53 protein-coding genes and 1 other annotated feature (2 of these 54 only partly in view) are annotated in these 57,671 nt (G+C 35.8%); of the genes, 12 read left to right on the top strand and 41 right to left on the bottom strand.

From position 1 onward, the window contains the following. Nucleotides 1–1,008, bottom strand: the 5' portion of a protein-coding gene (locus AC4BB7_RS05060) for a pyridoxal-phosphate-dependent aminotransferase family protein (RefSeq protein WP_490484613.1). Its footprint begins 201 nt before the window's first position; 1,008 of the gene's 1,209 nt are visible here — the first part of the coding sequence; the start codon lies at nucleotides 1,006–1,008; its stop codon lies off the left edge, out of view. A gap of 468 nt (nucleotides 1,009–1,476) precedes the next feature. Between AC4BB7_RS05060 and AC4BB7_RS05055 the strand changes: the two genes are divergently transcribed. After that, a complete protein-coding gene (locus tag AC4BB7_RS05055; protein ID WP_086312114.1) occupies nucleotides 1,477–3,117 on the top strand; it encodes a PucR family transcriptional regulator in 1,641 nt (546 codons plus the stop codon). Nucleotides 3,118–3,176: 59 nt separating this feature from the next. Here the strand turns inward: AC4BB7_RS05055 and arcC are convergent, their stop codons facing one another. From arcC to allC, 8 genes are all read right to left on the bottom strand, one after another. Further along, nucleotides 3,177–4,115, bottom strand: a complete 939-nt coding sequence (gene arcC, locus AC4BB7_RS05050) for a carbamate kinase (protein WP_086312113.1) — start codon at nucleotides 4,113–4,115, stop codon at nucleotides 3,177–3,179. Between the two features lie 12 nt (nucleotides 4,116–4,127). Then, nucleotides 4,128–4,976: an oxamate carbamoyltransferase subunit AllH family protein gene (locus tag AC4BB7_RS05045; protein ID WP_249921805.1), complete on the bottom strand. Its 849-nt coding sequence runs from the start codon at nucleotides 4,974–4,976 to the stop codon at nucleotides 4,128–4,130. Between the two features lie 3 nt (nucleotides 4,977–4,979). Continuing rightward, nucleotides 4,980–6,248, bottom strand: coding sequence for a YlbE family protein (locus AC4BB7_RS05040; protein ID WP_086312111.1), 1,269 nt, complete (start codon nucleotides 6,246–6,248; stop codon nucleotides 4,980–4,982). 14 nt (nucleotides 6,249–6,262) lie between these two features. Next, nucleotides 6,263–8,020: an acyl-CoA synthetase FdrA gene (fdrA, locus tag AC4BB7_RS05035; protein WP_490484612.1), complete on the bottom strand. Its 1,758-nt coding sequence runs from the start codon at nucleotides 8,018–8,020 to the stop codon at nucleotides 6,263–6,265. 147 nt (nucleotides 8,021–8,167) lie between these two features. Continuing rightward, nucleotides 8,168–9,217: an ureidoglycolate dehydrogenase gene (allD, locus tag AC4BB7_RS05030; protein ID WP_086312109.1), complete on the bottom strand. Its 1,050-nt coding sequence runs from the start codon at nucleotides 9,215–9,217 to the stop codon at nucleotides 8,168–8,170. A 220-nt stretch (nucleotides 9,218–9,437) separates the two neighbouring features. Next, on the bottom strand, nucleotides 9,438–10,505 hold the full coding sequence (gene allD, locus AC4BB7_RS05025; protein WP_490484611.1) for an ureidoglycolate dehydrogenase: 1,068 nt from the start codon (nucleotides 10,503–10,505) through the stop codon (nucleotides 9,438–9,440). A 23-nt stretch (nucleotides 10,506–10,528) separates the two neighbouring features. Next, nucleotides 10,529–11,314 (bottom strand): (S)-ureidoglycine aminohydrolase, encoded by a 786-nt coding sequence (gene allE, locus AC4BB7_RS05020; protein WP_086312107.1) that lies wholly within the window; start codon nucleotides 11,312–11,314, stop codon nucleotides 10,529–10,531. 21 nt (nucleotides 11,315–11,335) lie between these two features. Then, nucleotides 11,336–12,562, bottom strand: coding sequence for an allantoate deiminase (gene allC, locus AC4BB7_RS05015; protein ID WP_086312106.1), 1,227 nt, complete (start codon nucleotides 12,560–12,562; stop codon nucleotides 11,336–11,338). A 288-nt stretch (nucleotides 12,563–12,850) separates the two neighbouring features. Between allC and AC4BB7_RS05010 the strand changes: the two genes are divergently transcribed. Further along, nucleotides 12,851–13,714 carry an alpha/beta hydrolase gene (locus tag AC4BB7_RS05010; protein ID WP_490484610.1) on the top strand — a complete coding sequence of 288 codons (864 nt, stop codon included), beginning with the start codon at nucleotides 12,851–12,853 and terminating at the stop codon, nucleotides 13,712–13,714. Between the two features lie 217 nt (nucleotides 13,715–13,931). Here the strand turns inward: AC4BB7_RS05010 and tig are convergent, their stop codons facing one another. Then, entirely contained in the window at nucleotides 13,932–15,215 is a 1,284-nt protein-coding gene (tig, locus tag AC4BB7_RS05005; RefSeq protein WP_490484609.1) for a trigger factor, read from the bottom strand. 533 nt (nucleotides 15,216–15,748) lie between these two features. On the opposite strand from tig, the gene AC4BB7_RS05000 reads away from it, so the two are divergent. Beyond that, a complete protein-coding gene (locus AC4BB7_RS05000) occupies nucleotides 15,749–18,841 on the top strand; it encodes a hypothetical protein (protein ID WP_490484608.1) in 3,093 nt (1,030 codons plus the stop codon). 249 nt (nucleotides 18,842–19,090) lie between these two features. Here the strand turns inward: AC4BB7_RS05000 and AC4BB7_RS04995 are convergent, their stop codons facing one another. From AC4BB7_RS04995 to ykzS, 4 genes are all read right to left on the bottom strand, one after another. Beyond that, entirely contained in the window at nucleotides 19,091–20,059 is a 969-nt protein-coding gene (locus AC4BB7_RS04995; RefSeq protein ID WP_490484607.1) for a DUF1002 domain-containing protein, read from the bottom strand. A 165-nt stretch (nucleotides 20,060–20,224) separates the two neighbouring features. Further along, the gene (gene ptsP, locus AC4BB7_RS04990) at nucleotides 20,225–21,952 is read right to left on the bottom strand and encodes a phosphoenolpyruvate--protein phosphotransferase (protein ID WP_086312098.1); all 1,728 of its coding nucleotides are present in this window, start codon (nucleotides 21,950–21,952) and stop codon (nucleotides 20,225–20,227) included. Further along, the gene (locus AC4BB7_RS04985) at nucleotides 21,952–22,218 is read right to left on the bottom strand and encodes a phosphocarrier protein HPr (protein WP_010773230.1); all 267 of its coding nucleotides are present in this window, start codon (nucleotides 22,216–22,218) and stop codon (nucleotides 21,952–21,954) included. Before AC4BB7_RS04985 ends, ptsP begins: the two co-directional genes overlap by 1 nt. Before the next feature lie 173 nt (nucleotides 22,219–22,391). Then, nucleotides 22,392–22,583, bottom strand: a complete 192-nt coding sequence (gene ykzS, locus AC4BB7_RS04980; protein WP_086312097.1) for a protein YkzS — start codon at nucleotides 22,581–22,583, stop codon at nucleotides 22,392–22,394. A gap of 332 nt (nucleotides 22,584–22,915) precedes the next feature. On the opposite strand from ykzS, the gene AC4BB7_RS04975 reads away from it, so the two are divergent. Together AC4BB7_RS04975 and AC4BB7_RS04970 are read left to right on the top strand one after the other, a co-directional pair. Continuing rightward, entirely contained in the window at nucleotides 22,916–25,168 is a 2,253-nt protein-coding gene (locus tag AC4BB7_RS04975; RefSeq protein WP_490484606.1) for an ATP-dependent Clp protease ATP-binding subunit, read from the top strand. Between the two features lie 207 nt (nucleotides 25,169–25,375). After that, nucleotides 25,376–25,690: a DUF1827 family protein gene (locus AC4BB7_RS04970; RefSeq protein WP_086312095.1), complete on the top strand. Its 315-nt coding sequence runs from the start codon at nucleotides 25,376–25,378 to the stop codon at nucleotides 25,688–25,690. Nucleotides 25,691–25,816: 126 nt separating this feature from the next. Here AC4BB7_RS04970 and AC4BB7_RS04965 read toward each other — a convergent pair whose 3' ends face one another. The 3 genes from AC4BB7_RS04965 to AC4BB7_RS04955 all read right to left on the bottom strand — a co-directional run bounded on the left by AC4BB7_RS04965 (nucleotide 25,817) and on the right by AC4BB7_RS04955 (nucleotide 29,877). Next, on the bottom strand, nucleotides 25,817–27,076 hold the full coding sequence (locus AC4BB7_RS04965; RefSeq protein ID WP_490484605.1) for an MFS transporter: 1,260 nt from the start codon (nucleotides 27,074–27,076) through the stop codon (nucleotides 25,817–25,819). 343 nt (nucleotides 27,077–27,419) lie between these two features. Next, complete coding sequence (locus AC4BB7_RS04960) at nucleotides 27,420–28,079, bottom strand: CatB-related O-acetyltransferase (RefSeq protein WP_086312093.1); 660 nt, start codon at nucleotides 28,077–28,079, stop codon at nucleotides 27,420–27,422. Between the two features lie 220 nt (nucleotides 28,080–28,299). Next, nucleotides 28,300–29,877 carry a peptide chain release factor 3 gene (locus AC4BB7_RS04955; protein WP_490484604.1) on the bottom strand — a complete coding sequence of 526 codons (1,578 nt, stop codon included), beginning with the start codon at nucleotides 29,875–29,877 and terminating at the stop codon, nucleotides 28,300–28,302. Nucleotides 29,878–30,386: 509 nt separating this feature from the next. On the opposite strand from AC4BB7_RS04955, the gene AC4BB7_RS04950 reads away from it, so the two are divergent. Beyond that, nucleotides 30,387–31,877: a helix-turn-helix domain-containing protein gene (locus AC4BB7_RS04950; RefSeq protein ID WP_490484603.1), complete on the top strand. Its 1,491-nt coding sequence runs from the start codon at nucleotides 30,387–30,389 to the stop codon at nucleotides 31,875–31,877. 54 nt (nucleotides 31,878–31,931) lie between these two features. Here the strand turns inward: AC4BB7_RS04950 and AC4BB7_RS04945 are convergent, their stop codons facing one another. The 3 genes from AC4BB7_RS04945 to AC4BB7_RS04935 all read right to left on the bottom strand — a co-directional run bounded on the left by AC4BB7_RS04945 (nucleotide 31,932) and on the right by AC4BB7_RS04935 (nucleotide 35,042). Beyond that, nucleotides 31,932–33,308: a hemolysin family protein gene (locus AC4BB7_RS04945; RefSeq protein ID WP_086312090.1), complete on the bottom strand. Its 1,377-nt coding sequence runs from the start codon at nucleotides 33,306–33,308 to the stop codon at nucleotides 31,932–31,934. A 167-nt stretch (nucleotides 33,309–33,475) separates the two neighbouring features. Further along, nucleotides 33,476–34,612 carry an AI-2E family transporter gene (locus AC4BB7_RS04940; protein WP_086312089.1) on the bottom strand — a complete coding sequence of 379 codons (1,137 nt, stop codon included), beginning with the start codon at nucleotides 34,610–34,612 and terminating at the stop codon, nucleotides 33,476–33,478. A gap of 241 nt (nucleotides 34,613–34,853) precedes the next feature. Then, nucleotides 34,854–35,042 carry a hypothetical protein gene (locus AC4BB7_RS04935; RefSeq protein WP_069633953.1) on the bottom strand — a complete coding sequence of 63 codons (189 nt, stop codon included), beginning with the start codon at nucleotides 35,040–35,042 and terminating at the stop codon, nucleotides 34,854–34,856. Nucleotides 35,043–35,189: 147 nt separating this feature from the next. On the opposite strand from AC4BB7_RS04935, the gene AC4BB7_RS04930 reads away from it, so the two are divergent. After that, nucleotides 35,190–35,624, top strand: coding sequence for a GNAT family N-acetyltransferase (locus tag AC4BB7_RS04930; protein WP_490484602.1), 435 nt, complete (start codon nucleotides 35,190–35,192; stop codon nucleotides 35,622–35,624). 83 nt (nucleotides 35,625–35,707) lie between these two features. Here AC4BB7_RS04930 and bph read toward each other — a convergent pair whose 3' ends face one another. From bph to recX, 3 genes are all read right to left on the bottom strand, one after another. Continuing rightward, nucleotides 35,708–36,241 (bottom strand): biofilm phosphatase Bph, encoded by a 534-nt coding sequence (gene bph, locus AC4BB7_RS04925; protein WP_010773241.1) that lies wholly within the window; start codon nucleotides 36,239–36,241, stop codon nucleotides 35,708–35,710. A gap of 473 nt (nucleotides 36,242–36,714) precedes the next feature. Then, nucleotides 36,715–37,890 carry an A/G-specific adenine glycosylase gene (gene mutY / locus AC4BB7_RS04920; RefSeq protein ID WP_490484601.1) on the bottom strand — a complete coding sequence of 392 codons (1,176 nt, stop codon included), beginning with the start codon at nucleotides 37,888–37,890 and terminating at the stop codon, nucleotides 36,715–36,717. After that, the gene (gene recX, locus AC4BB7_RS04915) at nucleotides 37,880–38,680 is read right to left on the bottom strand and encodes a recombination regulator RecX (RefSeq protein WP_490484600.1); all 801 of its coding nucleotides are present in this window, start codon (nucleotides 38,678–38,680) and stop codon (nucleotides 37,880–37,882) included. The genes mutY and recX overlap by 11 nt, the downstream gene beginning before the upstream one ends. 137 nt (nucleotides 38,681–38,817) lie before the next feature. On the opposite strand from recX, the gene rlmD reads away from it, so the two are divergent. Both rlmD and AC4BB7_RS04905 read left to right on the top strand, forming a co-directional pair. Further along, entirely contained in the window at nucleotides 38,818–40,188 is a 1,371-nt protein-coding gene (rlmD, locus tag AC4BB7_RS04910; protein WP_490484599.1) for a 23S rRNA (uracil(1939)-C(5))-methyltransferase RlmD, read from the top strand. 32 nt (nucleotides 40,189–40,220) lie between these two features. After that, nucleotides 40,221–40,625 (top strand): VOC family protein, encoded by a 405-nt coding sequence (locus tag AC4BB7_RS04905; RefSeq protein ID WP_490484598.1) that lies wholly within the window; start codon nucleotides 40,221–40,223, stop codon nucleotides 40,623–40,625. A gap of 122 nt (nucleotides 40,626–40,747) precedes the next feature. On the opposite strand, the gene AC4BB7_RS04900 is transcribed toward AC4BB7_RS04905, so the two are convergent. From AC4BB7_RS04900 to AC4BB7_RS04885, 4 genes are read right to left on the bottom strand one after another with little or no spacing between them, the layout of a single operon-like run. Beyond that, nucleotides 40,748–42,172, bottom strand: a complete 1,425-nt coding sequence (locus AC4BB7_RS04900; protein ID WP_490484597.1) for a glycoside hydrolase family 1 protein — start codon at nucleotides 42,170–42,172, stop codon at nucleotides 40,748–40,750. A gap of 22 nt (nucleotides 42,173–42,194) precedes the next feature. Further along, complete coding sequence (locus tag AC4BB7_RS04895; protein ID WP_086312082.1) at nucleotides 42,195–42,536, bottom strand: PTS lactose/cellobiose transporter subunit IIA; 342 nt, start codon at nucleotides 42,534–42,536, stop codon at nucleotides 42,195–42,197. Between the two features lie 3 nt (nucleotides 42,537–42,539). After that, nucleotides 42,540–43,793: a PTS sugar transporter subunit IIC gene (locus tag AC4BB7_RS04890; protein ID WP_490484596.1), complete on the bottom strand. Its 1,254-nt coding sequence runs from the start codon at nucleotides 43,791–43,793 to the stop codon at nucleotides 42,540–42,542. A 20-nt stretch (nucleotides 43,794–43,813) separates the two neighbouring features. Then, nucleotides 43,814–44,134, bottom strand: coding sequence for a PTS sugar transporter subunit IIB (locus tag AC4BB7_RS04885; protein ID WP_086312080.1), 321 nt, complete (start codon nucleotides 44,132–44,134; stop codon nucleotides 43,814–43,816). 194 nt (nucleotides 44,135–44,328) lie between these two features. Here AC4BB7_RS04885 and AC4BB7_RS04880 point away from each other — a divergent pair, with 194 nt between their 5' ends. Beyond that, nucleotides 44,329–46,227: a BglG family transcription antiterminator gene (locus AC4BB7_RS04880; protein ID WP_086312079.1), complete on the top strand. Its 1,899-nt coding sequence runs from the start codon at nucleotides 44,329–44,331 to the stop codon at nucleotides 46,225–46,227. Between the two features lie 130 nt (nucleotides 46,228–46,357). Here AC4BB7_RS04880 and AC4BB7_RS04875 read toward each other — a convergent pair whose 3' ends face one another. From AC4BB7_RS04875 to AC4BB7_RS04845, 7 genes are all read right to left on the bottom strand, one after another. Continuing rightward, on the bottom strand, nucleotides 46,358–46,600 hold the full coding sequence (locus AC4BB7_RS04875; protein WP_010773250.1) for a GlsB/YeaQ/YmgE family stress response membrane protein: 243 nt from the start codon (nucleotides 46,598–46,600) through the stop codon (nucleotides 46,358–46,360). 126 nt (nucleotides 46,601–46,726) lie between these two features. Continuing rightward, entirely contained in the window at nucleotides 46,727–46,990 is a 264-nt protein-coding gene (locus tag AC4BB7_RS04870) for a hypothetical protein (RefSeq protein WP_490484595.1), read from the bottom strand. Nucleotides 46,991–47,144: 154 nt separating this feature from the next. Beyond that, nucleotides 47,145–47,510 carry a 50S ribosomal protein L7/L12 gene (gene rplL / locus AC4BB7_RS04865; RefSeq protein ID WP_069633962.1) on the bottom strand — a complete coding sequence of 122 codons (366 nt, stop codon included), beginning with the start codon at nucleotides 47,508–47,510 and terminating at the stop codon, nucleotides 47,145–47,147. A 56-nt stretch (nucleotides 47,511–47,566) separates the two neighbouring features. Then, complete coding sequence (rplJ, locus tag AC4BB7_RS04860) at nucleotides 47,567–48,067, bottom strand: 50S ribosomal protein L10 (RefSeq protein WP_208928462.1); 501 nt, start codon at nucleotides 48,065–48,067, stop codon at nucleotides 47,567–47,569. A gap of 112 nt (nucleotides 48,068–48,179) precedes the next feature. After that, nucleotides 48,180–48,307, bottom strand: a sequence feature (ribosomal protein L10 leader region). Nucleotides 48,308–48,386: 79 nt separating this feature from the next. After that, nucleotides 48,387–49,076: a 50S ribosomal protein L1 gene (gene rplA, locus AC4BB7_RS04855; RefSeq protein ID WP_025872837.1), complete on the bottom strand. Its 690-nt coding sequence runs from the start codon at nucleotides 49,074–49,076 to the stop codon at nucleotides 48,387–48,389. 112 nt (nucleotides 49,077–49,188) lie between these two features. Continuing rightward, nucleotides 49,189–49,611: a 50S ribosomal protein L11 gene (gene rplK, locus AC4BB7_RS04850; RefSeq protein WP_025872839.1), complete on the bottom strand. Its 423-nt coding sequence runs from the start codon at nucleotides 49,609–49,611 to the stop codon at nucleotides 49,189–49,191. Nucleotides 49,612–49,865: 254 nt separating this feature from the next. Further along, nucleotides 49,866–50,174: a hypothetical protein gene (locus tag AC4BB7_RS04845; protein WP_490484594.1), complete on the bottom strand. Its 309-nt coding sequence runs from the start codon at nucleotides 50,172–50,174 to the stop codon at nucleotides 49,866–49,868. A 217-nt stretch (nucleotides 50,175–50,391) separates the two neighbouring features. On the opposite strand from AC4BB7_RS04845, the gene sdaAB reads away from it, so the two are divergent. Beyond that, on the top strand, nucleotides 50,392–51,060 hold the full coding sequence (gene sdaAB / locus AC4BB7_RS04840) for an L-serine ammonia-lyase, iron-sulfur-dependent subunit beta (RefSeq protein ID WP_490484593.1): 669 nt from the start codon (nucleotides 50,392–50,394) through the stop codon (nucleotides 51,058–51,060). A 25-nt stretch (nucleotides 51,061–51,085) separates the two neighbouring features. Further along, on the top strand, nucleotides 51,086–51,976 hold the full coding sequence (gene sdaAA, locus AC4BB7_RS04835; protein WP_490484592.1) for an L-serine ammonia-lyase, iron-sulfur-dependent, subunit alpha: 891 nt from the start codon (nucleotides 51,086–51,088) through the stop codon (nucleotides 51,974–51,976). Between the two features lie 49 nt (nucleotides 51,977–52,025). Here sdaAA and AC4BB7_RS04830 read toward each other — a convergent pair whose 3' ends face one another. The 7 genes from AC4BB7_RS04830 to AC4BB7_RS04800 all read right to left on the bottom strand — a co-directional run. Next, a complete protein-coding gene (locus AC4BB7_RS04830; protein ID WP_490484591.1) occupies nucleotides 52,026–52,472 on the bottom strand; it encodes a carboxymuconolactone decarboxylase family protein in 447 nt (148 codons plus the stop codon). 74 nt (nucleotides 52,473–52,546) lie between these two features. Beyond that, nucleotides 52,547–53,407, bottom strand: a complete 861-nt coding sequence (locus AC4BB7_RS04825) for a sigma-70 family RNA polymerase sigma factor (protein ID WP_490484590.1) — start codon at nucleotides 53,405–53,407, stop codon at nucleotides 52,547–52,549. Between the two features lie 171 nt (nucleotides 53,408–53,578). After that, the gene (rbsK, locus tag AC4BB7_RS04820) at nucleotides 53,579–54,478 is read right to left on the bottom strand and encodes a ribokinase (protein ID WP_490484589.1); all 900 of its coding nucleotides are present in this window, start codon (nucleotides 54,476–54,478) and stop codon (nucleotides 53,579–53,581) included. Nucleotides 54,479–54,494: 16 nt separating this feature from the next. Continuing rightward, entirely contained in the window at nucleotides 54,495–54,962 is a 468-nt protein-coding gene (locus AC4BB7_RS04815; RefSeq protein ID WP_490484588.1) for a GNAT family N-acetyltransferase, read from the bottom strand. A 35-nt stretch (nucleotides 54,963–54,997) separates the two neighbouring features. Further along, nucleotides 54,998–56,371: a C4-dicarboxylate transporter DcuC gene (dcuC, locus tag AC4BB7_RS04810; protein ID WP_490484587.1), complete on the bottom strand. Its 1,374-nt coding sequence runs from the start codon at nucleotides 56,369–56,371 to the stop codon at nucleotides 54,998–55,000. Nucleotides 56,372–56,386: 15 nt separating this feature from the next. Further along, on the bottom strand, nucleotides 56,387–57,307 hold the full coding sequence (gene rihC / locus AC4BB7_RS04805) for a ribonucleoside hydrolase RihC (protein WP_490484586.1): 921 nt from the start codon (nucleotides 57,305–57,307) through the stop codon (nucleotides 56,387–56,389). Nucleotides 57,308–57,451: 144 nt separating this feature from the next. Then, nucleotides 57,452–57,671 carry the end of a LacI family DNA-binding transcriptional regulator gene (locus AC4BB7_RS04800; protein ID WP_490484585.1) on the bottom strand. Its footprint extends 797 nt past the window's final position, so 220 of the gene's 1,017 nt are visible here — the last part of the coding sequence; the start codon falls outside the window, past its right edge; the stop codon is at nucleotides 57,452–57,454.

Here is a 57,671-nt window from a genome sequence, read left to right as displayed (position 1 = left end):
CAACATAAGTGCACGAACCTTTTCACCATCAATCCCTTTTGGAATCATAATAGGTGTAACTGTTGGCATTTTTGTTGTTAAATCACCATAAAATCCTAAGCCCATTGCTTTTATTCCAGCAACGATTGCTTGATCATTTAGCGCATGTCTTGCATAGACATTCTCCATACCTTCTTTGATCATCATTCTAAGGCCTTCATGAAGGCCGTAAATCATGCTAGTTGCTTCAGTATGATGATTGATTCGTTCTTCACTCCAATAACGCTGTAATTGGCTTAAATCAAGGTAATTGCTGCTGATGTGATTTGCGTTACGAATATCTTTGCTTAACCCTAATTCTTTTTGGTAACGACTAGTAAGCACCTTTTCTACTCGATCATTATAAGTGATGAGAGACAAACCTGACGGAACGCTCACACATTTTTGCGTTCCAGCAATAGCGATATCTACACCCCATTCATCAACTTCAAGAGGTACTCCGCCATATGTCGCAACCATATCTACGACAAAGAAAATATCATTTGCTTTACAATGTTGACCGATTTTCTCCATTGCTTGCATTTGTCCATTAGCTGTTTCACCATGAACCATCGCAACTATTTTTGGTTGAAATTTTTTAATTTCTTCGATGACTGTTTCTTGATCAAATGGCGCATCCCATTCTTTTTCAAGATAATGAATCTCTGCCTTAGCACGTTCACAAATTTCTCCTAAAAGATAGGCAAAACGGCCGTACACTGGAATTAAAACTTTATCTCCTGGCTCGATCAAAGCAATCAAAGCTGCTTCTAAACCAGAACGAGAAGTTCCATCGATCGCAAATGCTTGTTCATTTTTGGTGCCAAAAGGAATCTTGATCATTTCTTTTACTTCATCCATGATTTGTAAAAAGGCTGGATCAAATTGCCCTAAGATAGACGCGGACATTGCTCTTAATGCTACAGGATGCGCTTCAACTGGTCCTGGCGTCATGATTGTTCTGCTTGGTACAGATATTTCTGAAAACATAACTATTTCCTCTTTTCCGTTTTAATTTCATCCTACCCTTATATACAAAAAAGTCATTGTCACTTTTGAATAAAAAATTAGAATTTTCGGTTATTATATACAAACCTTTCTTGAATCTGCATGCGCTATCATTTAGAATAGGAATAGAGTAGAATATATAACAAAGTTAGCATTGATGTTGAGTGACATCAACTAAGATGAATTGAAAAGTTATTGTTGTGTATTTTTTTAGCTTCACAGGCATGTTTTTTGAAAAAATAAAATTTGATTGTGGTAAAAAATGCCACCTCATATTTTCCTGTCAAAGCAAAGTGTGGTGACTCACTTTGCCTTATCTAGCTTCAAGAGCTAGCCATTCGGGAAAAAGATAACAGTTGATTGTGGCAAAAAACGCCACCTTTATATTTTTCTATTTTCCTGTCAAGGCTGAACGTGCTCTTTCAGCTTTTAAATTTAGGAGGGAATCCATTGACTACTTTAGAAGATTTATTAAAAATACCAAGATTTTCCGATCTAAAATTATTAACACATCCAACAAAAGCCAACACGATTGTTGAAAGTATTGAAATTTCTGAAACTCCTGACGTGGCAGACTTTATTCCAAAAAAGATTTTTCTCTTAACAACTGCGATGGTTTACAAAGATAATCAAAAAGATTTGATCACCTTGATCGATTCTTTAAAAGAACAAGAAGCTGCTGGAATCGGTATAAAAGTTGGGCGTTTTATTGAAGCTATCGATCCAGAAATAGTAGCTTATGCAGATAAGATCGATTTTCCGCTTGTCCAAATCCCTAGCACTCAACCTTTAGGTGCATTACTACATCAGCTATTAAATTATTTATGGGATACTAAAACTGAGCAACTTAGCTATGCTTTGGACATCCAAAAACGTTTCTCTGATTTATTGATACATGATGTAAGTATCGCACGTTTTATCGCTGATTTTGGTAAAATGATCAATACGCCTGTGATCTTGTTAAGCCCATACCGCAAAGTAATCGCTCATTCAAAACATTTTACTCAAACATCAAAACCGGCGGAGTATTATGTTGAGCAACTAGTCAGCAAATATGAACGTTGGACCGAAGACAGCCATGCATCATTTATGATCAAAGACTTAAATCAAACACCATTGCAAATCGCAGGATTTTCAGTTACGGTAAATAGCTATTTTCCACATTATTTATTGATTTTAAATCCAGAACAAGTACCTTATCCAATGTCTGAATTTGCAGTAGAGCAAGCATGTCTCGTTTTATCATTCATGTTGTACAAAAATCAAAAGGTCCAAGAATCCCTGGATTTTCTTAAAAGTGATTTTTTAGGTCAATTGGTTGAATATCAGCAAACCCCTCATCAAACCCGTCGAGATTGGCTCGATCTTGGTACAAATTATGGCTTAAAGAAAAGCACTCAGTATCAAATTGTGTATGCTGTTTGTAGCCAAACAACTGAAACAGCAACAAAAATCAAATACCAACAAGAAGAAAGTGATGTTGCCTTTCAATGGTTGCAAGAAACTTTACCACTACGGATCAAAGATATTAGCATTTTTAAAGTAAAAAACACAGATCACTTGGCCATATTAATCCAAAGCCGAGTGGATGATTTAGATAAAATTTTAGCTGAATTGTCCTTGGAATTATCTAAAAAACTTCCAATTACGTTAACTTTTGCTTTAGGGAATTTATATGAAACTATCGAACAAATTGCTAGCTCCTTTATCGAAGCTAAAACGGCGTATGAAGAAATGTTAACGATGACAAACAGTACACTGACACATCGCTATCATCCTAAAGGAATGAAAAGCTTATTTGAAAAAATGAGCCTAGAGGATATTCATTATTTCTGTGAAACAACTTTAAAAGAACTTGCTTATCCTATTGAAGATTCATTTATTGAGCTTCGAAAAACCTTACAGTGCTATTTAAGCTTTCAATGTGAAATTTCTAAAACAGCTAAAGAAATGTATCTACATCGAAATACAATAAAATACAGAATCGATCATTGTGCTAAATTACTCGGAAAAAGTATTCAAGATCCAACAAATAGTTTGAATTTCCGTTTGGCTTTAGAGTTATCTGAACGATCGAACCAACATCAATAAATAAAATAGAAGTTGAAAGAAGGACTAACTGCTTCTTTCAACTTCTATTTTCATGTTTATTAACCTGTGATTCTTGTTCCGGCTCTACCTAATAACGCTTGATCCGCTTCTTCTAATGAACAAATGATTGCAGTCTTACCTTGTGCAGCAAATCCAATTGCCGCTTCCATCTTAGGACCCATACTGCCGTCAGCAAAGTGACCTTCATCCATATATTGTTGTGCTTGTTTTACAGAAATCGTTTCTAATTTTTCTTGGTTTTCTTTACCATAATTGATATAAACGTTGCTTACATCCGTCAACATCATGAAGACATTCGCATCGATTTGTTCCGCTAGTTTTTTACCTGTACGGTCTTTATCGATAACGGCTTCGATTCCTTTTAATAAACCATTTTGATCACGAACGACAGGAATTCCGCCGCCGCCACCTGCGATTACGATAGTATTTCTGCTTAATAAATTAACCATGGCATCCACACCATGAATCGCTTTAGGTTGTGGTGAAGGTACCACACGACGGTAACCACGACCAGCGTCTTCCATCATCACCCAATTTTTTTCTTGTTCCATTTGTTTTGCTTCTTCTTCTGAATAGAAAATTCCAATTGGTTTGTTTGGTTTATCAAATGCTTCATCTTCAGCTGAAACTTCGGTTTGAGTAAGTAACGTAATAACGTTACTTGTTAACCCTTTCTCTTCCAGAGAATTTTTCAAACTTTGTTCTAACATATACCCAATAAATCCTTGTGATTCCGCATTACATACATCTAAAGGAAACGGTGGAACTACATCTTTTGCTTCCTCATTTTGTCTTAAAATATTCCCAACTTGGGGACCATTCCCATGTGTTAAAACGATTTCATAATCAATTTCTTCTATCTTTGCCACTAGCTCAGCGCTAGCTTTGACATTCCCTAATTGTACCTCTAGTGTTGCTTCTTGGTTTGGTTTTAAAATTGCATTGCCTCCCAATGCGATTACGACACGATTTGCCATAAAAATCCTCCTTCAACTAAGTAATTTGATTGTAGTTATTAAGCCTGCCAATAAATCAACACCAGATGTGTGTCCTACTGAAATGACCATTTTTACGATTTCTTCGATTTCTTTTTCACTGCTATTTGTCGTTAATGCTTCTATTAATTTAAGAACTGGTTCACTGAATCGTCCTGATAATGCGCATAACAAATAATGCTTGCTGATATCTGTCGTTACAGCGTGTTCTGATGACAGTTCAGTAAGTAATAGATTCGTTAGTATGGAGCTTTCTTGATTCAATAGCCGTCTTGCCGCAAGATGTCCAACGATCATATCATCGCCAGAAGGGGTCAAGCCCAAACCTCTACCTAAAAGAAAATCAAGTCCTGCTTTTTGCTGTAACTGATCTTCACAACATAATCGATCAACAGCTTCTTTAAATGGATGTACTTCTTCTAAAAATTGATACAAAGAATGCTTACTTCCAGTTTCTTTTACAATTGAATTTGCATATGAAAACAGGCTTTCTCGACTTTTCTCCACCAGATCTCCTATTATCTCAACGTCTGAGGAATAGTGCTTTCCATGCGTTAGTAATAGATGATTTTTAGAAAAATGCAAACACTTTTGTTTCCAATTAATTAATTCACCCGTTTCAATTGTTGCTAATAGTTGGGTAAAATCATTAGACTCCAAATAAATACCATTCGGCATAAAAGGATAGTTAGTGGTCGTGATGACCACTAACTGTTGTTTCCTTTCATCTTGAATATTGAAACTATTCTTATATTTGCTATGAACAAACCATTTTTGTTCTTCAAATTCATTCTTTAAAAGAATCTGATCAATAAAACAAGCATTAACAAACAATATCTTCACCTTTTATTCTGTAAAACCTAATTTTTTTGCATAAGCTAAAACAGCTTTTTCAAAGCAGTCGATCGGTGGTGTTACTGTTCCTGCACCAATTTGACCTAAACCAGCTTTTTTATTTGCGATTCCTGTATTGATTACTGGAAGAATACCCGTTTCTACAACTTTTCTTGCGTCAATTCCTAGACAAATTCCTTTAAAGTCCCAAGTTGGAACTGGGAAATTAGGGTTCGTGTCAATACAAATTTCCGTCATTTCATTACTTGTATTCAAGGCATCATAGAAACCACCTGAACCAACGAAACGAGTTACTGCAGGTGCTGCGATCATTGCCATACCACCAACACCAAATGTTTCAGTGATAGCACTATCTCCCATATCAGGTGCAGCATCAGCTTCACTAAATCCTGAGAAGTATAGTCCTTGAGGTGTATTAACTGGTCCTGTGAACCATTCGTCTCCCATTCCAGCAATACGGATACCAAACTCATGACCATTTCTACACATAGCTGTAACAATTGTTCCTTCTTGGATTTGTCTAGCTCCGTCCATAACAGCTTTCGCTGAAGCCATCATGATATTTAGGAAAAATTGATCCGTATCTGCCAAGAATTGAACGACCTCTTCGCGTTTTGTTTGGTCGATTTCAGTTAATCCAACGATAATCGGTGCCATTTCCTTTAAGAAAGCTAGGGATGCAGCAATATTACGTTGGTGGAACTCATCCCCCATAGCGATTGCTTTTGCCACTAAAACATTGATATTTAAGCCATCTTCTTTGGTTTTCAATGCAGCACTTAAAACAGGTGCTAGCGTATCTCTCATCCATCTTAAACGAGTGATTACTTCATCAGAATAAGCACCAAAACGTAACACTGCACCAATGCCTTCGTTCATTGTACAGAAAGCGCGATTGCCGTCTGTTTTATTTTCAACGACTAAAACAGCCATATTAGCAGAAGTAATTCCTCCCATTGGTCCAACAGCGTTCACGTGATGACAAGGAATTAATTTTACTTCGCCAGACTCTAGCATCTTTCTTGCTTCTTCTTCGGTTTCACACCATTCTTCAAATAATGCTGCACCTACACACGCTCCTTGAATTGGATCAACCATTTTATCGTAAGTGATCGGAGGTCCTGCATGCAGTAGGACTTTCCCTTCATTTAATTCTTTGATTACTGATTTTGCTGAAACTACGTCTAATAAGAAAGGAGAGCCAGCAACAATTTTTGCGGCCACAGCCTGATTTGCTTCATCGATAGTTTTGTATGACATTTTGATACTCCCCCTTATTTACCTAATTCCACTTTATTTAAGAACTGTAATGCTTTTTGAAGCGTGATATTTCCACCTGCAACTGGTTGCCAGTCATATTGAACAACTTTACCGCCATGATTAATGATGGCTTCAGAAAAACTACGTAGACCAACATTGATAAATCCTTGATTTGTCAACAGTGCCAACATTTCTTCTGTCGGTTCAATTGCAACTGGAGTCACTGCAGGTGCTGCTTCGATTGCTTTATCTGTTTGAGTTAATGGATGATCTAAAATAGCTAACGCTAAACGAACGGCTTGTGCGTTACTATCGCAAAGAATCACACCAGCATCTTTCATGATTGTTTCTTGCTCATGGATATTTTGAGGATCTTCATCTGTTCCAACAATCGTACCAATCACAAATAATTCTCTGCCATCAGCAGCTGCATTTGCTTTGATATCTTTGATTGTCGGAGCTATTTCTTGCGCCATATTCGCATGAGATCCATAGCCTAGCACAACATCTAACAAAATAATCGCTGTTTCAGGATCTTTTCCTGCTTCTTCTAGCATTTCTTTACGCTTCGTTGGATCGATCATTGGATGTGGTTTGCCTTGTGTATATACATCATCACCTAAGTCAATAATTTCATGTCCATGATTTTTTAAGATAAAGCCTTCTGGCGCGTGTTCATCACCTGTTAAGGCTAAACCTTCTTTGATCAACATTGCTGCTTCATAAGCAAGAGTTCCACCAGAATATAATCCCTTAACATATTTTTGTTCAGGTTTGAAAGAATGAGCTGGAACTGTTAATGTTTCTTTCACAGCTTTAACAGCTTCTTTATTCAATAATTGAACGGCTGTTTGTGCTGCTTCTTCTAGTGTATAAGCACGATAAAGATTTTCTTCATGAGAAGTTGGTTTTTCACCTAAGAAAATTGTTACAGCTGGTTTAGAGACACTTCTCAACAAGTTTAATACTTCGTCGCGAACTTCTGGTGCAGGTGGTTTAGAGATAACAACAATCACTTCTGTATTAGGATCTTTCTCTAACGTCATAATGCTATCTTTTAATGTGATTCCGCCAATTTCAGCTTTTAAGTCACGTCCGCCAGTACCGATTGCATTTGTCACTCCGCCACCTAATTTGTGGATAATCGTTGTCACTTCTTGAATACCTGTTCCAGAAGCTCCAACAACACCGATTTTCCCTTTACGAACTGCATTTGTAAATGCAACAGGGATACCGTTGATGATACCAGTACCACAGTCAGGTCCCATTAATAACAAACCTGCATCATGTGCTTTTTCTTTTAGACGTTTTTCATCTTCAATAGCAACGTTATCGCTGAAACAAAAAACATGTTTGCCTTCATCTAACGCTTTTTCAATTTCAAGTGCTGCATGTGTACCAGGAATAGAGAAAACGACTACGCCAGCATCTTTGCCAAGTTCAAATGCTTTGTCCCACGTTTTTACGACTTCTTCACCTGTAGTGTCGCCGCCGCCTTTTGTTTGCTCTTCCAAAAATACATCGATTTCTGTTAAAACTTGATCGATCAATGAATCATCTTCTATATCTAAAACGATCACCATATCATTTGATGATGCTTTTTCTAATTCATCTGTGTACAATCCACCTGTTTTAAAGATATCTTTGTTGGCAGGCGTTCCCATCATTACTGAAACATTTTGAACGCCATCGATTGTATTTAATTTGTTCGTCAATAACATCAAGACAATAGAATCTTGATAGCTATTCGCTTTGATAATTGTATGCAGCATTAAAATTCCTCCATCTGTTTAAAAGTTTAGCGGTCTCATTCATTCTTAAAAGAATACTATGCTTATGATACTTTTAGTTGTAAGCATCGTTTATCTTTCTTCCAAATAACTAGCCCGCAAAGCTAGATAATTTAGTTTACAAAATGATTATTCTGCAAACTTATTTTTGTGATCGTAACGATCAAAATGAATATCGTCACTGATCAAATATTCGTAGATATCATCTACGATTTCAATCCCGTTTTCTTCATAGTTTTTCTCACGAGCTCGTCCTCGCTCTCCAGGATAATTAACTTCTGTAAATCCTGGACTTGGACTGATTTCTTTTAGCTCATCCAACATTTTTGAAATGTTCTTTTTGAACGTATCAATTCCAATAAAGAACTCTGGATTGATCACGATATGGAGCTGACCTAATTCACGACCTTTAGATAAATCATGATACATGGAAGAAACATGTTTGCCAAATGGCACGCCTAGTAAAATACCAGATAAAATGTCGACCATCATCATTAAACCATACCCTTTTGGTCCTGCAATCGGCAACAACGCATTAACAGCTGTCGAATCCGTGGTTGGATTTCCTTTAGCATCGACTGCCCAAGTATCTGGAATCGCTTCTTTTTTAGAACGCGCATGTAAAATTTTCCCCCATGCTTGAACTGTAGTCGCCATATCAAAGGTAATCACTCGATCATCATTACTTGGTGCTGCAAAAGCAATTGGGTTTGTACCAAAGTAAGGTTCACTACCTCCAAATGGTACAACCATTGGGTCAGATTGGCAAACAGAAAGGGCTACCATATCTTGTTCAGCCGCTCTTTCCACATAGTAAGCAAGCGCTCCACTATGAGAGATATTGCGGACTCCAACAACAGCTACACCATTTTTCTTTGCCATTTCGATTGCTAGATCCATGGCTTTTTCTGCTGCAACAAAACCAGAACCATTATCGCCTTCAAACATACCACAACTTGGAGCTGTTTGTTTAAAAGAAAATGTAGGGTCGTTGGTGATGCCGCCTTTGGCAATTCGTTCTGAATAGTATTCCACACGCATCGCACCGTGGGAATGAATTCCTCGTGCATCTGCAAATGTCAAAACATCACTTACGATTCCTGCATGTTCCTCTGACAAACCAGCTTTTTGTATTTTATCTTTGATCAGTTGATGTAAATCCGCTTTTTTTACTCTCATTTTAAAACGCCTCCTTATTTTAAAGCGTAGCGGGTTCGTTCAGTCTCGACTGGAAAATAGGAAATTATGACTGAGGTGTTTTTTGCCTCATTCATAATTTATCTTTTTCCCGAGAGACTAGCCCGCATAGCTAGATGATATACGGTAACAACGTTACGCTTCGCTAATACGTATATAAACCAACAACATTTTTTTGATGCATCTTAGTTCCGAACAAATCTTATTTCTTCTCACCAAAAGCATTTGTATTTTCATATCGATCATAGTGAAGTGTGTCACTCTTTAGATAATCATAAATGTCTTTAACAATGTCGATGCCGTCAGTTAATGATTTTTCATAATTGATTTGATTGATTTCTCCTGGATAATATACTTGCTCAAATCCATCTGCTGCTGGAATCGCATGTAACTCTTCTACCATGCCGTCAACTGATTCTTTAAACATCTCTAAATCAGTGAAGCGTTTTGGATCGATCAAAATATACATTTGACCAACATTTCGCCCTTTACTTATATCGTCATACATAGAAGAAACATGTTTCCCAAATGGTAATCCTAAAAGCATACCCGATAAAATATCGACCATCATCATCAAGCCGTAGCCTTTGGGTCCTGCAATCGGTAATAATCCATTGACTTTATGAGGGTCAGTTGTAGGTTTTCCTTCTTTATCAACTGCCCAAGTATCAGGGATCTCTTTATTTTTAGAACGTGCATCCAACACTTTTCCCCAAGCTTGAACAGTCGTTGCCATGTCAAAAACAACTGGTTCATGCCCTTTTCTTGGTGCGGCAAACGCAATCGGATTTGTCCCAAAATAATTTTCTTTACCACCAAATGGTACGACCATTGGATCAGATTGACACATAGCAATTGCGATTAAATCTTGCTGAGCTGCTTTTTTTACATAATAGGATAACGCCCCACTATGGCTGATTTTAGAAATCCCAACCGCAGCAACTCCTGATTTTTTTGCCATATCAATCGCATAACCTAATCCAACATCTGCGACGAATTGTCCTGCTCCGTTTTTACCATGAACGATTCCCGAACTTGGTCCAGTCTCTTCAAATTCGATTTTGGGATCAAGCGTTACGCCGCCTTTATCGATTTGTTCTGCATAATATTCTACTCTAACGGCACCATGTGAGTGGATACCACACGCATCCGCAAATACCAAATGTGTCGCCACTTCATCTGCATGTTCTGGTTTTAAACCAGCTTTTGTTAATTTTTTTTCAATCAGGTCATGCAACTCTTCTGGTTTCACTACAACAGTTTCATTCATTCTTAAACTTCCTCTTCATTAAATTAAATTTCTGGATCACGGTTACAGTCTTTTGAATAAACGTACATCAATGGTTCATCACGTCCCACAGCATAGGCTGCTTGTTGAACATATGAACTCATAAAGATATAGTCTCCCTTTTCGACTGGCATCCATTCATTGTCTAAGTTATACATACCTTGCCCAGAAAGTAAGTAAGCACCATGTTCTTGATAGTGTGTTTCAATATAACCATGACTAGCTCCTGGTTCAAATGAAAGAATATGGAAGTTCATATCAAAACCTAAGTCTTTAGGTAAAAAGTCCCATAAAAGAACATCTTTCATGCCTTCATATTCGATTGGTTCCATATCGTTTACATTACCGACAACTTTATGTGCTTCATAGCCTTCTAGTGGTTGATAACGTTTTTTGTATAAGAAAATTTCTGTATCGTCCTCTTGACCATTTTCCAAATACATCAATGTGCTTGCTGGTAAATAGACATAGCCGCCTTTGGTCAGTTCATGAGTTTCTTTACCATCGTTAACTTTTAAAGCGCCATCGATCACATAAACAATCGTTTCCACACCTTCGCCACCGAACCCACGTTGGTTTTTACCGTCTTTGTGCATTGTAATGATATAGTCAACAAAATTTGCACCCAATTGTTTAGAACCCAAAATCGAACAATCACAATTTTCAAAACCTGGAATCACATTATTTACTAATCCATCATGAGGAATCAATGCATAGTTATTTTTTTTGATCACAGCTCTAGATGATAACAAACCATCTAGATAACCTGTTTGATTATTTTTATAGCCCATTTTTATTTTTCCTACTTTCTTTTATTTATACGCTAACTCATACAATGCGCTAGCTAATACTTTGACACCGTTAACTAAGTCATCGATATCTGTCGCTTCTGCTGGATTATGACTGATACCATTAATACTTGGTACAAAAATCATAGCCGTTGGGAAATGTGGTGCAATGATTTGAGAATCATGCCCTGCTCCACTATGCATTACTTTATATTTCATGTTTTCAGCAATAGCAGCTGTCTCAATTGCTGTGACGATCTCTTCATTCATTGGTACTGGTGCTTCATCCATCCATAAATCAATATCGATTTCTAGACCATGTTCAGCGGCAATTTTTTTCATTAATTCTTCAATTTCTTGCGTAAACGCATGCAACTCTTCGCTATCAGTATGACGACAGTCCATTGTAAATAAAACTTCACCTGGCACTACATTTACAGTGTTTGGCTTAGGTTCAACTTTCCCAAAAGTCAATACTAGCGGATCCCCCACTTCTAAGGCACGATCGATCGCTTCGGAACAGATCTTAGCAAAACCATAAACAGCATCTTTACGATAGCCCATCGGAGTCGTTCCAGCGTGATTAGCTTCACCTTTTAGAACGATCGTATAGCGTCTTTGTCCCGCAATATTATTTACAACACCAATTTGCAAGTGTTCTTTCTCAAGAACAGTTCCTTGTTCGATATGAATTTCCACAAATGCTTTGATATCATCTCTAGCCGCTTTACTTTCATCTCTAAAGTCAAAGCCATGACGTTGCATTTCTTCAACAAACTTTAATCCCTCAAAATCAGCGATTTCGATAACATCTTCTTTTTTCGCTTCACCAACGAAATTTTTACTACCCCAGAACACAGTTGGAAAACGACTGCCTTCTTCTTCTGCCATCGAGATGACTTCTAATGAACGTTTTGGTTTGCCGTGTGTTTCTAATAGATATTGGATTGCCACATAAGCTGCGATCACACCAAATTGACCATCTAAGTTTCCACCGTTGACAACTGTATCAATGTGAGAACCTGATAAAATCGTTTCTTCCGGATGCTCTGTTCCTTCTACTCTACCAAATAGATTGCCGATTTCATCAAATGAAGCAGTCATACCAATCGCTTCCAATTTTTCTTTCACAGTTTTTTGCGCTTCCAACCAAGAATCAGAATACAGTAAACGTGTCATGCCTCCTGTAGGATCATTACCAATATTAGAAATTTGATCAATATTTTCTTGCAAAACTTTTTTTAAATCCATTAGATACATCTCCCTCTTTTATTATCATAACCATTGTAAGCGGTTGCCGATTTTCACACACTATACACTTTTCACAAATTAACTCCTATCTTTGTGCGCATTAAACATAAAGGCTAGGTTTATTTGAGTTAAAATAGAAATAAGTTAGTGAAATTGTCTATACTCTAAGATAACTTTTCAGAAAAATGATAAAATAAACCTGCAACTAAAATGAATTACATTCAATATTTTTACTTTCCACATCAAAACTGTTTGTACCTAGTCAACTTTAATTTAGGAGGACTTTTTATGATAAAACAAGAATTTTGTTACAGCAAGCTAGATGAGACAGATTTATCTATGACTTTTTACTCAAAACAACGCACATCTCCCAGCAAAGCCACACTCATTTATTTACATGGTGGTGGACTTCTTTATGGAACTCGGGATGATTTGCCAGAAGCTTACTGTGAGCTTTTAGTGGAGAACGATTATAATTTATTGACTGTCGATTATCCTTTAGCACCTGAAGTTAAACTTCCAACTATTTATACTTACTTAACAGATGCCATTGATTGGTTCTTGCAAAATCATCAAACAACTTTAGGCTTGGAAAATTCAAATTACTTCTTAGTTGGTCGTTCGGCAGGCGGTTTCCTTAGCTACTTGTTGTCTGCTCGTTATCCTCGTCAGGAGCAGAAAGGACTAATTAGTTTTTATGGCTATTATGATTTGACTAGCGCTTCTTTCAACCAACCAAGTAGTTATTATAATCAATTTCCTAAAATAGCTCCTTTAAATGCTCAAGCACTGATCCGTTCTAAACCGATTGCTGAAGTTTCTATTAATGAACGCTTTTCACTTTATTTATCTGGACGACAATTTGGTAACTGGTTAAGTTACCTTGTTAACACTCCTAGTGAAAAAGAAACATTTAGTCTAACAGACGCAGAGCTAGCTGAATTGCCTCCTACATTTTTAGCTCACAGTTCAGCTGATCAAGATGTGCCTGTTGAATCATCTCGTATTGCCAATACAAAAATCGCCAATGTTACTTATGAAGAAGTTGAAAAGCTCCCACATGATTTCGACGGTGATATTACTAAAAACGAAGGTCTTCAAGTTTATCATGCTTTGATCGAGTGGCTGGACAAGACATTGGCTACAACTTGATTTTAACATAACTGCTTCTTTATTTAGCCAAAAAAGAGCCTGAAACAAAACTAAAAATCAGTTTTGTTCCAGGCTCTAAATCCGAATAAACGGTTGGATCAGAAGCAACCCCTTCGGAAATAAGCTGAAATTCACATAAATTTGAAGAGCAATTTTCGCGAATCCAATCTTATTTCTCAGGGTTAAACACTTCTGACCCAACCTCTTTTAATTCTATCTATTTTTCAGTTGCCGTTTCAGTAATCACTTCTACTGCACGTTTCATGCGGATATCATGTTTTAACATATCTTCTGTCAAGACTTTTTTCACTTGATCGATCGGCATGTTGTATTGTTCTGATAATTCTTTAATTTCATTGTCCATATCTTCTTGAGATACTTCGATGTCTTCCGCTTTAGCAATCGCTTCGATCACAAGGTTTGTTTTCGTGCGAACTTCTGCTTCTGCTTCAAATTGTTTGTGCAAGTCAGCTTCTGTTGTTCCAGTTAATTGATAGTACATATCTGGAGCAATCCCTTGACGTTGCATGTTGTTTAAGAATTCATCCATTGAACGGTGAACTTCATCATGTACCATTACATGCGGAAGATCAACGATTTCAGCGTTGTCAACAGCTTGACGGATAGCAGCTTCGTCTTTTGCTTCTGTTGCAGCAGCTTCTTTAGATTCTGTTAATTCTTTACGATATTTTTCTTTTAATTCGTCTAATGATTCAACTGAATCGTCAACGTCTTTCGCAAATTCATCATCTAATGTTGGTAATTCTTTTGCTTTTACTTCGTGAACTTTTACTTGGAAAACAGCTTCTTTACCAGCTAAATCTTCTGCTTGGTAGTCTTCTGGGAATGTTACTTTTACTTCAACATCTTCTCCAGCTTTTTTACCAACTAATTGTTCTTCAAAACCTGGGATGAAAGAGTTTGAACCTAATTCAAGTGAATAGTTTTCGCCTTTTCCACCTTCAAATGCTTCTCCGTCTTTAAATCCTTCAAAGTCGATTACGACAGTATCGCCATCAACAGATGCTTCGTCTTCTTTGATTACAAGTTCAGCTTGTGATTCTAATTCACGTTGGATGCGCGCATCAACGTCTTCGTCTGTCACTTCACGGTCTTGTTTTTCAACTGTTAAGTTTTTGTATTCCCCTAATTTAACTTCAGGTTTTACAGTTACTTCAGCAGTTACGACCCAATCTTCACCTTTGTTCATGCTTTCAACATCGATTTTAGGTTGAGATACTGGATCGATTCCAGCTTCTTTGATAGCCGCTTCATATACTTCTGGTAAAACTGCGTTCAAAGCATCTTCATATAATGCTTCTTCGCCGTACATACGGTTGAATACTTGACGTGACACTTTTCCTTTACGGAATCCTGGAACGTTAAGATTTTTTTTGACTTTATCGAATGCTTGTTTCAAGCCTTTTTCAATTAGAGTTTGATCAACTGAAAAAGTTAACACACCATCATTGGTGCCTTTTTTTTCCCATTTCGCAGACATTTGTTTCCCTCCGAATAACTTAATTTTATACATGAATTTATGTTATGCATACCTTTAAATAGTACACTATCACTGAATAAATGTAAACATTTTAGGTGATAAGAAGCGAAATAAAAAATAAATTCTTGAAGTAACCATACGTTAACCTTTTAAAAAACATTTATAGCAACTATCGTTCCCATAAATTATTACTAAATCAAAATTCTTGTTTTTTAATTTCCACACACTTCTATAATTATAATTATTTTCTATTTATAAATTTTTGATTACCTTAAGTAACAAATACACAATATTATTGTTGACTTTAAACGATTGGATTCTTTATACTAAAACTATGAAGATGCAACTAACTAAATACGCTATAAAAGCTATTCGAATTTCTCATATTTTCAAACAAGAGATAACGTTCTATTCCGCTATTTTTCCACTCAATTCAAGTCCGTAGATTCTCTACTATCTGCATTCGAATACTGACTACTTGATTTAGTATACTGATCTTCATGATTTTAAAGAAAGATAGGAGTCGTTCATTGGTGAAAAAGCTGAGATGGAATTATCTCTTTGCAGGAATTATTGGTGTAATTGTCATTGGATCAATCATTATGATTCTTAATACCAATACTAATATTGAAGCGAAGAAGGAAGAAAATAACAGTACTATTATTATTGATAAAGATACTGATACACCATTAAGTATACCGAAAATTTCTACCCGATTACACGAAGCAGAATTAAAAAATAATTTAAATTATCACGATTTTGTTCAAAATAATTTGGCAACTAGAACTTTGAATAAAGGAAATATCAATCTATGGTCGAATCAGATTATGTCTGTTTCTCCTATTGGGACACAAAAGTTAGATAATGGGCACTATCTTCTCGCATTAAGAGGGACTCAAAAGCGTATGGGTGGTAGTATTACCTTTGCAGAAGTAGATGAAAATGGCACGATTCATAATTCATATGATGATCCAGATATAAACACGGTTGATTACAGTCGCATTGTCTCTATGCTAGAAAAAATTGGTGACGGCAAGTACCTTTCTTACGGATTTAAGACTCATAATGGACACAGGGAAGAACTGTTCTTTGAAGTTGATTTAAACAAATCTGCTAATGGAAAATTATCTGTAACAAGCTTTCCAGCTCTAGATTTCGCTAATTCAATAGGCTATCCTCATGAAATTAGATTATTTGGAATAGATAAAACTAGCGGTGATGCAATGATTGGTGGATTTGTAAGTGATTCTAGACCCGGTTCACTTTCAAAATTTAAAATTCCAATTGGCACTTTCAATCTTGAAAATAAAGAAGCGACTTACAAACTTTCTTTAAATAATTTTTCTTTGGTCGAAATAAGAAATCATTACACTTCAATTGGTGAGAAAATTAAATCCAGTCATATTATTCCAATGGATATTGTTCAATTGCCAAACGGAGACTATTTTTCAATAATCAATTATTATGATTATTTTGTGGATGTTGGTACACCATTAGTTAGCACAGTTCAAGTATTCGATAGTACTGGCAAAAGAAAAGAAGTAATCCTACCTGATAAAGTAGCTAAAGGGAACTCAACGGGATATGATGAAGGATACGTAATCAAAGTGGAAAACTCTTTTGTGTATTATTTTATAAAAGATAGTAATAAAAGTTACATAAAACGTTACAATTATGAAAAAAATACAAATGAAATAGTTAGGACCTTCCCAAAAGAAACATATCTAAAAATAGCTGTTGATGATGATGGCTCTGTGAATTTTTCAGGTTATACTTCGACTTTATTGGAAGATGACTTTGTCGGATTTTATGATGTGCCAGGAAATTTTATTATATTTGGTATGATGGAAGAAATTAATAAGAGCAACGGTGGATTTAAAATAATAAATTTAACTCCTTATCCAGTAAACAGTAATGTTTTGATCAGTTACGTTGATAAAGTAAATGATGACAAGTATTTTATTTCCGGCTCCACAACAGCTTCAAATTTTGGTACTCCAGTCTTACCTTCTAGCCCCAATCATAGTCCTTATTTTATGGGTCTTTTCGGTAGCATTGTTCATAAAGAAGACTATTCGCCAGCAATTTACGCACCAAATGAGTTTTCTATTAACCTTAACGATCCTGAATTACAAAATCCAAAAATCCTTGATAATTGGCTACTAACAGGTTCAAAAAAAGGGACATTTTCGGATCCATTAGCTATAAAAGTAACAGATATCATTGACTTAAAAAATCCAATATTAGGCGATACTGTCCAAAAACGGCAAACTTGGCTAAATCAACGAATCAATAAAAATTTTGAAAATCCAAGCCTAGCAATCGATTGGCCTGCACTCGGATTTGATTTAACAAAACCTGGACCTCAATCTGTCAATTATTTTATCAGTGATAGTCAAAAACAACTAACTTCTACTTCAAGATGGGTAAATGCCTTTACTAATCAAACTACGATCGAGAAAGAAGTCTATTTAGACGCTGCAAATTTTAGCGTTCCTTTAAAAAGCGTAAAGCAAGACATTCCTACTGAAGACAAGTTTAAAGAATTAGCCCAGACAATGAGCTGGAATCAAGTCACACATGAAATTTATGAAGATGGAAAAAACAAAAAGTTCTCAGAAAAAGTCACTGTAAATCCAGAACAACTAAAGACTTTACAAGAAGCAACAGAAGCAAAACCATATCCTGTTGATGTTACAATCGAAATTGTATCAAATTCTGGTTCTACAGGTGGGCCTAACGGTTCTAAGCCAGGAGAAAATGGTGATGACGACTTAGATCCTGGAAGTAGTGGGATCGGTGGAGGTAATTGGGTTGGATCGGGAAATGAATCAACCAAAGTCACTAATCGAGTATGGGTATTTGTAACAACAAAAAATACCGTAGTGGATACAGCAACAGGGATTGTAATTTATGCAGATGATTACAAATTACCATTACAATCAGCGAAAAACGAAAGCATGAGTACTGTATATGAGCATGCCAATGTAAAAGTCTATGACTATTATGATAATAGCCACGAAACAGTCTCGCCATTACCGACAATTGCAGATAGCAGCAAGACTGAAGGTCTTACTATTAAAAACTTGGGCGTAATCACAGATGCACAAAAACCAAGTATTGTGAATCCTGAAATCTCTTATACTTGGGATAAAGGGGAGTCATTTGCTACACCTGATGTAACACTTTATGCAGAGTTACTACTACACACAAAGCAAGTTGTTCTTAACGAATCTGAAGATCTTCCTATCCCGAACAAGGGCTATTTAAGGTTGATGTATGGAAAAACTCATGAAGTCAATGTAACATCTACTTCCGACATTGAAAAAAATAATCCAGTCTATGTAACTAGTACGATAGATTTCAATCATGTTCTTTCTGGTAATGAAATCAATTTTTCTTTATTGGTTCCAGAATATTATTCATACAAAGGATATACTGCTAGTCATGAAGATACCCCACATCATTCGTCAAATTTAATCGCGCAAAACTTTCAGTATAGTTTAACGAATGATGCTTACGAAATTTGGTTGACACTGTATATCGAGCCTACTAAAATAGGGATTCCTAAACCTTATAGTTGGGATTATCAAAAAAATAAATTTGGGAAAATAACTATAGAATAGAATGATTCGGAAAATAACTTAACAAAACTACCATAATAAGTTTTCACATATAAGATATACCTGTTTCCAATCATTTCTACTCTTAAAAAAAAAGAATTTATTTACTAAAGAAGTTCTTACGATGAATAAGCTAGGGAAAATGATATTTTTAAGCGACTTCTTCCTTTATGTAACATCAAAATAGCTGAGCGAAAACCAATAGTCCGTTTTCGTTCAGCTATTTTTTATAGAAAATACATTAAAGTCAACTTACTTCCCAGTAATCGAATCCCAAAGTCCACTAAAGAATCCTTTAATATTCTCCCATAGTCCTTTAGATTTTTCTTGAATTTGTTCTTTCGTTTTAGACAAATCTAATTGATTTACAAAATCTTGAAAAATATTTTTATCTTTCATATCGCTCATCAACGTCGTTAGTTCTTTGACCTGATCTGTTGACATTACATCCTTGATTCCTTGACTCTGTAACGCACTTTCAACAGTTTTTTGGATATCTGCTTGAGTTAAGTTTTTGCCATCGGCAGTTTTTGCAGCGAGTTCTTTTTTCGCTTGTTCTTGAGCCGCATTTAAGGCTTCGTCGGAATAACCCTTTTTGTCTTTATTTTCTTCTGTGATTTTTGAGAGTACATCCATTTCATCTTGTGCTACGCCTACACGATCTCTATTGATGATTCCGCCAGATTCTTCCACGATTTTATAAACACCTGCTAAAGCGCCGGAACCATCGATCGGGACAGCTGATGCAACAGTTAACTTGGCATCTGTAATACCCGCAGTCAATGCCGCATTTTGATACTGAGCTTCTGTGATTTTCGTAATATTTTTAGGCGTTGCGATATCTACAGAGATTCCTGCACCTTTTTTCTGTGTCTCCATCCGAACAGAGCTGTATACGGCCCATTCTGGTGTGAAACCGCCATCAGGAATAAAACTCATGAGGTCTTTTCCAGTTGTTGTATATTGAGGTGTTTCACCTTTGACTCCTAGTTCTTTTAAGGTAAAGTCCTTTTGTTCTTGGGTCAGTGCGTTACCTAAGGCAACTGCGTTGATTTGTAGATTCTTCTCAGAACTTTGAGTTGTTTCTGCATTACTAGAACTTATTGAAGTGCTTTCTGCTGTACTACCTTGTGTTGCCAATGCTGTTTTTCCAGTGTATAAACCTGTAGAGATCAACAATACTGTCATCGCTACAGCGAGTTTTTTTTGTTTGTTTTTCATAGAAGCCTCCTAAATAGTTACTTGTCCATTACTATACAATAATACTCTTTTTTATTCCTTAAGTACGCTCAGTTTTAAGAAAATTTTATTGAATTTAACTACTAACAAAAAAAGCGTTCACTAGTCAGAAAATATTCTGATTAGTGAACGCTTTTGCTTATTGTTTTATTTCGTATAATCCTTAACCAAGTCAATAACTTCTTCCATTGTATCGCAGTCATTCAACGCACGATCCGCAAGTTCAGCCATTTTCTTAGTGTCTAGACGTTTCATCAAGCTACGAGTTTGAAGAATAGATGTCGCACTCATTGAGAATTCATCTAAGCCCATTCCTACCAATAATGGTACAGCCATTTGATCGCCACCCATTTCTCCACACATACCAGTCCATTTACCTTCAGCATGAGATGCGTCAATCACGTTTTTGATCAAACGTAAGATTGATGGGTTATATGGTTGGTACAAGTAAGAAACGCGTTCATTCATACGGTCTGCTGCCATTGTGTACTGGATCAAGTCATTTGTTCCAATACTGAAGAAATCAACTTCTTTGGCGAATTTATCAGCAATTACAGCTGCTGCAGGAATTTCGATCATGATACCGACTTGAATCGTATCAGAAACTTTTGTTCCTTCAGAAACTAATTTTGCTTTTTCTTCTTCAAAGATTTTCTTCGCTGCTCTAAATTCTTTTAACGTTGCAACCATCGGGAACATGATACGTAAGTTACCGTGAACAGAAGCACGTAATAATGCGCGCATTTGTGTACGGAACATTTCGTCGCCACGTTCAGATAAGCTGATACGTAATGCACGGTACCCTAAGAATGGGTTCATTTCATGCGGTAATTGAAGATAAGGTAATTCTTTATCTCCACCGATATCCATTGTACGAACCACGACAGGTTTACCGTTCATGCCTTCAAGAACTGCAGTGTAAGCTGTATATTGTTCATCTTCTGTTGGGAAATCAGGAGAATCCATGTAAAGGAATTCTGTACGATATAAACCAACAGCTTCAGCACCATTGTTGTGTACGCCTTCTAAATCTTTAGGTGTACCAATGTTAGCAGCTAACTCGATGTGTTTACCATCAGCAGTCACTGTTTCAGCATGTTTTAATTTTTCCCATTCAACTTTAAGGTCAGCGTATTCTTTGCCTTTTGCTTCAAAATCAGCTTTTTCAGCATCTGTTGGGTGAACGATAACATCGCCATCGATTCCGTTAACAGCTAAAATATCGCCTTCTTTGACTTTGGCAGTGATTTCTTTTGTTCCTACAATTGCAGGAATTTCTAGAGAACGAGCCATAATCGCTGAATGAGACGTACGTCCGCCAATATCTGTTACGAATGCCTTTACATACGTACGGTCTAATTGAGCGGTATCACTTGGTGTTAAGTCATGGGCAACCACAACTACCTCTTCGTTAATCATTGAAGGATTTGGAAGAGTAACACCTAATAAATGAGCTAAAATACGTTTTGCAACGTCGCGAATATCAGCAGCACGTTCTTGCATGTATGCATTATCATCCATTGCTTCGAACATACCGATATACATATCTGTTACTTCTTTTAACGCAGATTCAGCATTTACTTTGTTATCTTGAATGTTTTGTTTGATTTGACCGATCATTTCCGGATCAGATAAAACCATCAAATGAGCATCAAATACTTGAGCTTCTTCTTCACCAAGGCTTTGCGCTGCTTTTTCTCTGATTGCTTGCAATTCAGTCGTAGATTTTGCTAAAGCATCATCTAAACGACTTTCTTCAGCAGATGTATCATCTACAGATTTTTTATCGAAAGACAAATCAGGTTGAACTAACAGGTAAGCTTTAGCGATAGCAACACCATCACTTGCGGCAATTCCTTTTAGCATTTCAGACATTATTCTGACAATCCTTCTTTTTTCATAGTGTCTACGATTGCTGCTAATGCATCAGCTTCGTCTACACCATCAACAGAGATAGTTACGTCTGAACCTTGGCCAACGCCTAAAGACATAACGCCCATGATTGATTTAAGGTTAACAGATTTACCTTTGTATTCTAAGTTAATATCTGAGTTAAATTTACTTGCAGTTTGTACTAATAATGTAGCTGGACGAGCGTGAATCCCTGTTTCTGCTACGATGTGAAATTCTTTCTTTTCCATATAAATCGGTCTCCTTCGTAAGTAAAATAATTTTTTATGTTAGGGTTTTCCTTTCCCTGTACGTTTCAAGTGAAACTAGAATCTGGATAATACCCTTTCAATTTTTAAGATTACCATTTTTTGTGAGTAGTTACAACACTTTTCACCTTTTTTTTATCAATCAAAATGATCAATTATTTTTCTTCTTTCATATAATGATATATAATTCGTCCATTTAATCCAGCTTCCCCAACAATTGACATTCTATCTGGCAAATTTTTCCAAACCTCTCTAAAGGCTGTAAAGTCTTTTGGTTCTATGATAAGTTCGGAAATGGTTCCTTCTTTTAAGGCATTGATTTGTTCTTCAAAGGGATTTTCATACATTGATTGATCACAGCTTTCACTTTTATTTTTAGACTGAAGATATTGTATGACAAAAATAGATATTTGTCTAAATTATCCCTACAATTCATATAAACAAATCTTAATAAGTTTATAAAAATAGAATAAATTCTACTAACTCAATAAAATAAATAATTTATCGCTAAGTTTTTATCCCATATCTATCAGGCTAATACAAAGTTCAATTGCTTGATTCTTGCTAAAAAGATGCTATAATATTCTCAAAGGTCAAAAATGGTCAGCAGACTATTTGACTTTATCACAATGACTTTGATACATGATTAGTCTTATTACGAAAGGACGTGTTTTATCCTATGATCTGTCAAAATTGTCAACAAAATCCAGCAACGATCCACTTATATGCGAATGTTAATGGTCAAAGAAAACAATTAGACTATTGCCAAAGTTGCTATCAAAAATTAAAAGCACAAGCAAATGATAATCAACCAACAATGTCTCAACAAGATCCATTTGGTTTTGGAAGTTTAGATGATTTATATCGCTCCTTGTCTCGGCAAATGCAAGAACAACAAGGGAATCCTAATGGTCAAACACCCCCAACTCAATTTGGGGACGGAAATGGCTTTAATGGAGGCCAACCACCTAGAGGAAACGCAAATCAAGCTAACGGCTTACTAGGTGAGTACGGCATCAATATTACACAAGCCGCAAGAAATGGCGATGTTGATCCCGTTGTCGGTCGTGATGACGAAATCAAACGCGTGATTGAAATTCTAAATCGCCGGACTAAAAATAATCCAGTTCTGATCGGTGAACCTGGTGTTGGTAAAACAGCAGTTGTCGAAGGACTGGCACAAAAAATCGTCGATGGCGATGTACCACAAAAATTATTGGATAAAGAAGTTATCCGTTTAGATGTTGTTTCACTCGTTCAAGGCACAGGTATCCGCGGTCAATTTGAGGAGCGTATGCAAAAATTGATCGATGAAATCAAACAAGCGGAAAATATCATCTTATTCATCGACGAAGTTCATGAAATCGTTGGTGCAGGTGCTGCTGGTGACGGCAACATGGATGCAGGTAATATTTTAAAACCAGCGCTTGCTCGTGGTGAGTTGCAAATGGTTGGCGCAACAACATTAAATGAATACCGCATCATTGAAAAAGATGCCGCTTTAGAACGTCGGATGCAACCAGTTCGTGTAGACGAACCAACCGTTGATGAAACCATTGCGATTTTGAAAGGCTTGCAAAAACGATATGAAGATTATCATCATGTAAAATACACTGATGAAGCAATCAAAGCGGCTGCAACTTTATCAAATCGCTACATCCAAGACCGTTTCTTACCAGATAAAGCAATCGATTTATTAGATGAATCTGGTTCTAAAATGAATTTGACGATTCAAATCGTCGATCCTAAAACGATTGAAAAGAAATTGGCAGATGCTGAACAACAAAAACAACAAGCTTCTGCAGAAGAAGATTTTGAAAAAGCAGCGTACTACCGTGATCAAATCAACAAATTACAAACAATGAAAGACAAACAAATCAGCGATGAAGAAACACCTGTGATCGATGAAAATAATATTGAAGCCATCGTCGAACAAAAAACGGGTATCCCTGTTGGTGATTTAAAAGAAAAAGAACAAACGCAGTTAAAAAACTTAGCAGTTGATTTAAAAGCTCACGTTGTAGGTCAAGACGATGCTGTCGATAAAGTTTCAAAAGCAATCCGTCGTAACCGTGTAGGTTTAGGCAAACAAAATCGCCCAATCGGCTCCTTCTTATTTGTTGGACCAACTGGTGTAGGTAAAACAGAATTAGCGAAGCAATTAGCTTATGAATTATTTGGTTCAGAAGATTCTATGATTCGTTTCGACATGAGTGAGTATATGGAAAAACACAGCGTATCTAAATTGATTGGATCACCTCCTGGCTATGTTGGTTATGATGAAGCAGGACAACTAACTGAAAAAGTTCGTCGTAATCCATACAGCTTGGTTTTATTAGATGAAATCGAAAAAGCCCATCCAGATGTGTTGCATATGTTCTTACAAATTTTAGATGATGGACGTCTAACAGATGCCCAAGGCAGAACAGTCAGCTTCAAAGATACGATCATTATCATGACAAGTAATGCTGGAACAGGTAATGTAGAAGCAAACGTAGGCTTCGGTGCTGCGCGTGATGGTGTGACTAAGTCTGTTTTAGGACAATTAAATAATTTCTTCACTCCTGAATTCTTGAACCGTTTTGATGGTATCATTGAATTCAAAGCGTTAAGTAAAGAAAACTTGATGAACATCGTTAGTTTGATGTTAGACGAAGTTAATGGCTTGCTCGCTCATCAAAAAATCCATATTGAAGTATCAACGGATGTCAAAGAAAAATTAGTCGATTTGGGCTATGATCCTTCGATGGGCGCCCGTCCATTACGTCGGACAATCCAAGAACAAATAGAAGATGGCATTGCTGAGTTCTTCTTAGATCATCCAGAAGAACATGAATTGATTGCCAAACTAGATGAAGATGGAAAAATTATCGTTACAGGGGAAACAGCTATAGAACCTACGGATATAAGTACAGACACTTCAGAAGAATAAAAAAAAAGTCAATCAGGCAAACTGATTGACTTTTTTGTGTTTTTTGAGACAAATTTCTTTTTATTTAAGTCAAAAAAAATTATAATTAAGCTGTATAGATTTTATATCAATTTTAGAGAAGACTATTCCAGCTTTCTTCAAATCTGTGGATACTCTGTTTTTTATTATCAACGTCAAAAAATTAAGCATTAAATTGAGGTGAAAAAAATGAAATTAGTCAATGTAACCAACAGCTACAAACAGTTAGTCAATAAACAACTAGAAAATACCGATGCATACTTTGTCAAAGTTTATTCAGCGGGTAACACGACCGTTGTTTATACAGAAGCTGCTCAACATGTTGAAATATTGATCGTCAATAAAAAACGTGCTGTTCGAAAAACTGAAATCAACGAGATTCTAGCCTATGTCTTGAAACGTATTCCAAAAGAAAAGTATGACCGAGATCAGATTTCGATCATTGAATTAAAAGATGTTATAGAAATTTCGATTCCTATGACTTCTAGTCTAGTGGAAAGTTGAATAAATTCAATAAAAAAAGAGCTGAGCAAAATGAACGTTCATTTTGCTCAGCTCTTTAAATGCATGACTTTCTTTAATTAGTAGTTTTGAATACAGAGCCAGACTTCCTTATCCTCTTTTTTATCCTTAACTACCACTTACCCCACCAATTTCAGTATCCGTTGAATTTCTAAATAGGTACCAGCAAAGTCCTGAGACTAACAACACTGACACAGAAACAATCATCACCTGAAAGAATACATTCGTTGTGGTTGTTTTAAATAACAAGCCAATTATGATTTGACCGATTGGAACTGCACATTGCGAAACAGCCATAATCGTGGCCATTACTTTGCCAAGATTTTCTTTTGGGGTTATTCTTTGCACCATCGAAATTAAGTAAATGGAGATCATACTCATCATCATTCCAATTGGAATTCCCGTTATCAAAAATGCTGTAAAACCAATTGTATTTCCTAATGGATTTCCTGCAAACATTAAGCCAATATTCATTAGAATCAATAACAGACCGGACAAAGTAAATATCTTATAGAGATTGTTTATTCGTAATCTCTTTGTAAAAAAGCCGGTAAATATCGCTCCAAGAATTGTGGACAAACTAATCACCGACAAGCCGATACCATAAACTGCATCACTTGCCTGCAAAACAACTCTTAATACAATAGGAACTCCTACAATAAAAAATGCCGATAACGTAAAGTTGATAAGTGCTGCAATCAAAATAGCATTGAAAATAATACGATTGTTACGGACCTCTTTAAAACCATCCTTTAAATCACCTGTCAACGTGACTAAAATACCAGATTCCATTGGACGTCTTTCAAAAGGAATCCGTAAAAAGGTTTCTATAATTGCCGCCAGAATAAAAAATACTGCACTCCCTATAATCAGTTTTTGAGCACCTAATATACTATATAGAATGCCTCCAATAATAGGCGCAACTACATTTGACATGGATAGAACCCCATTAACTAAACCATTTATTTGTTCTAATTGATCTTTTTTTACTAATAGAGGGATACTCGCAGTAACTACAGGTGTATCAAAGCTACCAACAATTGATAGTAAAAATAATAGTAAACCAATCATAACAATTGAATCAGTAAAACCTAATATAAAAAATAATACTATCGCTAAAGCTGCATTCATAATATCCATTAAAACCATTAACAAACGCCGATCAAATCGATCTGCAATTGCCCCACCAATTGGAGCAAATAAGACAGGAATACTTGAAATGGCTAGAATCGTTGCAAATATATCCGCCCGTCCCGTTTTGTCCAATACATAAAGCGATAAAGCAAATCTTAAAATCGCTCCACCAAAAACTGATATTACCTGTCCTAATACCAAATATAAAATATTTTTATTCACTTTCCCCATCATTTTTTCTCCCCATATCTTATTTTATCAAGGCTTAAATACTTTGATACCTAAGTTTACCATTCTGACTTTATACAATACTCGGGCTAAAGTCTTGTATTCACTCGGACTATCGCCCTATCTTAGACTGAGAATACTATAATTAAAATTAATATGTATATATAAAAAGAGTTTAAGAAATACCTTATAGGGTTATTCCTTAAACTCTTTATATTCAAGTAAAAGATAAAAGTAAACGCAACTACTACGTTACACTTCGATCACATCAAATTCTAAGTGCTAAAGCACTACGTTTTGAACGCTTCGGAAATAAACTGAAATTGCGATAAACACTTTTTTTCGATCTCTATTTTAAAATATACTTTTTATAATACGCATAAAGCTCTTTGATAGAGTCACTCATCAAAATATCTTTCACTGATTCCACCTGCTTTGCCGTCCAATCAAACCATCTCAGTTCTAAAAGTAATTTAATTTCCTCATCTGAAAATCTCTGTTTGATCACTCTGGCAGGATTCCCACCAACAATCGTATATGGCGGAACATCTTTTACAACCATTGAACCTGCTGCAACTACAGCTCCCTCACCAATTGTAACTCCTGGCATGATCATCGCATTCATCCCGATCCAAGCATCACTTTTGATAACTGTATCGCCTTTTGGTTCGTAAGATTTCTGTACGTGACTAGCAAATGGATAGACAGTGATCCAGTCCGGATGGTGATTGTGATTACCGCCCATTAAAATCGTAGCACCACCTGCAATACAAACATAATTTCCAATAATCAATTTATCTAGATGCCAGCCCATATCTTCTACAGGGTTAAAAGCTGACTTTGTCAGTGGATCGCCCCATAAATAGCGAACACAACCATCCTCAAAATTCTGATTGCCATAGTAACCCGAATAATAAGAGTACTCACCAACCTCTATCAACGGATTTGTCACCAACTCTTTTAAGTAGACTGTATCGGACCATTTTTCAAAATTATTATTGTTTTTCATTATTTTTCCTCGCTTCTAAGTTAGTTTACTTTTTATGACTTAGAAGCGTGCTACCACTGAAACATTTTTTAATCGTCTTAAACGCCGACTCATACTTATCACTCCAATAATGTTTTTGATTATACGTACATATTTCTTTAATGTCAACTAATGAAAAAGCCATTTTTATCAACTTGAAGTCGATAAAAATGGCTGATTATTCACTTATTAAGAAAAAATCTTACATCAAGCTCTTCAATTCAACATCAGGATATTTATCTGCAAACCAACGCATTGCGAATTGATTTTCAAATAAGAATAATGGTTGATCAAAACGGTCACGAGCTAAAATATTACGGCTAGAACTCATTCGTTCATCTAAATCAGCTGGATCGATCCAACGAGCAATTTTTGAACCCATTGGAGTCATGATCACTTCGGCATTATATTCATTGAGCATACGATGCTGGAACACTTCAAATTGCAGCTGTCCTACAGCTCCAATAATATATTCTTCTGTTAGATACGTTTTGTATAGTTGGATCGCACCTTCTTGAACTAACTGATAAATGCCTTTATGGAATGATTTTTGTTTCATGACATTTTTAGCACTGACTTTCATAAATAGTTCTGGTGTGAATGAAGGTAATTCTTCATATTGAACTTTTAGTTTCCCTTCAAATAACGTATCCCCGATTTGATAGTTTCCTGTATCATAAATCCCGATGATATCTCCCGCTACCGCTTCTTCCACATTCTCACGTGAATCAGCCATAAATTGGGTCACATTACTTAACTTGATTTTTTTACCTGTTCTTCCAAGAGTCACATCCATACCGCGCTCAAATGTTCCTGAACAAATACGGACGAAAGCAATACGATCTCGATGAGCTGGATTCATATTTGCTTGGATTTTAAAGACAAAACCAGAAAACTCTTCTTCATAAGGACTAACTTCTTGTCCCTCTTCTGTCTTATGACCATAAGGTGATGGCGCAAATTGTAAGAAGGTTTCTAACATCGTCTGCACACCAAAGTTTGTTAATGCTGAACCAAAGAAGACAGGTGTTTGATCCCCTCGAGCAATTTTCTCTGTGTCAAACTCGTCGCCTGCTTCAACTAATAATTCAACTTCTTCCAATACTTGTTGGTAAACACTATCTTTGTGCAACGGCAAATCGCTTGGAATATCGCCATCCACCAATGGAATGAAACGTTCGCCATTATTTTTTTCTGGACGGTATAATTCTACACGCTTGTTGTAGATATCATATAAGCCTTCCAAACCTTTTCCCATACCGATCGGCCAGTTCATCGGGTATGATTCGATATCAAGTAAGTCTTCTAGCTCTTCTAATAATTCTAGAGGTTCACGACCATCTCGATCTAATTTATTGATAAACGTAAAAATCGGGATACCACGTTTCTTAACAACTTGGAATAATTTCTTTGTTTGCGCTTCGATCCCTTTGGCACTGTCAATCACCATGACAGCACTATCTACGGCCATCAACGTCCGATACGTATCTTCAGAAAAGTCCTCATGTCCAGGTGTATCCAAAATATTGACACGTTTTCCATCGTAATCAAATTGCATCACTGAACTCGTTACAGAGATCCCTCTTTGCTTTTCGATTTCCATCCAGTCGGATTTTGCAAAGTTTCCTGTTTTCTTTCCTTTAACTGTTCCAGCTTGGCGGATTGCTCCACCAAATAATAAAAGTTGTTCTGTAATCGTTGTTTTCCCAGCATCTGGATGGGAAATAATTGCAAACGTACGGCGGCTATCTACTTGTTCTTTTAAATGTGGATTATTCATTCGTTACTCCAATCTATCTTTTTTTCTTGAAAAAGGCTCTATTTATCTAAAGGATATTTTTACATTGGAAAGGTCTCCTACTCTTTATTCTTCAACTAGTGTAGTATATCATGGAATTACCCTAGTTTTCAAAGCCTTTAGTTAAGTTTCAAAAAAAATCGAAGAGACCAAAACAAAACTCAATGAATTTTGTCTTGATCTCTATTAATTGGGGAAGAAATAGATCTTAATAATTAATTTGTCAAAAAACTAGCATTATTACTAAGATTTGTTTTACACTTAACTAAATCAAGTATAAAGTCAGCTGCTTAATAGTGCAAATGTCTAAAATTTACAACTAAAGCAGAATCAAATACCTTTATACTGTTATTTATAAAAGAAATAATACCTATATAAAAACTTTTTTATTGTTAATTGATATTATTAAATAATCGATTATTTTTCGAATTATTCAAATTAAGACCATACTTTTTACTTTATTGGCAAATTTACGTTATAGGAGGAAGAACATGTTAGAAGCAATGATGTTGGAAGACACTGCTAAACGAAAATTGACTCTATTTAAATTATTAGTTACATTTTCTACTAAGAAACATAGCATCAATTTTTTTGAAAATAGGCTAGATTATTCTTATAGTCGCGTCGTTTATCTGCTTGAACTAATCCAACAAGATCTCACTAAAATGACTGGCGAGTCAGCAGAAATTCTGCAAGAAAATGGTGTTCAATATGAGCAATATGTTTCATATGATATGTACTATCAGTTTTTAATTACTCAAAGTGTTCCCTACCAACTATTGATCTCGATTCTCTTTTATCCAGAAGATAGTCTGGCTGAATTTTGTGAGAAAAATTACCATAGCAGAACCACCGTTGTACGAAAATCCAAATTATTAAGCAACTACTTTAAACAATTCCACATCAAAATGAATACTTCTCAATTAAAGCTCTATGGTGATGAGCGTGTCATTCGAATAACGTTGTACACTCTGATTTGGCTAGCTTCCCAAGGTACAAACTTACCCGAAATCAAGAATAATCCAATCGATTATGAGACGGTTACTAAAATAATCAGTCCATATTTTCCTGATAGTTACAGTTATTCTGCTCATAAACAAATCGCCTTAATACTGGACATCGTTTATCTACGAGTACGATCTGGTGATGTATTGACAGAACAAACAGTGATCGATCCCTATATTCCCACAAGCAAAACGCACGCAGAAACCTTCTTTGGAAATTTGATCAAAGAAACAACAACTTTGGAAGCAGAAGCACAATTTGCAGCTTATTTATTGATTTCTACTCCAAATTTTTTCAGAAATAATGACCATCGATTATCTTTGTTGAAAACCTATTTAGAGGATCAGACAAATTCAGCAACTAAGTTATTGGAAGAAGTTTGTGGGTTATTTAGTGAAGAATTCGCTCCCGAAGGCTTTTCTTGGGATAATGAACCTATTTTGTTTGGAAATGTAGCTAATATTATTTTCTCTACAACAATTATTGAAAAACCTTTTCCTACACTATTTCATTTGATCAATCATTCTCTTTACTCAAAAAATGAATACTACTACCAATTGTTTACCCATTTTAAAGCATTATTTCAAAAAATTTCTAAAAGAAAGAATTTTGACTGGCTCAAAGGTAACATCGAACAATTATCTGATACATTGGCAGCTTTACTAGTTCCTCTTTATGAATCTTTCCAAACCGATAATATTATTCGTATTGCCTTAATTGCAGAATCTAATTATTTACTTGTCCAACCTCTCACAAAATTTATTGAAGAATTACCTTTTGTTCAATTAGTAGCTTATAAATATGGACAGTTTACTTCTTTTGATTTTATTGTGGCTACTTCCTCTTATTTAATTCCTGAAGAAAGCCACCTGCCATCTTTTGTTTTTCGTTTTTCTGCCGATAATGACGAGCAATATATCGGTCTTTACCAAGCAATCAAAGCTGTTCATAATAAAAAAGGGATTAATCTAGGATAATGTAAAAAGGACACCCCAACTAAAAAATAGTTTTAGGCTGTCCTCTTTGATTTTTTATCTTCTAGGTTCGTCATCTTCCAATTCTTTACGGAAAAAACGACGATTTTCTTCTGGTTCTTCATCAACCGTTTCTTCGTCATGGAAAACAACTTTTAATGCTAAAACCCGTGTTCCTTCCATCTCTTCAGAAGTTAGTGTGAGATTGCCAACATCAAATGACAATTTCTCTCCTTCATCAGGAATCGTCCCCAATGCGGTGATCAAGTACCCTGCCATTGTGTCAACATCACTCATATGCAAATCTGTTCCAAATGCTTCATTGAATTCATCAATCAGCATTCTGCCTTGAACCAGATACTCATGATCATTGATCTTGGCATATAAATTTTCTACTTCATCCGTCTCATCGTCTATTTCACCAACGATTTCCTCTAATAAATCTTCTAATGTAGCTAAACCAACCACGCCACCATATTCATCTAATAAAATAGCCATTTGGTTCTGAGTTCTTTTTAGCTCATATAATAAATCGTCAATAAAAATCGTTTCTGGAACGAATAGTGGCTCTTGTATGATATTTTTTAATTGAATTTTGTCAAAGCCCAGTTTATGAGCTGCTTTTAATAAATTTTTAGTGTGAAGAACTCCAATGATTTTATCTTTATCTTCGTTATAAACGGGAATTCTTGAATAGTTTTCAGATAAAACTGCATCAATATTTTTTTGAATATCATCTTCGATATCGATCATAAAAGCGTCCGTTCGTGGAACCATTACTTCACGGGCAACTTTTGTATCTAAAGAAAAAACGCCTTGAAGCATTTCCAATTCATCGTTATCTAAAACACCTTCTGATTCTAACATATAACGCATTTCATCACGTGTCATTTTGGAATCAGCATCATCAAATTTCATAGGTGTAAGTTTTGAAAGTAAGTCTGTTGAAGCAGATAATAACCACACAAATGGTCTAGCAATCACACCTAGTATACGCACAAATCCAGACGTTGCTTGGGCTACCTCTTCTGATTTGTTCATTGCGATTCGTTTAGGATATAACTCCCCAAAAACAATAGAAACGTAAGTCAACATTGCTAAAATAATAATATTAGCAATACTTTTTGCAGCAGCTCCGCCACCAAGAACAGGTGCTAATCTTGCTGATAAAGTATCAGCTAGTGAAGCCCCAGACAAGATATTAACTAAAGTAATACCAACTTGGATCGTTGATAAAAAGCTTGTCGGATCTTTTAGAATCTTTAGTAGCTTTTTAGCTTTTGCGTCTCCTTCTTCTGCTTTTTGTTCGATACGATTCTTATTTACTGAAACAACTGCTATCTCCGCTGCAGCAAGAAACGCATTGATCAATGTTAAAACGATCAATAATAAAATTTGCGCGATAAGCGACTGACTCTCGGGGTCAGCATTCATAATGTGCACTCTCTCCTCTTAAAAGTTATTCGAAAAACGTTGTAATTCGTTTTCCAATTCCATTTAGTAACAAACTGTTTACTAGTTTATTTGATAAAAAACGTGACTACTTATAGTAGTCACGTTAAAATCCTATCACAAACAGCAATTAATTTCAATAATCGATGTCATTTTTCTTTCATCAACGTCTCATTTCCCTCACTAGTCAATACAATTTTTTCACTTCTGCTTTCCCGAATCATTCCTATCACATGAATGACAATCGTTTTAACGATCGCATAAAATGGAACACCTAGGAAAATACCTAATAATCCAGCAATATTTCCGGCTACGAGTAAAACAATAATAATTGTCAACGGATGGATCTGCAGTGATTTTCCAATTACATTTGGATAAATGATATTTCCGTCGATCTGCTGTACTACTAAAACAACAATACAGCAGAATACAGCTTTGATTGGTTCATCAAAAACCGTAACAAAAACAGCAGGAGCCAAACCTAGATAGGGTCCAAGATAAGGAATCAAATTAGTAAAACCTGCGATCACACCGAACAAAAAGGCGTAGCGGACACCTATCAACGAGTAACCAATTGCTGTAAACGTGCCGACAAACAAGCACTCGATCGCTTGACCACTTATATAATTAGCCAGAGTTTTGTTGATCTTATTCAATAATTCAGCAATGCTAGCTTGTCGTTTTTCTGGTAAAAAACGTTCGATTGCTGGAACTAATCGATCTCCATCTTTTAACATGTAAAATAAGATAAACGGTGCTGTAAAAATAACGATCGTAGTCGAAGCAACTGTCGACACAACTGAACCTAAGCTATTGGATAGACCACTTAAAAATTGCTGAATAATCATTCCATAGGAAATATCTAATTTCTCTATATAACTTGTTAAATCAACTTCTTTAAACAAAGGCAGTTCAGCCATTCTATAAACCCATGCTTCTATGTTACTGAACACGGTGGGCATATTTGACGCTAAACTGGCTAACTGAGAAGCTAATTTAGGAATAACACTAACAAGGATTAAAACAATAGCAACTACTAAAATCAGTAGAACCAATAGTACCGCATAGATCCGTTTCATTTTAGTTTTCATTAGTAGGTTGACGATTGGATTTAAAATATAATAAAGAAATCCAGCCACTAAAACAGGTGCAAATAACGTTGAGAAAAATGTGCCAATAGGTGTAAACAGAAAATTGATTTTCGTTGACACAAAAATCAAAGTTGCAATAACTAATAATTCCGCTGACCAAAAAAATAATTTTGATTGTCTTAATTTTTCAAACAAAGATAATCCTCCTTCATCACTAATAACAATAATTGTTTGTTAATAGATTTTAGCATAACCTGTCTTAAATAAGATAGCAATATTTCTTTCCATCTATTTTTACTTTTCTCTTTAATCAATACAAAAAGAGCATGGGCGACTAATATCAGTTCTGCTCCACACTCTATATCCGAATAAACGGAGTAAATAAAGCTTTCATTCTCTAATAAACACATCTACTTCGAAGTTGCTATTGATCGACTTACTTTTTGAAGAAACCTTTCACCTTATCCGCTAATCCACCAGCATCAATGTCAGGAATCATCCCTTTTAATTTCTCATATTGTTCGCCAATCTCATCTTTGTGTTCTTCAAGAAACTGTTTAGCTTTTTCAAAGTTCCCTTCGCCAATCAAGTCTTTGACTTTTTGTACAATTTCATCTGTATTCATTCTACACCCAACCTTTCGTTTTTTGTTATTTATAATGTACACTGCTTGTACTTTTTTTACAAAAGATATACACCGAATCATACCAAAGTTCTACTGTTCCATTTTTTGAGGTATAATAGGAAAAAATAACTATAACAGAGGTGTAAAATGAAAATAGCACACACAAAAGATACTATGAGTGATATTTACTTAGATGCTGTTAAAATTCGTCAGCAAGTTTTTATGCTAGAACAAGGAGTTCCTAGCGAAATTGAAATTGATAAATACGAAGCGGCTTGTATTCATTTTGTTTTATATGCTGATGAGAACGAAGCCATTGCAACTTGCCGTTTATTACCGCTTGAAGATGGCCTAATGAAATTACAGCGTATGGCTGTGCAAAAAGAGCATCGAGGTAAAGATTACGGTCGGTTGATCGTAGAAAGTGCTGAGCAATTTTCTAAAGAACAAGGATATAATACCATGACTTTAGGCGCCCAAATCACAGCTCTTGGTTTTTATGAAAGAATGGGTTATGTCAAAGAAGGCGAAATGTTCTTGGATGCAAATATTGAGCATTATCAAATGAAAAAAAGATTCTAATTTTTTGATGATTAAAAAGAAACTGATACAAAACTTGATTAAGCTTTGTATCAGTTTCTTTTTCACTTAACATCTTACAATGGCTATTTCTTTGATAACTCTTGGTAACGTTGATACCAAATATCTACATAAGCTTCTGAGAAAGGGCCTTTTTCGTTATTAATCCAATCTACCAACGTCTTAACATTCTCTTTTAGAATAAAATCAATATCTTCTGGATAATCCATAATTTTACTGTGGAATTCATATTCATCCACATCTAATAAACGTTTTTCTCCGTCAGGAAAAACTTTGATATCCAAATCATAATCGATATACTTCAACGCTTCATCATCTAAAAGATACGGTGACGCCAAATTGCAGTAATAAGAAACTCCCTTCTCTCTAATCATCGCTATTATGTTGAACCAGTATTTTTTATGGAAATAAACGATAGCTGGTTCCCGAGTCACCCAACGACGCCCATCAGACTCTGTTACCAAAGTATGATCGTTGACACCGATCAAAGAATACTCGCTTGTTTTTAATACCATAGTATCTCGCCATGTTCGATGCAAATGCCCATCGTGTTTGTAACTTTGGATCGTTACAAATTCACCTTCTTTTGGAATTGCCATAGTCCCCCAACTTTCCCTAGTACGAAAAATCACTTCTAAAAGCTGATTGCTCTTCGTTTGGGTGTTCATTACACCGATATCAATACAATTATATCATAATTTTCAGCTTTGCATACTAAGGAGTTTGGTTTCTTATAGGAATGAGAATTATCTATTAAAATAAATAGATTGATTTTAGTTTTTTTGATGTCAAAGTTTGGATATTTTTGAAGAAAGGTCTAGCTCTAAACAGAGCTAGACACTTCGGGGACGATGGTTTTGATGATGAGCCAAAAATTTCAATCCACTAGCTCTAAACAAAGCTAGACTGTGAAATTAGCAAAAATACACAACCTATCTTCGCCATTTCAGCACTAAAACTAATATAACATTAAATTAAAATGAGAAAAAGAGTTATTCCTCTGCTAATTTCAGCAAAATTTTGGTGCGGATCTCTTAGTGATTTTATGTGCACTGAGGGTTCGCACCAAAAATTATTCTTCTATTTTAAATTCTTTTTTATACAGTTCCAACATTTTTTGTTGAGGTTTTGGAAACACATAGCTGGAAAATTCGTCTTTTATTGCCCACTCTTGATTTTCATCCAGAGCCGTTACACTTGTTTGTCGGCCATAAAACACAAGAATATGCCATTTTAGATGGCTGAAAATATGAGTTACCTCTCCTAAGGTTCGCTTTTGCCAAACTACATGAGAGTATTTTTCAAAAATTTCTGGTTTTTCTTCCGCAACTAATAATGGTTCTTCAAAATCAAAGGATAACTGCTGATCCTCTTTCACCCACATTTTTTGTAGAAATTCAAAACGTTCTTTACTGACTTCTTCTATTGGAAACAGCCACATATTTGCCAGTAAGCCCTTAGCATCTCGTTGCTCTAATAAGAATTCTTGTTGATTATTTTCAATAATTCCGCCAATATAATAAACATCTTTTGGTTTCTGCTTTTTAGACTTAACTGGAAAATTCGTCATTGTATTATGTTCATAGCTTAAACAATACGATTGAATCGGACACTCTTCACACTTCGGCGATGTTGGTGTACAAGTCCCAGAACCTAGATCCATCATCGCTTGATTAAAATCACCAGGGCGTTGTTGGTCGATGATTTTATACATCGCTTCTTCAAAAACTTTGCGACTACTAGGTTTGGCAATATCATCACTGATCTCAAACAAGCGGCTGACTACCCGCATCACATTACCATCGACTGCAGGTTCTGGAATCTTGAAAGCAATACTTCCAATTGCTCCAGCTGTATAAGGGCCAATCCCTTTTAATTGTCGAATTTCTTCAATCGTTTCAGGCATCTGACCATTAAATTCTGTCATGATTTGTTGGGCTGCAACTTTTAAATTTCGAGCTCTCGAATAATAGCCTAAGCCTTCCCATGCTTTTAGTAGCTTATCATCTGGTGCTTCGGCTAAATCTTTGATTGTCGGAAACCATTCCATAAAACGGTAATAATAATCGATCACCGTATCAACACGCGTTTGCTGCAACATAATCTCTGAGATCCAAATACGATATGGATCTAAATTAACTCGCCAAGGTAAATTTCGTTTTTCCTTTTCATACCAATCAATAAACTCTTCTTGAAATGACTCAAGTTTTTCTGCGCTCCAAGTTTCCCAATATTTCTCATTCTTCATTCTCTAATTCCTTTTCATCAAAATATTGCTGAATCAAGTCTGAATCAAAACGTTTTTGAAACAGTCCTTGTTTAACTTTCATCAGGCGTTTATAAGGATCTAATTTGCGATGTTTTTCCCATAATTTGTCGCCTTCTTTTCTGATTACATCTAACTCTTGGTCTTCGTCCTTTTCAAAAGAAAGTTCTTCAAGAGCCAAATCAATGACTTCTCGATTAAAGCCTTTTTGCATCAAATGCATTTGAACTTTTTGGAGTGCATCTTTAAAGCTTTTTGTCCGGTAACGTCTCATCGCTTTTTCAGCAGTCGCTTTTGCTACTTCTACCTGTTCATCCATTGTATAAAAACTTAACCCATGTTGAATGTCTTCGTCATTCAAGCCTTTTCGTTTTAGTTGTTGTTCGATCATTTTGGGTCCTTTATCACTTGTTCGCATTAAAGTACGGACATAACTTTCACTAAATATTTTGTCGTCTAAAAGGTTCATTTCTTCTAAGCGGATCACGATGCTTTTTCGATCTTCCGGTAAAATTTCCTTTTCTTTCAAATAATCTAAAATTTCTTTTTTTGAACGTAACTGATAACTTAGATAATTTAAAGACATCTGTAAGCCTACATCATAAGACCCAGCTTTTTTTATTTTTTCGACCATTTCATCTGATAATTCTTGTCCTTTTAATAAACGTTGTCGGACCAGAGTATCCTCAGATACACGTAATTTTTCTCCAGAAGACAGCCAGATAAGATAAAATTGACCTTTGTCTTTTGTAATTTTCGTGATTGTTTCCATCTTTCTCCGCCTTTCTAGTGAGAACATATATTCTACTATAACATACATTTGGCAGAAGCTAAACTAGCTAAATTGTGCTAAAATAAGAACTATCGATGTACTTGATTAACCGATCTATGGATCAAAAGGATGGAATTATGACCACACAACTATTAAAAGAAGGACAAACGATTCCTTTAAAAATAAAACGTTTAGGCATCAATGGCGAGGGAATTGGCTATTACAAAAAGACAATCGTTTTCGTACCTGGTGCTTTACCTAAAGAGGATGTCTCTGTAGAAATCACAAACATAGCTCCACGTTTTGTGGAAGGACAACTGAAAAAAATTGTGAAAGCAGCACCTGAAAGAGTCGTGCCGCCTTGTCCTGTTTATGAAGCATGTGGCGGCTGTCAACTTCAGCACTTAGCTTATCCTGCTCAACTGCACTTTAAAAAAGATTTATTAAAACAGTCGCTCAATAAATTTAGACCGAGAAACTTTGACAATTATCAACTACCTAAAACTATCGGCATGAAAAATCCATGGAATTATCGTAATAAAGCGCAATTTCAGTTACGTAAGATTGATGGTGAAATCGAAGCGGGACTTTACCAAGCTGATTCTCATCGCTTAGTTCCAATCTCTGATTGTCTAGTTCAGCAACCAGCTACAACCAAAGTAATGAATGCTTTAGTGGAATTATTAAACAAATATCAATTACCGATTTATAATGAAAGAAAAAACAGCGGTATCTTCCGAACATTAATGGTTCGTGTCGGAGTTAAAACAAATGAAGTTCAAGTTGTTTTTATTACGCAATCCGTAAAATTTCCGCAGAAAAAAGCGTTGATCGAAGAAATCACCCAGCAGCTTCCTGAAGTTGTTTCTATCATGCAAAACGTTCAAAACAAAAGAACCTCAATCGTTATGGGTGATGAAACAATCCACGTCTGGGGCAAAGAAAGTATTGAAGAACAAATCAATGAAGTCACCTTTGACTTGTCACCTAGAGCTTTTTTCCAGCTAAACCCAGAACAAACCGAAGTTTTGTACGATGAAGCATTGAAAGCTTTAGATTTACAGCCCAATGAAACAGTCGTTGATGCTTATTGTGGTGTCGGAACTATTGGTTTAAGTATCGCTAAACAAGCAAAAGAAGTTCGAGGAATGGATATTATTCCAGCAGCCATCGAAGATGCTAAGATGAATGCTGAGCGCTTAGGCGTTACGAATACTCATTATGAAGTAGGAACAGCAGAAGAATTGCTTCCTAAATGGCTTCAGAGCGGTTTTAAACCCGATGCAATCATTGTTGACCCACCTAGAACCGGATTGGATCAAAAACTGCTGAGAGCCATTTTAAAGCAGCCTCCTAAAAAGATGGTCTATATCTCTTGTAATGTCTCCACACTGGCTAAAGATTTAGTCGATCTAGCTAAAGTTTTTGATGTAAAATATTTACAGTCAGTGGATATGTTTCCACAAACAGCACGATGCGAAGTTGTCGTGAAGTTGACTAAACGATAAAATCTAAGACAAATAGAACGGAGGAATTTATAATGTCAATTGCAACTTATATTACATTTGAAGATCAATCGAAAGATGCTATCGCATTTTATGAACAAGTCTTTGAAACAAATTGCCTTGATTTAGTCACTTATGCTACTTTAGGAATGCCTGATTTAGACGAGAAAAGCCAAACATTAGTCATGAATGCTAGCCTTAAAATTGAAGGGCATACCATTATGTTCTCAGACACTCCTAGTTTTATGAATAAAATTCCTTATGGTAGAAATGTTGGCCTAGTCATAGAAATAACTGATCCTGAGAAATTGACAAATTATTTCACAAAGCTATCAATTGGCGCTACCAATGTGATGCCTTTACAAAAAACGGATTGGTCAGATTTATTCGGTCAATTAACAGATCAATTTGGTATTAGTTGGTCATTCAATTTAGTTTAATCTTTAAAGTAAATGTAATAGAAAAAAATCCCCGCGTAATGCAGGGATTTTTTTAATGATAATTGTACTAAACACTTGTATATAATCGAAAGCGCTATTCATGTATACCAATAAAACTGATATTATAGTTTTTCGCCATTACTAGTAATTACCTGTTTCATCCAGTGGTAACTATCTTTCAAATAACGTTTCTGGCTTCCTTTCCCATAATCATCTTGATCCACATAAATGAATCCATATCTTTTACTCATTTCAGAAGAAGAACAACTAATAATATCGATCGGTCCCCAAGCACAATAGCCTCTAAGATCCACACCATCCTTAATTGCTTCTTTCATTTGCTCAATATGAGCTTTGTAATAATCAATACGATAGTCATCATGAACACTACCATTTTTTTCTAACTGATCATAACAGCCGATACCATTCTCTGTGATGTAAATCGGACATTGATAACGATCATAAAAAGAATTCAGTAATGTTCTAAGTCCAAGAGGATCAATTGTCCAGCCCCATGGATTTGCCGGTAATGCTTTATTTCGATATGGTTCAATATGTTTCGCATCACAAATTTGTGTATAGTAATAAGAAAACGAGAGGTAATCAGCTGTATTTTTCAGAATCTCTTCATCCTTTTCAGCAAATTCCAGATTAATATCATGTTCTTCAAAATATCGAAACGCATAGCCTGGATAGTAGCCTCTTATTAACACATCCGCAAAGAAATACTGCATTTGATTGATTCTCAACGTTGCTAGGACATCTTCCGGCTCGCAAGTAGCCGCATATTCCGGACCGCCACAAAGCATCATCCCAACTTCATAATTTTCATCAACTTGATGCGCATATTCCGTAGCTAAAGCAGAAGCAACCATCATATGATGTACCCCTTGATATTTAGCTTCCAGCAGATTGTCTACTTTATCTTCTGCAATTCCTAAATGGTTAAATGATTCATGACCGATCAAATTGATCTGATTGATCACGATCCAATATTTTACTTTTCCTTGATATCGGTCAAAAATAACCTTACAGTAACGAACAAAGAAATCTACAACTTCTCTTGAATACCAACCTTTATAGTTCAATGTAAGGTTTAGAGGCATTTCATAATGTGACAATGTAATCATAGGTTCCATCCCATTAGCGATAATTTCATCAATCAGCTTATCATAAAAAAGTAAACCAGCTTCATTTGGCTCAAGATCATCACCATTTGGAAAAATCCTAGACCAATCGATCGATGTTCTAAACAAATTGAGTCCCAGATCTCCTAATAATTTTAAATCATCAGGATACGTTTCTTTAAAGTTGATGCCCCATCTTTTTGGAAAAATGCCTGTTTTATTTTTTAGCGCTTCTTCGACATAAGTAGTAGAAATTTCAGCGTTCGATCTTTTTTCTAAAGGGAGATCTGCTCTAAACTCGTTGATATCTGCTACACTTGTACCTTTGCCTTGATAGTCAAAAGCCCCCTCACATTGATTGGCAGCAACAGCTCCCCCCCATAAAAAATCTTTTGGAAATCCAGTTGGTACTTGATGCATGTGTTTGACCTCTTTTCTTTTATTATTTTTCAAGCAATGTTAGACGTTCATCGATTCCTTCAGCTATTTTAATTAAATGATTAGCCAAATTGATTTCGCTGTAGATCGTCATCAATGTATCTTGAGCATGTGTGAATAACAATGAATGATCAGGTGAGTTTCTTTCTTCTCCCATTTCACTTTGTATTGCTTTAGTTTGTATTTTATGAGCTTCAGTAATATTGGTTTTAGCAACTTTCATTTCTGTTTTAGCTACTTCAAAGTCATTTTTTTCAACTGCAATAAGAGCATTTTTACAATTGACTCTAGCATCTCCGGCGAATAAAATAATTTTCATAGCTTGCTGTGACAGTATATCGTCCATCTATTAAGCCTCCTTCAACAATTGATTTTCTGCTTTCGTTTCTTGGTCGTCATACGCTTTAAAGAATGGATACCAAATAGCTGTAGATAATACAAATATGACAAGCATCAAGATAAGACCTGTGATCGTTCCTGTCGTAAACCAAGTAGCAAATGGAAACGGACAATACCAGAGTTCAAATTGAACTTTAGGAATTGGTGCAAACGGAATTACTTTCGTAAAAATATAAATCACGATTGGTAAAATAATTCCCTGCAGCCACATCGGAATCATCAACAAAGGATTCCAAGCGACAGCTCCAAAAATCACTGGTTCATTGATATTAAAAATCGAAGGGACGATACACGCTTTCCCTAAAGCACTGATTTTTTTTGATCGAGCCCGCATCATCATCAAAACCAAAGGCATTGTACAGCCAATTCCACCGATCCAAAGATAAGCGGAATATAGAGTACTGCTTGTAACTAAATTCAACGTTTCAACAGAAGCCGTGCCATTTTGAACAAGTGCGATATTTTCAGCAATAGCTTTCAATAAAACTGGTTGAACCACGGGTGTTAAAACCCAAGTGGAAATCCCCATCGAATAAAGGAAACAAATCAAAAACATCATGCCCACAAAACCACCAGGAGATTCCATAAAGCTAGATAAAGGCATAAATATACTTAAAACAATATTATATAAATCCACTTTCATGATCAAAACCACGACCCAGCCAAAGATAACAATGATTCCAATCGGCAGCATAGAATCAAACCAAGCTCTGACAAAATCAGGAATCACTGATTCTTCTTTGAAGAACGTGAACTTTCCTAATGTAACTAATACAAAACCAGCAATCAATCCGGCAACGATTGCAACAAACATTCCGCCTGCACCTAATGCATCATGTCCAAAGCCAACAACACCATCTTTTTCGATTTGTGGTGAAATGATCATCAAAAATAAAACTAACCCACTCATCCCTGCAACGATTCTTTGCTTGCGCAGTCTCTTTTTTTCCATCAAGTTAAACGGAATCAAAAATGCTACAAATAAGGAAATTTTCCCCATCGTCCAGCCGAATGGTATCCAAAAGCTTGGCAAGTCTGGAAAATATTCATTTAAAATCGCTAGCATCGAGAAAATCGATCCTAGGAAAATAAATGGTAATGTCTGCATGATCGAATCTTTGATACTAACGATCCAAGGATTATTATTCACCTTGTTCATTTTAGGTGAGAAACTATTTTCCAACCAAAAAATCAATTTATTCATATTTTCGTCTCCTTTTTAAGCTATTCATTTTCTTTTAGCGAACTTAACAAATGCTCAATAGCAGCGTCTCCGTCCAGTGTTGCGTAATACTCTTTTTTCATTAGAATAACTTTTACCGGAAAACCATGAATGATCTCATCAATTTCGTCAATGATATATTCAAGATGAGGTCCAACCATCAACGCATCGATTTCTTCAATATAATTCTCAATTTCAGATTCGCTTCTTGCTACAATACTCATGTCTAATTTTTTTGTTTTGGCTGCCTTACGCATATTCGCTGCCATAAAACCGCTACTGGCTCCCGATCCGCAGACTAGTAATACATTTAATTCACTCATTTTTATCTCCTCCAAATTTTAAAAGTGTAGCAAGTTTGCCTGCTTTCTACACTCCTATCATCTACATTTTGAAGCCCTTTATCAAATATGATTCTTTCCTAGTCCTACCACTATGGCGGAAACAACTGTACTTGATTTGCTACTTAAAAGAACGAATAATAAGAAATATAAAAAAGTAGAGGAGCGGATATATTGTGTCCTTAAATAAAAAAGAAGCAGCACTGGTAAAATTATTGCTCCAACATCATAACTGGTTATCTGCATCTTTTCTGGCTGGAGCGTTATCTACGTCAACAAGAACGATCCGCAACTACGTAGCTCGAATCAATCAACGTACTCCTTTGGAAATGATTCAATCGTCTAAACAAGGGTATAAGATCGATAGAGGCTTTCGGATCGAAGATTTCATTTCTAAAGATAAACAAGAATTGAATACGCCTATCGACCGGATGAATTACTTGATGAATTTATTGATAAAACATAAAAATGTCGACTACTTTGATGTAGCAGAATCATTATTTGTCAGTATTCCAACACTCGAAAAAGACACCCTTCGACTTCGAAAAAAATTGAATAAATACCATTTAAAAATTGTTAAACATGGTCATTGTTTAAGTCTGGAAGGGGATGAGTCAAACTTTAGAAAACTTGCTAGTGATATGTTGCAAGATGAAGCACTAAAAAATTTTCAATCTGTCGATCATCTTCAGACGATCTTCCCGGATATTTCGATCGAGATGATTCAAAAAATCGTGATCGATCGTTTAAGCAATCAGCATCTCTATATAAATGGTTACGCTATTAACAGTTTATTGCTACATATCGCTATCGCCATCAATCGGCTTTTTCATCATCAGCGCTCTGATATGGACCTTATTCCCGAACTTTTCTCTAAAGATCAAATTGAATATCAGCTTGCTATTGCGATTGGAAAAGATATCGATCAAGCTTTTGCTGTTGAAATGGACCTTTATGAAATCAACAATCTGACCCTTTTATTAATGACTAAAATCTCACCCTCAAACGATGCTTTTTTAAAAGATTATATGGAAACCTCTGTTTATACATTTATCTCAAACATGATGGAAACAGTCGCTGAAAAATATTTTATCAGCCATATTTCTGATAAACTCATATTGAATCTAGCCTTACATGTTTCTAATTTGATTTCACGAGCCAAAAGCGGAAAACAAGTCTACAATCCGTTATCAGAAGAAATCAAACAGTCATACGCTTTTATTTACGAAGTCGCTGTTTTTATTGCCAAACAAATTCAAGAACAAATCAATATTCCTATTTCAGATGATGAAATTACGTTTATCGCTCTTCATATCGGCTCATACTTTGAAGAAAAATTTGAGACAGAGAATAAATTAAGTTGTGTGATCTATACTCCAGAATATTATGATATGCATAAACGTTTAGTCTATAAAATTGGCGATACATTCAAATCTAGTTTAAATATTTTAGGAACTTTTTACCGACTAGACTATGAAAGTTTAACTAAAATGAAGAATGCGGATCTAGTTGTATCTACAATCGAAATAAAAGAGTTGACGGGTCTGGTTCAGATTTCTCCGTTTTTATCAGGAAAAGATAGCGAAAAAATTCTGCAAAGGATTCAGCTTGTGAAACAGGAGAAATTATTGAATACACTAAAAGAAAGCGTTCAAACTTACCTCACACCAGAACGGTTTGAACGAAACGTTTATTTAAAATCACCCAATTTGTATATTGAGCATCTAGGTGAGCAATTAGTCAAAAAAAAATATATCAATCCTCACTTTATTGACTTGATCAAAGAGAGAGAAAAAATGTCCGCCACATCATTCAATAATTCCGTCGCCTTACCACATGCAATTGAGATGAGCGCAAAAAAAACTGGAATCTCTATTATTTTGAACGACCGACCTGTAAAATGGGGAAATCATTATGTTCAAGTAATCATTATGATCGTTATGAACCAAGATGATATGAAGAAGTTTAGGCAATTATTTGATTTTATGATCGATACATTTTCAAATCAAAAAAAGTTGAATAAACTGTTAGATATGAAAAATTATGAAGAATTTATTGATGGATTATTTGAATAAAAACATAAAATCAGAATATAAAAAAAGTGAGTAGACTATAACTCTTCGAGTCATAGCCTACTCACTTAAAATCCAGAAAAACGATGGGTTCAGAATTAAGCTTCTGTCCCATCCTTTTCTATGAATCTGTCTAATTTTTACCTACAAAAAAGGATACCACAGCTACTAAAATCACAGCTCCGATAATTGAAGGAATCAATGCCATTCCCGCAACTTGAGGTCCCCAACTTCCTAGAAGTGCTTGACCGATCGATGAACCGACAAGACCTGCAATGATGTTGAAGATCCAGCCCATTGACTTTCCTTTACTCGTGATTGCTCCGGCAATTGCTCCGATAACACCACCTACGATTAAAACCCATAACCAATGCATACATGTGACCTCCTTTACAAATAGAATAAATGTTAAAAATGATTACTTTATTATGCTAACAGATTATTTCATTTCTTGCGAAAGAAATACACTTAAATTTTATTTCATATCATTTATTTATCATTTTTATTTCATCTCATCTGTTATGTAGACGGTCACATGATTTTTAGTCTTACAATTTTTACAGTAGTAGTATAGATTTATTTCATCATCCGCTAAATTATCATTACAAGTTAATTCAAGTTCATTTTCCGAAAGAGTCAATTCCCCCAAAGGGATATTTACTCTTTGATGATCTTGTTTATCCGTTCTAGTATTTAATAAAAATTTCCCAGTCATTTGTTTTTGACAATTTTTACATGTTACTTCAACAGTGATTTCTCTTTCCATTGGAAGCTCTCCCCCTTGTTCTTCTAATTAGTATATGTATAATTTTAAACGGCTCTAATCAAAATTTCGATTGATATGCTTTTTATCAGACTTAATCAAAGAAAAAAAGCTAGAACCCAAAAGGATTCTAGCTTAAAATTTAATCTGAAAAAGATTATTTTACTGTTACTGCAGCGCCAACTTCTTCTAAAGCAGCTTTTAAAGCTTCTGCTTCATCTTTAGAAACGCCTTCTTTAACTGGTGCAGGAGCGCCATCAACTACAGCTTTAGCTTCTTTCAAGCCAAGACCAGTTGCTTCACGAACTGCTTTGATAACTTTAACTTTTTGATCGCCTGCAGAAGTTAATTCTACAGTGAATTCAGTTTGTTCTTCGCCAGCTGCTGCTGGTCCTGCTGCTGCTGCTACTGGAGCTGCTGCAGATACGTCAAATTTTTCTTCAATAGCTTTTACTAAATCGTTTAATTCTAAAATAGTTGCGCCTTCTAATTCTGCAACAATGTTTTCAATGTTCAATGCCATTATGGTTTCCTCCGTTTTAATAATTCATTATTTTTTAGTTTATTACTAGGCTGCAATTATGCAACTTCTTCTTCTTTTTCTGCCACTGCTTTGACAGCGTAAGCCACTTGTCTGACTGGCGCTTGTAATACAGATAATAGCATAGAAAGTAGTCCATCGCGACTTGGAAGTTTTGCTAAAGATGTCATTTCTTCTACTGAAGATACTTTACCTTCAATAACGCCACCTTTGATTTCCAATGCTTTGGCAGTACTTGCAAATTCGTCGATGATTTTAGCAGGTGCTACTACATCGTCGTTACTGAAAGCGACTGCTGTAGGTCCTGTAAATACTTCGTCCATACCTTCTAGTCCAGCTTTTTTAGCTGCACGTGAAAGGATAGAGTTTTTGATAACTTTCATTTCAACATTTGCATCACGCAATTGTTTACGTAAGTTAGTCACTTCTTCTACAGTCAAACCACGGTAGTCAACAATGACTACAGAAGCTGCTGCTTGAAACTTAGCTGTTGCTTCTTCGACTAGGGTTTCTTTTTTAGCGATTGCTGCTTCACTCATTTATTTTCACCTCCTGATTATTGATGGAGAAGTTTAGATTGGTTTACAGAATGAAACTTCGCTCACTTTGTTCGCCAAGTATTGTTTTACATCGTTTTTTTTTCAAAAAGTCGTGTAAAACAACAAAACTCCATGCCACCGTTGACATAGAGGGACGTAATTGTATGTATCAACAATTGTCCTCGGTAGGAAATTAAGACTTGCGTCACCTACTGTCTTCGGTACAGTTAATTATTAACCTCAACTACCTTACCATGGGAAAGGTAGTTGAGTCAAGTATAAATTCTAATTCTCTATCTTCATAAATTAGTTTTTCTAATTAAAATGAAGCTTGGTCAACGTGGATTCCAGGTCCAAATGTAGTTGTTACTGAAATGTTTTTGATATATTGACCTTTTGCTGCTGAAGGTTTAGCTTTCAACAATACATCGTTGATTGTATTGAAGTTTTCTAGTAATTTTTCATTATCAAATGAAACTTTACCGATTGGTACGTGGATGTTTCCAGCTTTGTCAACACGGTAAGTTACTTTACCAGCTTTTACTTCGTTAACAGCTTTTGTTACGTCCATTGTTACAGTACCAGTTTTAGGGTTAGGCATAAGACCTTTAGGACCTAAGACACGACCTAATTTACCAACTTCAGCCATCATGTCTGGAGTTGCTACTACTACGTCAAAGTCAAACCATCCACCTTGGATTTTTTGAACCATGTCAGCGTCACCTACGTAATCAGCACCAGCTGCTTCAGCTTCTTTTGCTTTGTCGCCTTTAGCAAAAACTAAAACGCTTTGTGTTTTACCAGTTCCGTTAGGTAATACTACAGCACCACGGATTTGTTGGTCTGCTTTTTTAGGATCTACATTTAAACGGTAAGCAACTTCAACAGTTGCGTCGAATTTTGCGATATTTGTATCTTTAGCCAAAGCGATTGCTTCTGCTACAGGGTAAACTTTTGTTGCTTCAACTTTTTTTAATGCATCTTGCATTTTTTTGCTTTTTTTAGCCATTTTGTTTCCTCCTTGATTGTGGTTATAACGGTCGAACCTCCCACGTAATTCATATCTTTGAATATGAAATAAACTGAGAAGCTACTTCTTTGAGAGACTTAGAATAAAAAAATTATCCTACAGTGATTCCCATGCTTCTTGCAGTTCCTTCAACCATGCGCATAGCCGCTTCAACGTCTGCTGCGTTTAGGTCTGCCATTTTAAGTTCAGCGATTTCTTTCACTTGATCTTTAGTAACATTCGCTACTTTATTTTTGTTTGGCTCACCAGAACCTTTTTCGATTTTTGCAGCTTTTTTAAGTAATACTGCAGCTGGTGGTGTTTTTGTAATAAATGTAAATGAACGGTCTTCATATACAGAAATTACAACTGGAATAATCAAACCAGCTTGATCAGCTGTACGAGCGTTGAATTCTTTTGTGAATCCCATAATGTTGATACCCGCTTGACCTAATGCTGGACCTACTGGTGGAGCTGGTGTTGCTTTACCTGCAGGAATTTGCAATTTAACTAATTTTTCTACTTTTTTTGCCACGAGACATACCTCCTTGAGTCCGTGATGTGGTTAATTGGAGATGAAGATTTCTCCTCCCACGTCATTCTTTGACGAATCAAAGAAAACCTGTATGCAAAAATGCACACTTAATTAGTATACTCTCTCTTTATCATTTTTTCAAGTACTCTGATAAGAAATAGTAGCTCATTCTCTAAAAAGCTAGTTAGTTCCTGACTTTAATAAACAAAGCCCAGAGAGATGTATCTCCTCTGGGCTTTGTTTATTGATGACATTTATTGAATATGACCACTATATTTTGCGTACCATTCAATAGAATTAGGTAATTTATAGTATTCTTTTCTAGTGAGAAATCCTGTCTTTCCGCCTTTAGTATGACGAATAATCAGAGGTGGAACCCCACTTGTCTTTGTTTCATGAATCACAAATTCCGGTTCTTTGTTGCCGCTTGCCCAACCAGGAATTTCGATTGATCCTTCTAAATCAATGATATTCCATTTACTCGCTGCCTGTGCTGTTTTTGGTAATGCATATAAGCTTACTAATGTAGCACCTACAAACAACGCTCCAATTATTTTTTTCATAAAAAAACCTCCTTCTGATATTTGATTTACTTATTCTAACATATTGTAATTTTATAATCAATTTATTCTATCTAATCACCTATTATATCTTTCATTATAATTTCACAAAAAAATATTTTTAAGATTAATCATGCTGATAGACTTTTCTGTAGTTTCTTGTATTTAATTGTGATAGACTTTTGTTAGTTTCAAATAAGAAGATAGGTGAAATAAAATAATGGAAAATTTACGTTATAAAAGTGTTTTTGACATCATTGGTCCAGTCATGATCGGACCTAGTAGTTCCCATACTGCTGGTGCTGCTCGAATCGGGAAAATCGTTCGGAGTATTTTTGGTGAACAGCCAGATACTGTAGATATTTACTTATACGAATCATTTGCAAAAACGTATCGTGGGCACGGAACAGATATTGCGTTAGTCGGTGGATTATTGAATATGGAACCTGATGACGAGCGTCTTGCTGATTCTTTAAAAATTGCGCATGAGCGGGAAATGGAAGTTTTGTTCGTTCCGTTAAAAGAAAAAGCTGAACACCCGAATTCCGTCAAATTACTTGTCTCTAAAGGTGATCGAAAACTTTCTGTCACAGGAATCTCGATTGGCGGCGGTAATATTCAAATTTCAGAACTTAATGGCTTTAAAATTTCTCTAACAATGGGGACACCAACGTTTATTATTGTCCATCAGGATGTGCCTGGCATGATTGCTCAAGTAACTAATCTACTGTCTGATACAAATATCAACATTGGAACAATGACGGTCACACGTGAATCAAAAGGCGAAAAAGCCATTATGATCATTGAAATCGATCATGCTGACATTGGGGATATTACGATGAAGTTAGTTCAAATCCCGCACATTTATAGTGTAAATTATTTTGATTAATTTAAATTAAAGGAGCAAACTGTTTATGTTTCTATCTATAGAAGAATTGGTGAATCAGGCTGCAGATTTCCCATCCGTTGCTGAATTGATGATTGCAACGGAAATAGAGAACCACGGTCATAGTCGTGAACGAATCATTGAAACAATGGAACGTAATCTTGCTGTTATGAAACAATCTATCGAAGAAGGTGTGGATGGTGTAACATCAGTAACTGGAATTACTGGTGGTGATGCAACTCGCCTAAACGAATATATTCAATCTGGAAATTTTTTAAGTGGTGAAACCATTTTAACAGCAGTCAGAAATGCTGTTGCAGTCAATGAAGTCAACGCGAATATGGGCTTGATTTGTGCTACACCAACTGCCGGAAGTGCTGGTGTTGTTCCTGGTGTTTTAATGGCTGCCATCGAAAAATTACAGTTGTCGCATGAACAACAATTAGATTTCTTATTTACTGCTGGTGCTTTTGGTTTAGTAATCGCTAATAATTCATCGATCAGTGGTGCTGAAGGTGGTTGTCAGGCCGAAGTTGGTTCAGCGAGCGCAATGGCCAGTGCCGCTTTAGTATGTGCCGCTGGCGGCTCAGCTGATCAAGCCGCACAAGCAATTGCCATTACTTTAAAAAATATGATGGGCTTGATTTGTGATCCTGTCGCAGGTCTGGTAGAAGTACCTTGCGTGAAACGTAACGCTCTAGGTTCTTCCCAAGCTTTTATATCTGCTGATATGGCCTTAGCTGGCATTCGCAGCGTAATTCCGCCAGATGAAGTAGTTGCCGCGATGTATCAAGTTGGTCGGCAAATGCCACAGATATTTAAAGAAACTGCTGAAGGTGGGCTTGCAGTAACACCAACTGCCCAACGCTTAGCAAAAGAAATTCTGGATAACCAAACAGATAAGCCAAATAACGATTAAATAAAAGGTAGCAGTCAAAGCAAGTTGAGTTTGACTACTACCCTTTTTATTAATCCATTTTTGGTTGTAATCGTGTCGTCACACCAATACGATTATAAATGTTGATCGTTCCCACTAATACAAGTAACTCTCCAATTTCCTTTTCACTGTAATATTTTTGCAATTCATGATAGGTCTTATCACTTACTCCACCTTGTTGGATCAACGTGACTTCCTTTGTAAATGCGAGTACTGCACGTTCTTCCATCGTATAAAAAGATGCTTCTTCCCAGGCAATTAATCCAATGATTCTTTGTAGTTTTTCACCTTTAGCTAAAGCATCTTTTGAGTGCTTATCGATACAAAAGACACAGCCATTTAATTGAGAAGCATAAATTTTTATCAATTCTTGTACTTTTTCATTAATACTGCTGGATTTGCCGATTTGATCCAGTTCTGCAATTTTTTGATATGCTGTCTTGTTTTCTTTTGGCAATAAGAATCTTGTGCTAGTCATTGTAATATCCCCTTTGGTTATTATTTGTTGTTACACTTATTAAGACCAGCCAACCTAATAAAACGTGACAGCTTTTAAGAAATATTTTTTAATTTATCTGGATTATTAATAATAAAAATATGTTGAACCTTGTTTTTTTCTAGATTTAGCCCTAGAAATAAAATACTTTTCAGTTGATTTTTCTCTTTAATAGCCAAGCACGGCTGCTGATAAATTTCAGTTACAAAACGTTCATCTCCAAAAAAGTCGTGTGGCAAAACCCCTTTTAAAAAAGTAAAAATCCGAGTTGATTTCACCAGTGTTCTAAGTGGTGCACGACGTTTTTGCCCTCCATCGATCGACATTTTGGCTTCGGTCGTTAGATAACTTAGTAATGGTGTTAGATCCCCTTTTTCTATACTTGCATTAAACAAGTCGATAAATCGTTGATTTTCTGAATTACTAGATCTATCAACCGAAATATTAGCTTCTTTAATCGTTTTTTTTGATCGACTCAATAATTTCCGAGAATTTTCAGGGGTTATATCCAGTAACTGACTAATTTCTTGGTGAGAATAATCAAAAATATCTTTCAGCAAAAAAACAACGCGCTCTTGCGGAGTTAAGGACTCCATAACGACTAGTAAAGCATATGTAATTTTTTCTTTTCCAATTATTGGCTCTTCAACATACTCTATTTCTGGCTCTGGAATCCATGGTCCATAATAGTCTACACGTTGAACTCGTGCAGAATTCAAATAGTTGATCGAACGATTCACAACAAGCTTTGATAAAAAGGCTTTGGGATTATTGATCGAATCAATTGGTTGCTCTAACCATTTCAACTGAACCTCCTGTAAAATATCTTCTGCTTCTTCTCGTGAATGACAGATTCTATATGCAATCGAGTATAATAACGATTTAAAGTTGTTAAAAATTAAAATAGCTTCTTCCATGATTTATCCTCATTTCTACTCATCACTTACTAACACAGCCCATTAAAAGCTCATTATAATTGCTATTACAGTCTGATACAATGCCGAAACGATTTTTAGACTTTGTTTTCGTCAAAAAACACTGTTATTCATTTGATATAATGAATAACAGTGTCCATTTTATTTCAATAACTAAAACGCCTCTATCTCAGCCAAAGTCGGCATGCCAGTCTGCGCCCCGAGTTTGGTAATGGATAGTGTAGCTCCTTTTCCAGAAAGCTTGATTGCTTCTGAAGTCGACATTCCTTTAGCCAAACAAGCAGCTAAAATCCCATTAAACGTATCCCCCGCACCCGTTGTGTCCGCAATCGTCACTTTTTCAGCAGGGACAGTCACAACCTCATTTTTAGTTGTGTAAGAAATGCCTTCCCCTCCTCTAGTCACGATCAGCTGAGTATCATTGGCTTTTGACCAAGTCAACATCTCTTGTTCAAATTGATCCGCATCTGGAATTCTGTGTCCTAATAGACCTTCAAATTCTGTTTCATTTGGCGTAATGATATCCACAAACGGCAGCATATCTCTGACCTGATCGTTATACGGCGCTGGATTTAAAATAGTGATAGCACCTTTGCTCTTAGCAAGTTGCAACCCTTTTTTCACAGTATCAACTGGTATCTCTAACTGTGTCAAAAGAACATCTTTGGCCGTTATTCTTTCGTTTAATTCACTATCGATATTCGTCAACAACATGTTTGCACCAGGTAAAACTACGATTGCATTATCTTCTTTTAGTTTAAAAATAGACGCAACACCTGTAAAAATATTTTTTTCAGATATGACAGCACTCACATTGATGTGTTCATTTTCTAAGTGCTTATAAACCTTAGAACCGAATGTATCATCGCCGATTTTTCCAATTAAAGAAACCTCAGCACCCACTCTGGAAGCAGCAACAGCTTGATTAGCGCCTTTACCCCCAACGTAATAATCAATCGTCTCTCCTAATAGTGTTTCTCCAATTTTGGGTAGTCGGTCTGTTTCCATGACCATATCCATATTGATACTTCCTAAAACTATTACTTTGTTCATCGCGGACTCTCCTTACTTATATTTTCTTCAAATACTTATAGAAAGAACCCAGATGCTCTCTTTCAATTTCAGTGTACTCTGAAATTTTTTCAAAACCATGCTTCTTAAAAAAATGCTGCATGCTACGATTGGAATGATTTGTACTTGAATAAATATGCTTTCCATTTTTTTCTTTTACTCTGTTTATTATATCATTTAGTAAACTCGATGCATAACCATTAGATATATAATCTGGATTCGTTGCGATACGTCTTAAACTATAGATATTTTGATCTAACTTATCTAAAGTAGCTACCGCAACAATGTGATGCTCTTCAACTAATTTGTATAAAGATCGTTCATAAATATCATGCTGAACGATGTGTTCATTCGGATAAAACTTGGTCCATTGATGCACATTCGTTTGATCCATATATTTTTTTGCTGATTCAAACAAATCGTTGATTTCTTTAAAGTCCTTTAGTTCAGCCAACGTTATTTCCATTTATACTCATCTCCGCAAAAGTTCAGCTCCTTAGATTAATAAGGAAGTAAAAGAATCGATAATACAACAACGCAAATAATCCCTACAATCGTCGGAACACTTGTCCGTTTTAAAATACGAACTGGGCTTACACCAACAGTTGATGCAACGATCATCACAACTGCGGCTACTGGTGAAATCGTTCTTGCTAAGTTTGCAATCATTTGCATTGGTAATGAAATCAAAATGCCATCAATTCCAGCTTTAGAGGCAATATCTGGAATCAATTCGATCACTGCATAAAACATAGCCAACCCACCACCACTTAGAATACCAAATAAAGTAGTAGCACCACTGAAAATCAATGTTGTAACTAATCCAGCTGATGCCGAAGATTCAACAGATGCCATTAAATTATCAATAATTCCTAGCGATTGAACTGCCGTCGTAAACAAAGAACCCCCAACAACCAGCATGACAACTTGGCTAAATCCTTGGCCCATCCCTTTAAACATTTCTGCTGCAGAATCTTGAATTTTTTTATACGATCTATGTCTGATTGTTTCAAACGCTACAGCTATAAAAAATGAAATGAATGTCAAAACAAAGATATCCATTTGAATCCCTTTTACAAACATACTTGTGATTCCAACGACTAAAATCAAAATCAACGGTAATAATGGTAACAGCGCATAAATTTTCGGCGTATCAAACTCTTCTTGCTTCGCGAGTCCATCATTTTCGATTGCAATAAAAGCAGCAGCGCCTTCTTTTTTATCACAATGTTTTTGCCAAAAATAATGTACAACCGCCATAATCAGCAAAGTAGGAATTGAAATTTTAGCATTCCATGCAACATACGTCAGCAAATCATAATCTAATGTTTGAGCTGCAATAACATTATCAGCTCCGAGTGGTGTTGGCATAATTGTCGCAGTCATAGCGATTACACCTGCTGCAGTCAAAGAAGAAATGCCCATACTTGCTAACATCGGATATAAAATCGCCATCAAAATAATTGCTAAACTAGAAGCACTTGGCACAACCAAAGACATTAAATTACCAACTAAGAAAACAAGTGGCACGAATAATGCTTTTGATTTTATTTTTTGTAGCGGTTTCACTAAAATATTCACGGCTACTTGATTAGCTCCAATTACGTTCATATAGCCTGAATAACCAAATAAAATCATGATCACGATTCCCGCTGAACTAACTTGGGCGATGATCGTATCTTTAAATTTCAAGAAAATATCAAAGAATGCTAAACCTGTTCCTTCATCAGCTGGATACAGTGGATGCCCCAATAAAACAGCGAACAATAACAAAATCAATGCCCCACTGATCAAACTTAGAGCAGGATGATAATTCTTAATGATCAAATAAGCAACAAGAGCTAAAACAACTAACACTAACAATGACTCAATCATAGTATGACTCCTTTTTTAATTTATTTTTTCTAAATTTGATACTACCCATTTTTGGAATGCTGGAATATCGATATCTAAACACGCCGTTGCATTCGTTGAATCATGGTACTTCATTTTTAAATCGGCCACTGTTGCCCCTGCAGCTGGACCGTCTAAAGCGATTTCAATAAAGGTTTCTTGAACTGTGAACAGATCTGGATCAGTTAAATAGGCAATGGCACAAACATCGTGCATTTTTAATCCCGTCTGCAAACTACCACCACGATAATGTTGGAATAATGAGTAAAACATATTGCCCACTTTCCCAAAAGCTTTGATTTTTTCTGTTTCATTTTTTGTCAATACAGCTGTACTAGTTACATCTAAACCAACCATTACGATGGGAATACCTGATTGGAAAACGATTTGTGCGGCATGCGGATCAACATAGGTGTTGAATTCTGCACTCGTATTGGTATTTCCTCTTGATAGCGAACCACCCATCATCACGATTTCTTTGATATTTTGTTTTGTTTCTGGATACATACTTAAAAGCAACGCAATATTTGTTAAAGCTGCAATTGGAACTAACGTGATTGGTTCTGAGCTGGAAACGATGCAGTCTTTCATTGCTTCTACAGCATGAATATCCAGAGCTTTGGCCGTGGCTTTAGGAAAATCATATCCATCCATTCCACTTTCTCCGTGAATTTCTGCTGAATCTTCTAGCTGGATCAACAATGGTTTATCACAGCCTTTCGCAACAGGAACTTGTTTTTCGAAAAACGATACTAGTTTTAATGTGTTCTCAGTCGTTTTGTGTACGTTTACATTTCCAGCAACAGTTGTTAATAGCTGGACATCTAATTCAGGATGATTAAGGGCGATCGATAAAGCTACTGCGTCGTCAATTCCTGGGTCTGTGTCAATGATGATCGGTCTTTTTTCTTTTATCATAAATCCTTCCTCCTTCTTAGGTTAAGCGCATTACCTAAATGATATAAAAAAATACCTTTTGAATAATCAAAAAAGCATTTTTTAGATTAACCGCTTAATCTATCTGGTTCTTATGATAGCGTTTTATTTTTGGTTAGTCAATAACTATTTTATTTTTTTGACACTTTTCCCTTTAAATAAGCTTGGCTGCAAAATAATCGTCGTGGCTTTCAGTTGTTTCTTTGTAAGTTTCTTTTTTAAAAGGGAGACAGCTTGTTCTGTTAAGGAAGAAATGTTTTGTTCTACTGTTGCTAAGGAAGTCCCTAGAATATCTGCTATTTCTAAACGGTCGTAGCCGATGACCGAAAGCTCTTCTGGAATCTTC

The sequence above is a fragment of the Enterococcus sp. AAFC-DPL-5182 genome, from assembly GCF_058216605.1.
Note: the sequence above shows the minus strand (reverse complement) of the source record. Positions and strands in the feature narration are given on the sequence as shown.

Excerpts from the sequence above, each read along its gene's own strand:
- arcC (WP_086312113.1), bottom strand. The coding sequence starts at position 4,115 with ATGGCAAATCGTGTCGTAATCGCATTGGGAGGCAATGCAATTTTAAAA.
- AC4BB7_RS05040 (WP_086312111.1), bottom strand. The coding sequence starts at position 6,248 with ATGTCATACAAAACTATCGATGAAGCAAATCAGGCTGTGGCCGCAAAA.
- fdrA (WP_490484612.1), bottom strand. The coding sequence starts at position 8,020 with ATGCTGCATACAATTATCAAAGCGAATAGCTATCAAGATTCTATTGTC.
- allD (WP_086312109.1), bottom strand. The coding sequence starts at position 9,217 with ATGAGAGTAAAAAAAGCGGATTTACATCAACTGATCAAAGATAAAATA.
- allD (WP_490484611.1), bottom strand. The coding sequence starts at position 10,505 with ATGAATGAAACTGTTGTAGTGAAACCAGAAGAGTTGCATGACCTGATT.
- allE (WP_086312107.1), bottom strand. The coding sequence starts at position 11,314 with ATGGGCTATAAAAATAATCAAACAGGTTATCTAGATGGTTTGTTATCA.
- allC (WP_086312106.1), bottom strand. The coding sequence starts at position 12,562 with ATGGATTTAAAAAAAGTTTTGCAAGAAAATATTGATCAAATTTCTAAT.
- AC4BB7_RS05010 (WP_490484610.1), top strand. The coding sequence starts at position 12,851 with ATGATAAAACAAGAATTTTGTTACAGCAAGCTAGATGAGACAGATTTA.
- tig (WP_490484609.1), bottom strand. The coding sequence starts at position 15,215 with ATGTCTGCGAAATGGGAAAAAAAAGGCACCAATGATGGTGTGTTAACT.
- AC4BB7_RS04995 (WP_490484607.1), bottom strand. The coding sequence starts at position 20,059 with ATGAAAAACAAACAAAAAAAACTCGCTGTAGCGATGACAGTATTGTTG.
- ptsP (WP_086312098.1), bottom strand. The coding sequence starts at position 21,952 with ATGTCTGAAATGCTAAAAGGAATTGCCGCAAGTGATGGTGTTGCTATC.
- AC4BB7_RS04985 (WP_010773230.1), bottom strand. The coding sequence starts at position 22,218 with ATGGAAAAGAAAGAATTTCACATCGTAGCAGAAACAGGGATTCACGCT.
- ykzS (WP_086312097.1), bottom strand. The coding sequence starts at position 22,583 with ATGTATGAAAATCCCTTTGAAGAACAAATCAATGCCTTAAAAGAAGGA.
- AC4BB7_RS04975 (WP_490484606.1), top strand. The coding sequence starts at position 22,916 with ATGATCTGTCAAAATTGTCAACAAAATCCAGCAACGATCCACTTATAT.
- AC4BB7_RS04970 (WP_086312095.1), top strand. The coding sequence starts at position 25,376 with ATGAAATTAGTCAATGTAACCAACAGCTACAAACAGTTAGTCAATAAA.
- AC4BB7_RS04965 (WP_490484605.1), bottom strand. The coding sequence starts at position 27,076 with ATGATGGGGAAAGTGAATAAAAATATTTTATATTTGGTATTAGGACAG.
- AC4BB7_RS04960 (WP_086312093.1), bottom strand. The coding sequence starts at position 28,079 with ATGAAAAACAATAATAATTTTGAAAAATGGTCCGATACAGTCTACTTA.
- AC4BB7_RS04955 (WP_490484604.1), bottom strand. The coding sequence starts at position 29,877 with ATGAATAATCCACATTTAAAAGAACAAGTAGATAGCCGCCGTACGTTT.
- AC4BB7_RS04950 (WP_490484603.1), top strand. The coding sequence starts at position 30,387 with ATGTTAGAAGCAATGATGTTGGAAGACACTGCTAAACGAAAATTGACT.
- AC4BB7_RS04945 (WP_086312090.1), bottom strand. The coding sequence starts at position 33,308 with ATGAATGCTGACCCCGAGAGTCAGTCGCTTATCGCGCAAATTTTATTA.
- AC4BB7_RS04935 (WP_069633953.1), bottom strand. The coding sequence starts at position 35,042 with ATGAATACAGATGAAATTGTACAAAAAGTCAAAGACTTGATTGGCGAA.
- AC4BB7_RS04930 (WP_490484602.1), top strand. The coding sequence starts at position 35,190 with ATGAAAATAGCACACACAAAAGATACTATGAGTGATATTTACTTAGAT.
- bph (WP_010773241.1), bottom strand. The coding sequence starts at position 36,241 with ATGGCAATTCCAAAAGAAGGTGAATTTGTAACGATCCAAAGTTACAAA.
- mutY (WP_490484601.1), bottom strand. The coding sequence starts at position 37,890 with ATGAAGAATGAGAAATATTGGGAAACTTGGAGCGCAGAAAAACTTGAG.
- recX (WP_490484600.1), bottom strand. The coding sequence starts at position 38,680 with ATGGAAACAATCACGAAAATTACAAAAGACAAAGGTCAATTTTATCTT.
- rlmD (WP_490484599.1), top strand. The coding sequence starts at position 38,818 with ATGACCACACAACTATTAAAAGAAGGACAAACGATTCCTTTAAAAATA.
- AC4BB7_RS04905 (WP_490484598.1), top strand. The coding sequence starts at position 40,221 with ATGTCAATTGCAACTTATATTACATTTGAAGATCAATCGAAAGATGCT.
- AC4BB7_RS04900 (WP_490484597.1), bottom strand. The coding sequence starts at position 42,172 with ATGCATCAAGTACCAACTGGATTTCCAAAAGATTTTTTATGGGGGGGA.
- AC4BB7_RS04895 (WP_086312082.1), bottom strand. The coding sequence starts at position 42,536 with ATGGACGATATACTGTCACAGCAAGCTATGAAAATTATTTTATTCGCC.
- AC4BB7_RS04890 (WP_490484596.1), bottom strand. The coding sequence starts at position 43,793 with ATGAATAAATTGATTTTTTGGTTGGAAAATAGTTTCTCACCTAAAATG.
- AC4BB7_RS04885 (WP_086312080.1), bottom strand. The coding sequence starts at position 44,134 with ATGAGTGAATTAAATGTATTACTAGTCTGCGGATCGGGAGCCAGTAGC.
- AC4BB7_RS04875 (WP_010773250.1), bottom strand. The coding sequence starts at position 46,600 with ATGCATTGGTTATGGGTTTTAATCGTAGGTGGTGTTATCGGAGCAATT.
- AC4BB7_RS04870 (WP_490484595.1), bottom strand. The coding sequence starts at position 46,990 with ATGGAAAGAGAAATCACTGTTGAAGTAACATGTAAAAATTGTCAAAAA.
- rplL (WP_069633962.1), bottom strand. The coding sequence starts at position 47,510 with ATGGCATTGAACATTGAAAACATTGTTGCAGAATTAGAAGGCGCAACT.
- rplJ (WP_208928462.1), bottom strand. The coding sequence starts at position 48,067 with ATGAGTGAAGCAGCAATCGCTAAAAAAGAAACCCTAGTCGAAGAAGCA.
- rplA (WP_025872837.1), bottom strand. The coding sequence starts at position 49,076 with ATGGCTAAAAAAAGCAAAAAAATGCAAGATGCATTAAAAAAAGTTGAA.
- AC4BB7_RS04845 (WP_490484594.1), bottom strand. The coding sequence starts at position 50,174 with ATGAAAAAAATAATTGGAGCGTTGTTTGTAGGTGCTACATTAGTAAGC.
- sdaAB (WP_490484593.1), top strand. The coding sequence starts at position 50,392 with ATGGAAAATTTACGTTATAAAAGTGTTTTTGACATCATTGGTCCAGTC.
- sdaAA (WP_490484592.1), top strand. The coding sequence starts at position 51,086 with ATGTTTCTATCTATAGAAGAATTGGTGAATCAGGCTGCAGATTTCCCA.
- AC4BB7_RS04830 (WP_490484591.1), bottom strand. The coding sequence starts at position 52,472 with ATGACTAGCACAAGATTCTTATTGCCAAAAGAAAACAAGACAGCATAT.
- AC4BB7_RS04825 (WP_490484590.1), bottom strand. The coding sequence starts at position 53,407 with ATGGAAGAAGCTATTTTAATTTTTAACAACTTTAAATCGTTATTATAC.
- rbsK (WP_490484589.1), bottom strand. The coding sequence starts at position 54,478 with ATGAACAAAGTAATAGTTTTAGGAAGTATCAATATGGATATGGTCATG.
- AC4BB7_RS04815 (WP_490484588.1), bottom strand. The coding sequence starts at position 54,962 with ATGGAAATAACGTTGGCTGAACTAAAGGACTTTAAAGAAATCAACGAT.
- dcuC (WP_490484587.1), bottom strand. The coding sequence starts at position 56,371 with ATGATTGAGTCATTGTTAGTGTTAGTTGTTTTAGCTCTTGTTGCTTAT.
- rihC (WP_490484586.1), bottom strand. The coding sequence starts at position 57,307 with ATGATAAAAGAAAAAAGACCGATCATCATTGACACAGACCCAGGAATT.